The sequence below is a fragment of the Pseudomonas sp. HMSC076A11 genome (assembly GCF_001810205.1).
GTDB lineage: Bacteria > Pseudomonadota > Gammaproteobacteria > Pseudomonadales > Pseudomonadaceae > Pseudomonas > Pseudomonas aeruginosa.
Map to the genome: position 1 here is coordinate 104,558 of NZ_KV800314.1, position 55,166 is coordinate 159,723.

General features: G+C 66.8%; 47 protein-coding genes, 1 tRNA gene and 3 pseudogenes (1 of these 51 cut by a window edge). 29 read left to right on the plus strand and 22 right to left on the minus strand.

The window, feature by feature from the left end; translation table 11 throughout:
- From HMPREF2716_RS18810 to pelG, 7 genes and pseudogenes are all read left to right on the plus strand, one after another.
- Window positions 1-1,431, plus strand: a pseudogene (locus HMPREF2716_RS18810) (PbsX family transcriptional regulator); the annotation flags it as partial.
- Window positions 1,409-4,990 (plus strand): tetratricopeptide repeat protein, encoded by a 3,582-nt coding sequence (locus HMPREF2716_RS18815; protein WP_070621980.1) that lies wholly within the window; start codon window positions 1,409-1,411, stop codon window positions 4,988-4,990. The pseudogene HMPREF2716_RS18810 and the gene HMPREF2716_RS18815, both read left to right, overlap by 23 nt.
- 39 nt (window positions 4,991-5,029) lie before the next feature.
- Entirely contained in the window at window positions 5,030-5,548 is a 519-nt protein-coding gene (locus HMPREF2716_RS18820) for a pellicle/biofilm biosynthesis outer membrane protein PelC (RefSeq protein WP_003091288.1), read from the plus strand.
- Between the two features lie 5 nt (window positions 5,549-5,553).
- Window positions 5,554-6,921, plus strand: a complete 1,368-nt coding sequence (locus HMPREF2716_RS18825) for a pellicle/biofilm biosynthesis GGDEF protein PelD (RefSeq protein WP_070621981.1) — start codon at window positions 5,554-5,556, stop codon at window positions 6,919-6,921.
- Entirely contained in the window at window positions 6,899-7,888 is a 990-nt protein-coding gene (locus tag HMPREF2716_RS18830; RefSeq protein ID WP_003116464.1) for a tetratricopeptide repeat protein, read from the plus strand. The genes HMPREF2716_RS18825 and HMPREF2716_RS18830 overlap by 23 nt, the downstream gene beginning before the upstream one ends.
- A complete protein-coding gene (gene pelF, locus HMPREF2716_RS18835) occupies window positions 7,885-9,408 on the plus strand; it encodes a GT4 family glycosyltransferase PelF (RefSeq protein ID WP_003103472.1) in 1,524 nt (507 codons plus the stop codon). The genes HMPREF2716_RS18830 and pelF overlap by 4 nt, the downstream gene beginning before the upstream one ends.
- A gap of 1 nt (window position 9,409) precedes the next feature.
- Window positions 9,410-10,780 carry an exopolysaccharide Pel transporter PelG gene (gene pelG / locus HMPREF2716_RS18840; RefSeq protein WP_003091283.1) on the plus strand — a complete coding sequence of 457 codons (1,371 nt, stop codon included), beginning with the start codon at window positions 9,410-9,412 and terminating at the stop codon, window positions 10,778-10,780.
- Between the two features lie 40 nt (window positions 10,781-10,820).
- On the opposite strand, the gene HMPREF2716_RS18845 is transcribed toward pelG, so the two are convergent.
- On the minus strand, window positions 10,821-11,051 hold the full coding sequence (locus HMPREF2716_RS18845) for a hypothetical protein (RefSeq protein WP_003091282.1): 231 nt from the start codon (window positions 11,049-11,051) through the stop codon (window positions 10,821-10,823).
- Between the two features lie 125 nt (window positions 11,052-11,176).
- Between HMPREF2716_RS18845 and HMPREF2716_RS18850 the strand changes: the two genes are divergently transcribed.
- Both HMPREF2716_RS18850 and HMPREF2716_RS18855 read left to right on the plus strand, forming a co-directional pair.
- Entirely contained in the window at window positions 11,177-11,653 is a 477-nt protein-coding gene (locus HMPREF2716_RS18850; RefSeq protein ID WP_003143634.1) for a helix-turn-helix domain-containing protein, read from the plus strand.
- A gap of 37 nt (window positions 11,654-11,690) precedes the next feature.
- Complete coding sequence (locus HMPREF2716_RS18855; protein WP_003115353.1) at window positions 11,691-12,167, plus strand: helix-turn-helix domain-containing protein; 477 nt, start codon at window positions 11,691-11,693, stop codon at window positions 12,165-12,167.
- Window positions 12,168-12,283: 116 nt separating this feature from the next.
- On the opposite strand, the pseudogene HMPREF2716_RS18860 reads toward HMPREF2716_RS18855, so the two are convergent.
- The 3 genes and pseudogenes from HMPREF2716_RS18860 to HMPREF2716_RS18870 form a co-directional block, all read right to left on the minus strand.
- A pseudogene (locus HMPREF2716_RS18860) lies at window positions 12,284-14,188 on the minus strand (M14 family metallopeptidase).
- A gap of 167 nt (window positions 14,189-14,355) precedes the next feature.
- Window positions 14,356-15,357 carry an alpha/beta fold hydrolase gene (locus HMPREF2716_RS18865; RefSeq protein ID WP_031629367.1) on the minus strand — a complete coding sequence of 334 codons (1,002 nt, stop codon included), beginning with the start codon at window positions 15,355-15,357 and terminating at the stop codon, window positions 14,356-14,358.
- 71 nt (window positions 15,358-15,428) lie between these two features.
- Window positions 15,429-16,310 (minus strand): DUF6685 family protein, encoded by an 882-nt coding sequence (locus HMPREF2716_RS18870; protein WP_014602706.1) that lies wholly within the window; start codon window positions 16,308-16,310, stop codon window positions 15,429-15,431.
- Window positions 16,311-16,462: 152 nt separating this feature from the next.
- Between HMPREF2716_RS18870 and HMPREF2716_RS18875 the strand changes: the two genes are divergently transcribed.
- Together HMPREF2716_RS18875 and HMPREF2716_RS18880 are read left to right on the plus strand one after the other, a co-directional pair.
- Window positions 16,463-16,684 carry a DUF2835 domain-containing protein gene (locus HMPREF2716_RS18875; protein WP_003103227.1) on the plus strand — a complete coding sequence of 74 codons (222 nt, stop codon included), beginning with the start codon at window positions 16,463-16,465 and terminating at the stop codon, window positions 16,682-16,684.
- Window positions 16,685-16,740: 56 nt separating this feature from the next.
- Window positions 16,741-17,769 carry a quinone-dependent dihydroorotate dehydrogenase gene (locus tag HMPREF2716_RS18880; protein WP_023130776.1) on the plus strand — a complete coding sequence of 343 codons (1,029 nt, stop codon included), beginning with the start codon at window positions 16,741-16,743 and terminating at the stop codon, window positions 17,767-17,769.
- 87 nt (window positions 17,770-17,856) lie between these two features.
- Here the strand turns inward: HMPREF2716_RS18880 and rmf are convergent, their stop codons facing one another.
- On the minus strand, window positions 17,857-18,069 hold the full coding sequence (gene rmf / locus HMPREF2716_RS18885) for a ribosome modulation factor (protein WP_003103238.1): 213 nt from the start codon (window positions 18,067-18,069) through the stop codon (window positions 17,857-17,859).
- A 460-nt stretch (window positions 18,070-18,529) separates the two neighbouring features.
- Here rmf and rlmKL point away from each other — a divergent pair, with 460 nt between their 5' ends.
- The gene (rlmKL, locus tag HMPREF2716_RS18890) at window positions 18,530-20,707 is read left to right on the plus strand and encodes a bifunctional 23S rRNA (guanine(2069)-N(7))-methyltransferase RlmK/23S rRNA (guanine(2445)-N(2))-methyltransferase RlmL (protein WP_003116467.1); all 2,178 of its coding nucleotides are present in this window, start codon (window positions 18,530-18,532) and stop codon (window positions 20,705-20,707) included.
- A 68-nt stretch (window positions 20,708-20,775) separates the two neighbouring features.
- Here the strand turns inward: rlmKL and dacB are convergent, their stop codons facing one another.
- A complete protein-coding gene (gene dacB / locus HMPREF2716_RS18895) occupies window positions 20,776-22,206 on the minus strand; it encodes a D-alanyl-D-alanine carboxypeptidase/D-alanyl-D-alanine endopeptidase (protein WP_003160657.1) in 1,431 nt (476 codons plus the stop codon).
- A 310-nt stretch (window positions 22,207-22,516) separates the two neighbouring features.
- Here dacB and HMPREF2716_RS18900 point away from each other — a divergent pair, with 310 nt between their 5' ends.
- The 3 genes from HMPREF2716_RS18900 (at window position 22,517) to HMPREF2716_RS18910 (ending at window position 26,149) form a co-directional block, all read left to right on the plus strand.
- Window positions 22,517-22,861 (plus strand): YggL 50S ribosome-binding family protein, encoded by a 345-nt coding sequence (locus HMPREF2716_RS18900; protein WP_003091271.1) that lies wholly within the window; start codon window positions 22,517-22,519, stop codon window positions 22,859-22,861.
- Window positions 22,862-23,286: 425 nt separating this feature from the next.
- On the plus strand, window positions 23,287-23,910 hold the full coding sequence (locus HMPREF2716_RS18905; RefSeq protein WP_003091268.1) for a response regulator transcription factor: 624 nt from the start codon (window positions 23,287-23,289) through the stop codon (window positions 23,908-23,910).
- Window positions 23,911-23,923: 13 nt separating this feature from the next.
- Complete coding sequence (locus HMPREF2716_RS18910; RefSeq protein WP_004344753.1) at window positions 23,924-26,149, plus strand: ATP-binding protein; 2,226 nt, start codon at window positions 23,924-23,926, stop codon at window positions 26,147-26,149.
- 10 nt (window positions 26,150-26,159) lie between these two features.
- On the opposite strand, the gene HMPREF2716_RS18915 is transcribed toward HMPREF2716_RS18910, so the two are convergent.
- From HMPREF2716_RS18915 to HMPREF2716_RS18930, 4 genes are all read right to left on the minus strand, one after another.
- A complete protein-coding gene (locus tag HMPREF2716_RS18915) occupies window positions 26,160-27,491 on the minus strand; it encodes a deoxyguanosinetriphosphate triphosphohydrolase (RefSeq protein WP_003091265.1) in 1,332 nt (443 codons plus the stop codon).
- 116 nt (window positions 27,492-27,607) lie between these two features.
- Window positions 27,608-27,931, minus strand: coding sequence for a hypothetical protein (locus tag HMPREF2716_RS18920; RefSeq protein WP_003091264.1), 324 nt, complete (start codon window positions 27,929-27,931; stop codon window positions 27,608-27,610).
- 13 nt (window positions 27,932-27,944) lie between these two features.
- The gene (locus tag HMPREF2716_RS18925) at window positions 27,945-28,325 is read right to left on the minus strand and encodes a phage holin family protein (RefSeq protein WP_003091263.1); all 381 of its coding nucleotides are present in this window, start codon (window positions 28,323-28,325) and stop codon (window positions 27,945-27,947) included.
- Window positions 28,326-28,328: 3 nt separating this feature from the next.
- Complete coding sequence (locus HMPREF2716_RS18930) at window positions 28,329-28,658, minus strand: ElaB/YgaM/YqjD family protein (protein WP_003091262.1); 330 nt, start codon at window positions 28,656-28,658, stop codon at window positions 28,329-28,331.
- 469 nt (window positions 28,659-29,127) lie between these two features.
- On the opposite strand from HMPREF2716_RS18930, the gene HMPREF2716_RS18935 reads away from it, so the two are divergent.
- Window positions 29,128-30,336 carry an ammonium transporter gene (locus HMPREF2716_RS18935; RefSeq protein ID WP_003091258.1) on the plus strand — a complete coding sequence of 403 codons (1,209 nt, stop codon included), beginning with the start codon at window positions 29,128-29,130 and terminating at the stop codon, window positions 30,334-30,336.
- A gap of 184 nt (window positions 30,337-30,520) precedes the next feature.
- Here HMPREF2716_RS18935 and opdQ read toward each other — a convergent pair whose 3' ends face one another.
- From opdQ to HMPREF2716_RS18955, 4 genes and pseudogenes are all read right to left on the minus strand, one after another.
- The gene (opdQ, locus tag HMPREF2716_RS18940; RefSeq protein WP_023517808.1) at window positions 30,521-31,786 is read right to left on the minus strand and encodes a porin OpdQ; all 1,266 of its coding nucleotides are present in this window, start codon (window positions 31,784-31,786) and stop codon (window positions 30,521-30,523) included.
- A gap of 168 nt (window positions 31,787-31,954) precedes the next feature.
- Window positions 31,955-32,821 carry an MBL fold metallo-hydrolase gene (locus HMPREF2716_RS18945; protein WP_023517807.1) on the minus strand — a complete coding sequence of 289 codons (867 nt, stop codon included), beginning with the start codon at window positions 32,819-32,821 and terminating at the stop codon, window positions 31,955-31,957.
- A pseudogene (locus tag HMPREF2716_RS18950) lies at window positions 32,821-33,752 on the minus strand (pyridoxamine 5'-phosphate oxidase family protein). Before HMPREF2716_RS18950 ends, HMPREF2716_RS18945 begins: the two are co-directional and overlap by 1 nt.
- Before the next feature lie 16 nt (window positions 33,753-33,768).
- Window positions 33,769-34,365: a glutathione S-transferase family protein gene (locus HMPREF2716_RS18955; protein ID WP_023435272.1), complete on the minus strand. Its 597-nt coding sequence runs from the start codon at window positions 34,363-34,365 to the stop codon at window positions 33,769-33,771.
- 165 nt (window positions 34,366-34,530) lie between these two features.
- Here HMPREF2716_RS18955 and HMPREF2716_RS18960 point away from each other — a divergent pair, with 165 nt between their 5' ends.
- From HMPREF2716_RS18960 to HMPREF2716_RS18970, 3 genes are all read left to right on the plus strand, one after another.
- Window positions 34,531-35,088 (plus strand): TetR/AcrR family transcriptional regulator, encoded by a 558-nt coding sequence (locus HMPREF2716_RS18960; protein ID WP_003109619.1) that lies wholly within the window; start codon window positions 34,531-34,533, stop codon window positions 35,086-35,088.
- A gap of 45 nt (window positions 35,089-35,133) precedes the next feature.
- Window positions 35,134-35,373, plus strand: coding sequence for a glutaredoxin family protein (locus tag HMPREF2716_RS18965; RefSeq protein ID WP_003113967.1), 240 nt, complete (start codon window positions 35,134-35,136; stop codon window positions 35,371-35,373).
- A gap of 367 nt (window positions 35,374-35,740) precedes the next feature.
- The gene (locus tag HMPREF2716_RS18970) at window positions 35,741-37,144 is read left to right on the plus strand and encodes a cytochrome c Snr1 (protein WP_023517805.1); all 1,404 of its coding nucleotides are present in this window, start codon (window positions 35,741-35,743) and stop codon (window positions 37,142-37,144) included.
- Window positions 37,145-37,201: 57 nt separating this feature from the next.
- On the opposite strand, the gene HMPREF2716_RS18975 is transcribed toward HMPREF2716_RS18970, so the two are convergent.
- The 3 genes from HMPREF2716_RS18975 to mobA form a co-directional block, all read right to left on the minus strand.
- Window positions 37,202-37,278 (minus strand) — tRNA-Pro (locus HMPREF2716_RS18975).
- 153 nt (window positions 37,279-37,431) lie between these two features.
- Window positions 37,432-37,653, minus strand: a complete 222-nt coding sequence (locus HMPREF2716_RS18980) for a YgdI/YgdR family lipoprotein (RefSeq protein ID WP_003091247.1) — start codon at window positions 37,651-37,653, stop codon at window positions 37,432-37,434.
- A 131-nt stretch (window positions 37,654-37,784) separates the two neighbouring features.
- The gene (mobA, locus tag HMPREF2716_RS18985; protein WP_003160650.1) at window positions 37,785-38,381 is read right to left on the minus strand and encodes a molybdenum cofactor guanylyltransferase MobA; all 597 of its coding nucleotides are present in this window, start codon (window positions 38,379-38,381) and stop codon (window positions 37,785-37,787) included.
- 66 nt (window positions 38,382-38,447) lie between these two features.
- On the opposite strand from mobA, the gene moaB reads away from it, so the two are divergent.
- Together moaB and glp are read left to right on the plus strand one after the other, a co-directional pair.
- Window positions 38,448-38,987 (plus strand): molybdenum cofactor biosynthesis protein B, encoded by a 540-nt coding sequence (moaB, locus tag HMPREF2716_RS18990; protein WP_070621982.1) that lies wholly within the window; start codon window positions 38,448-38,450, stop codon window positions 38,985-38,987.
- Complete coding sequence (gene glp, locus HMPREF2716_RS18995) at window positions 38,984-40,201, plus strand: molybdopterin molybdotransferase MoeA (protein WP_003162440.1); 1,218 nt, start codon at window positions 38,984-38,986, stop codon at window positions 40,199-40,201. The genes moaB and glp overlap by 4 nt, the downstream gene beginning before the upstream one ends.
- A 25-nt stretch (window positions 40,202-40,226) precedes the next feature.
- On the opposite strand, the gene HMPREF2716_RS19000 is transcribed toward glp, so the two are convergent.
- Window positions 40,227-41,258, minus strand: a complete 1,032-nt coding sequence (locus tag HMPREF2716_RS19000; RefSeq protein WP_003116474.1) for an AraC family transcriptional regulator GliR — start codon at window positions 41,256-41,258, stop codon at window positions 40,227-40,229.
- A 176-nt stretch (window positions 41,259-41,434) separates the two neighbouring features.
- Between HMPREF2716_RS19000 and HMPREF2716_RS19005 the strand changes: the two genes are divergently transcribed.
- The 5 genes from HMPREF2716_RS19005 to HMPREF2716_RS19025 all read left to right on the plus strand — a co-directional run bounded on the left by HMPREF2716_RS19005 (window position 41,435) and on the right by HMPREF2716_RS19025 (window position 48,088).
- Window positions 41,435-43,030, plus strand: coding sequence for an FAD-binding oxidoreductase (locus HMPREF2716_RS19005; RefSeq protein WP_023517804.1), 1,596 nt, complete (start codon window positions 41,435-41,437; stop codon window positions 43,028-43,030).
- 5 nt (window positions 43,031-43,035) lie between these two features.
- Window positions 43,036-44,616, plus strand: a complete 1,581-nt coding sequence (locus HMPREF2716_RS19010; protein WP_023108500.1) for a glycerol-3-phosphate dehydrogenase/oxidase — start codon at window positions 43,036-43,038, stop codon at window positions 44,614-44,616.
- Window positions 44,617-44,636: 20 nt separating this feature from the next.
- Window positions 44,637-46,196: an FGGY-family carbohydrate kinase gene (locus HMPREF2716_RS19015; RefSeq protein WP_003109491.1), complete on the plus strand. Its 1,560-nt coding sequence runs from the start codon at window positions 44,637-44,639 to the stop codon at window positions 46,194-46,196.
- A 74-nt stretch (window positions 46,197-46,270) separates the two neighbouring features.
- A complete protein-coding gene (gene yegS / locus HMPREF2716_RS19020; RefSeq protein WP_003091230.1) occupies window positions 46,271-47,179 on the plus strand; it encodes a lipid kinase YegS in 909 nt (302 codons plus the stop codon).
- A 102-nt stretch (window positions 47,180-47,281) separates the two neighbouring features.
- Window positions 47,282-48,088: an MOSC domain-containing protein gene (locus HMPREF2716_RS19025; protein WP_003122468.1), complete on the plus strand. Its 807-nt coding sequence runs from the start codon at window positions 47,282-47,284 to the stop codon at window positions 48,086-48,088.
- Between the two features lie 43 nt (window positions 48,089-48,131).
- Here HMPREF2716_RS19025 and HMPREF2716_RS19030 read toward each other — a convergent pair whose 3' ends face one another.
- Both HMPREF2716_RS19030 and slt read right to left on the minus strand, forming a co-directional pair.
- Window positions 48,132-48,518, minus strand: a complete 387-nt coding sequence (locus tag HMPREF2716_RS19030; protein WP_023517803.1) for a lysozyme inhibitor LprI family protein — start codon at window positions 48,516-48,518, stop codon at window positions 48,132-48,134.
- A gap of 56 nt (window positions 48,519-48,574) precedes the next feature.
- Window positions 48,575-50,503 carry a lytic transglycosylase Slt gene (gene slt, locus HMPREF2716_RS19035; RefSeq protein WP_015649145.1) on the minus strand — a complete coding sequence of 643 codons (1,929 nt, stop codon included), beginning with the start codon at window positions 50,501-50,503 and terminating at the stop codon, window positions 48,575-48,577.
- 225 nt (window positions 50,504-50,728) lie between these two features.
- Between slt and HMPREF2716_RS19040 the strand changes: the two genes are divergently transcribed.
- Window positions 50,729-52,651, plus strand: coding sequence for an ATP-binding cassette domain-containing protein (locus tag HMPREF2716_RS19040; RefSeq protein ID WP_003091215.1), 1,923 nt, complete (start codon window positions 50,729-50,731; stop codon window positions 52,649-52,651).
- Between the two features lie 149 nt (window positions 52,652-52,800).
- Window positions 52,801-53,487 carry a DUF6901 family protein gene (locus HMPREF2716_RS19045; RefSeq protein WP_003091213.1) on the plus strand — a complete coding sequence of 229 codons (687 nt, stop codon included), beginning with the start codon at window positions 52,801-52,803 and terminating at the stop codon, window positions 53,485-53,487.
- 29 nt (window positions 53,488-53,516) lie between these two features.
- Here the strand turns inward: HMPREF2716_RS19045 and HMPREF2716_RS19050 are convergent, their stop codons facing one another.
- Window positions 53,517-53,954 (minus strand): universal stress protein, encoded by a 438-nt coding sequence (locus HMPREF2716_RS19050; protein ID WP_003091210.1) that lies wholly within the window; start codon window positions 53,952-53,954, stop codon window positions 53,517-53,519.
- Between the two features lie 207 nt (window positions 53,955-54,161).
- On the opposite strand from HMPREF2716_RS19050, the gene HMPREF2716_RS19055 reads away from it, so the two are divergent.
- A complete protein-coding gene (locus HMPREF2716_RS19055; protein ID WP_023517802.1) occupies window positions 54,162-54,596 on the plus strand; it encodes a hypothetical protein in 435 nt (144 codons plus the stop codon).
- 16 nt (window positions 54,597-54,612) lie between these two features.
- On the opposite strand, the gene HMPREF2716_RS19060 is transcribed toward HMPREF2716_RS19055, so the two are convergent.
- Window positions 54,613-55,166 carry the 3' portion of a hypothetical protein gene (locus HMPREF2716_RS19060; RefSeq protein ID WP_033862938.1) on the minus strand. It continues 265 nt past the right edge of the window, so only the last 554 of its 819 coding nucleotides appear in the window; its start codon lies off the right edge, out of view; the stop codon is at window positions 54,613-54,615.

Here is a 55,166-nt window from a genome sequence, read left to right on the forward strand (position 1 = left end):
GGGGGGGGCTTCGCCCTGGCGCCCTATGTGCTGGAGGAGGGTAGCGAGCACCGGCGCTGGATCCTCGATCCGTTCGCCTTCCTGCGCAAGGCCTTGCGTCTTGTGCCGCTGCCGAGTCCCGACGCGACCACCGAGAATGGCCGGCGCATCGCCACCGTGCACATCGATGGCGACGGCTTCGTCTCCCGTGCCGAGGTGCCCGGCAGTCCCTATGCCGGCCAGCAGGTGCTGGAGGACTTCATCAAGCCCTATCCGTTCCTCACCTCGGTCTCGGTGATCGAAGGCGAGGTCGGGCCGAAGGGCATGTACCCGCACCTGGCCAGGGAACTGGAGCCGATCGCCCGGCGCATCTTCGCCGACGACAAGGTGGAGGTCGCCAGCCATACCTTCAGCCATCCGTTCTTCTGGCAGCCGCAACTGGCCGAGCAGGGCGAGAACTTCGAGGCCCAGTATGGCTACAAGATGGCTATCCCGGGCTACGACAAGGTCGACTTCGTACGCGAGGTGATCGGCGCCCGCGACTACATCGAGCAGCGCCTGACCACCCCGCGGAAGCCGGTCAAGATGATCTTCTGGTCCGGCGACGCGCTGCCCGACGCCGCCACCATCAAGCTCGCCTACGACGCCGGGCTGATGAACGTCAACGGCGGCAATACCGCGCTGACCCGGGCCTTTCCCTCGCTGACCGGACTCTACCCGCTGATCCGGCCCACCCGCGGCGGCGTGCAGTACTACGCGCCGATCATCAACGAGAACGTCTACACCAATCTCTGGCAGGGGCCGTACTACGGCTTCCGCGGCGTCATCGATACCTTCGCCCTGACCGACAGCCCGCGCCGCCTGCGCGGCCTGCACCTGTACTACCACTTCTATTCGGGGACCAAGCAGGCCTCGATCCGCACCATGCACCAGATCTACGCGGCGATGCAGGCGGAGCATCCGTTGTCGCTGTGGATGAGCGACTACATCCCGCGCCTGGAAGGCCTGCATCGCGCCAGCCTGGCCAAGCGTGCCGATGGCAGTTGGCAACTGCGTGGCTTCGCCGCCTTGCGCACGGTGCGCCTGGACCCGGCGCTGGGTTGGCCGGACCTCGGCCGCTCCACGGGAGTCGCGGGCGTGCGCGACCTGCCCCAGGGGCGCTATGTGCACCTGAGTGCGGCGAATGCGCGCCTGGTCCTGCGCGACAGCCGCGATCCGCGGCCGGCGCTGGAGGAGGCCAACCTGCCGCTGAAGCACTGGCGCTACCGCGACGATGGCCGCGTCGAGTTCGCCTTCGCCGGGCACCTGCCATTACGCCTGGTGGTGCGCGCGGCGGGCGATTGCCGGCTGAGTGCGGCCGGCAAGGCCTTCCCGGGAAAGGCCGGCAACGGCCTGTGGACGTTCGAGTTGCCGATGGAGCAGGTGCGCGATGGCCAACTCGTCTGCCGCTGACAAGCATCCCCAGGCGCGCCTGCTGAATCCCTGGGCCCTGCTGCCGGTCGCTCTCGGGGTGGCGCTGGTGCTGTGGCTGACCTTCAACAGCGAAGAAGTATTCATGCCCAGCGGCGATGGCGAGCCCGACGCGGTCTCGGTGAACTACGCCGAACTGCTGTTGCAGGCGCACCCGGAGAACGACGCGCTGCGCCTGACCCTGATCGACCTGCTGGTCAAGCTCGGCGACTTCGAGCAGGCGCGTCATCACCTCGCCCGTCTGCGCGGCAAGGACCGCCTGGCAACGCCGTTCTACGAGGTGGAACTGGACATCCTTGGCGCCCTGGCCAGGCCCGAGGGCATGGATGAGGAGCAGACGCGCCGATTGCTGGAGCGCCTGCGCAAGATCGAGCACGTTTCGTTGAACGACGCCATGCTCGAACGACTTGCCCGTCATGCCCTGGCCCTGGACGCGCCGGACCTGGCGGCGCGGACCTTTGCCGAACTGGCCGGCCGCGACCCGCAGGGCCGGCAGCGCTGGCTGGACGAGGCGGCGCGCTGGTACCTGGCTTCCGGCGAGCCGCTGCCGGCGGCGGACATCCAGCGGCAACTGGCCGAAGCGCAAACCGAGCCGGCGAAGCGCCTGGCCTATCTGCGCCAGGCCTTCGCCAGCCTGCTCGCTGGCGAGCGCGGCGAACAGGCGGCGTTGTTGCTGGACGAGCGGCTGGACGCCTTGCCGGAGGATGAATCGACCCTGGCCTGGCTCGCCCAGGGCGTACGCGCCGCCGAAGGCAGCCAGCGCTACGACCTGGCCGAACGCTTCATCCGGCGCTGGCGCGAATTGCGCCCCGAGGACCATGAGGCGCTGGCCGCCGACCTGCGCCTGAACATGGCCGCCGGGCGGATCGAGCGGGCCTGGGAGGTCGGCCAGGAGCTGCTGGCCCTGCGCCCGGAGGACAGGACGCTGCTGGCCGATCTCGCGCGCCTTGGCGAATGGACCGGCAACGGCCCGCGGGCGCTGGGCCTGTGGAAGCAACTGCTGGCCGGCGCCGATGACCCGGCCCTGCGCGAGCATGCCTGGCGCCTGTCGCTGCAGATGTTCGATTTCGACAGCGCCATCGAGCTGCTGGCGCCCATCGGTGCGCAGCGACAGATGACCGACGAGGAACTCGATGCGCTGGTCTACAGCCATGAAACCCTCGGCACGCCGGAAGAGGGCGAGGCATGGCTGCGCGGCTACGTGCAGCGTTATCCGAAACAGCGCCTGGCCTGGCAGCGCTTGCAACAGATTCTCGAACACACCCAGCAGTTGCAGGAAGAGACCGGGGTCTGGGCGCGGATGGCCCGGCATTTCCCGCTGAGTGTCAAGGAACGCATGCAGTGGGCGGAAACCCACTGGAACCTGTTCGATCCGCGCCAGGCCTGGAAGGTCCTCTCCGGCGTGGATACCCGCGCGATCCGCGAGCCGGAGTTCTGGCGCCTGCGCGCGGCGCTGGCCTGGGCCCTGGAGCAGGACGACGATGCCCGCGCCGCCTACGAGCGCATGCTGGCCCTGGACATCCGCCTGAACAGCAGCGACGAGGACCAGTTGATCGCCCTGTACCGGGACAGCAATCCGAAGCAGGCCTTGCAGGTGCTTATCGGCAGTTGGCAGCGCAGCCGCGATCCGCGGCGCCTGGCCAGCGCCCTGCAACTGGCGGAGAACCTCCACGACTGGCCGGCCCTGAAGAGCCTGCTGGCCGAGGCCGAAGGCCTGCCGGAAGCGCAGGGCAGCCCCTATTACTGGGTGGCCAGGGCGCGGCTGGCGGAACAGGAAGGCCATGGCGACGTCGCCGAGCGTCTGTACCGGGAAGCCCTGGTGCGTTTCCCCGGCGAGAACCTGGTGCGCGAACGCCTGCTCTGGTTCTACATCGACCGTGGCCGTCGCGACAGCCTGGCGCCCCTGTTGGCGCAGTGGCATGGCCTGGCGCTGCGGGACAGCACGCTGTGGCTGCCGTTCGCCAGCGCCAGCCTGCTGCTCGAGCGTAACGACCAGGCGCTGGCCTGGTTCCGCCTGTACCTCAAGTCCAATCCCAACGACTGGCTGGTGCAGGCCGCCTACGCCGACGCACTGGATGCCAGCGGCTACCAGGACAAGGCCCTGCGCCTGCGCCGACTACTGCTCCGGCGGCTCGACCGCGAGGCGGTCAGGGCCACCCCGGACAGCTTCGCCGCCTACCTACGCCTGCTCGCCGTGGCCCAGGGGCCGCTGCTCGCCCAGGGCGAGGCGCGGCGGGCCTGGAATGGCGAGCCGGCGATGCTGCAGCTGTGGTTCGAGCAGTTCCTCGACCAGCTCGCCGCCACCAACCAGGAGCCGCTGAAGGATGACTGGCTGGCCTGGGCGCGCGGCCGGGGCCTGAAGATCGGGCGCAACGAAGAGATCCAGGCCGCCCTGCGCAGCCAGAATCGCGCCGCCCTGCAACGCCTGCTGGAGCGCGGCGAGCTGGAACCGGCGCAGCGGGTCGAGGCGCTGGTGCGTCTCGGCCATGGCGGCGAAGCGCTGGGCGAGGCCCTGGGCGCACTGGGCGACGGCCACTCGCGCGACAACCGCGAGCAGCTGCGGCGGCAGGCGACGGAAATCCTCGAACGCACTCCCCAGGGCCTGCAACTGGGTTGGAACAAGCGCGACTTCGGCGGCCTCGACTTCAAGGGGCCGACGCTGCGCGCGGCGCGCCACCTCGGCGACGACTGGTACGCCGATCTCGAACTGGGCAGTGGCCGCTATCACGGCGATGCGCTGGATAGCTCGCTCCTCGGTAGCGAACGCAACGCCAGGCTGACGTTGCGGCGCGAACTGGCCGATGGCTTCGCCGCGGCGACGCTCGATGGCAGCTGGCGCGACGACGAGGACCGCCACGGTCTGGGGGTGCTGCGCAATTGGCGCCTGAGCTCGCGCGACGAACTGGAAGCGGGCCTCGACTGGCACCGCGAGACCGACGAGACCGGCCTGATGCGAGCCCTCGGCATGCGCGACAGCCTACGGCTCGGCGGCCGCCACACCCTCAGCGGGCGCGACCAGTTGAGCTGGTCGCTGGCGCACAACCGCTTCTCCACCCGCCAGGGCGACGACCTCGGCAACGGCGAGGCGCTGTCCCTGGAATGGGCCCACACACTGTTCTTCGACGGCCCGGCCTGGCAACTGCGCGGCGGCATCGACTACCAGCGCAATCGCCTGGAGAACCGCGTGCCGGACGACCTGCTGGCGGCCCATGGCGGTGCGCTGGCGCTCGATGGCGCGCGCAGCCAGGACCTGCTGCAGGACCGCTATGGCCAGGTCTACCTCGGCAGCACCTGGCGCCGTGGCTTCCCTGGCGCGCTGAACCGCAGCCGTCCGCAATACACCTGGATCGTCGACACCCTGGCCGGCTGGCAGTGGACAGAGAAGGAGTTCAACTACGGCATCGATCTCGGCATCGGCATGGAGCTGCTGGGCGACGACGAACTGGCGTTCACCTTCGGCTACCAGTCGGCTCCCCAGGGCGGCGGCGGCGATGCCGGCGGCACGCTCGGGGTGACCTACAGCACGCGCTTCGGCCGCTGAACGCGGCCCGGATACGGAATTCAACAGGAGGAACACAACATGCAATCCATCCGCTGCCTGGCTCTCGCGGCCGTCGCCCTGTTCATGGCGGGCTGCTCCAGCTTCACCAGCGAAAGCGCTACGCCGCTGGCGCGCGGCGCGCAGTGGGGCCTGGTGCCGCTGCTCAATTACTCCCAGGCGCCGCAGGCCGGCGAGCGTGCCGAGCAGATCCTGCTCAGCGTGCTGGCCGAGGAGGGCGTGCGGCCGCGCCTGTACCCGGCGCAGCCGCAAGGCGACCTGCAACTGGTCGACGACCGCGAGCGCCAGCAGCGCGCGCTGGACTGGGCACGCCAGCAGAAGCTGGCCTACGTGGTCACCGGCAGCGTCGAGGAGTGGCAGTACAAGAACGGCCTCGACGGCGAGCCGGCGGTGGGCGTCAGCCTGCAGGTGCTGGAGCCGGCCTCCGGGCGGGTGCTCTGGAGCACCAGCGGGGCGCGCGCCGGCTGGTCCCGGGAAAGCCTGGCGGGCGCCGCGCAGAAAGTCCTGCGCGAGCTGGTCGGCGACCTGCGGCTCGAGTGACGGCGATGTCCGCGCACAAGGATTTCGCCCTCGCACCGCGCGCCAGCGGCAGCGTCTCCTGGGTCGAGACGCTGGTCATCAGCGCGCTCGCGCTGGGCCTGGGCTGGTGGTTCAGCCCGGACGACCCGCTGCAGGTCAACGCCACCTTTCCCTGGGTGATCCTCGCGCCCCTGTTGCTGGGCATGCGCTACGGCTTCGTCCGCGGGTTGGCCAGCGCGGCGCTGCTGGTGGCGGCGCTGTTCGCGTTTCGCGTCCAGGGCGTCGAGGCTTATGCCCAGGTACCGGCGGCCTTCATCGTCGGCGTGCTGCTCTGCGCCATGTTGGTGGGCGAGTTCCGCGACATCTGGGAACGCCGCCTGGAGCGCCTGGAGCTGGCGAACGAGTACCGCCAGTTGCGCCTCGACGAATTCACCCGCGCCCATCACATCCTGCGCATCTCCCACGATCGCCTGGAACAGCGGGTCGCCGGCAACGACCAGAGCCTGCGCAGTTCGCTGCTCGGTCTGCGACAACTGCTGCGCGAGCTGCCGGGCGATGAGGCACCGCTCGATGCGCTGGCGGAAACCGTGCTGGCGCTGCTGGCCCAGTACGGTTCGCTGCGCATCGCCGGACTCTACCGGGTGCGCCACGACCGCACCCCGGAGCCGCAATCCTTGGCGACGCTCGGCGAGATGCCGGCGCTGGACGCCGACGATCTGCTGGTGCGCACCTGCCTGGAGCGCGGCGAACTGGTCAGCGTGCGCCAGGAACTGCTGGAGCGCGGCGAGCAGCGTGCGCACAGCGCGCTGCAGGTGTGCGTGCCGCTGGTCGACACCGATGGGCGGATCCTCGCCCTGCTGGCGGTGGAGCAGATGCCATTCTTCGTCTTCAACGAACGTACCTTCAGCCTGATGGCGATCCTCGCCGGGCACATCGCCGACTTGCTGCAGAGCGACCGTCGCGCACTGCAACTGGCCGACATCGACGCCCAGCGCTTCTCCCAGTACCTCAAGCGCTCCCTGCTGGACGCCCGCGACCATGGGTTGCCGGCCTGCCTGTATGCCTTCGAGTTGACCGATGCGCGCTACGGCGAAGAGGTCCAGCGTCTGCTGGAAGGCAGCCAGCGTGGCCTCGACGTGCAGTTGCGACTGCGCAACGACGAGGGCCGGCGGGTCCTGCTGGTGTTGTTGCCGCTGACTTCCGCCGAAGGCTCCCAGGGGTATCTGCAGCGCCTGAGGATTCTCTTCGCCGAACGCTTCGGCCAGGCCCGCGAGCTGGAGTCGCTGGGCGTGCGCATCCGCCAGTACGAACTGGACGCCGGCAACGATCGGCAGGCGCTGGGACATTTCCTTTTCAACGAGTGCGGCCTGAATGATCAGCAAGTGGCTGTTTAGCGGCGCCTTCCTGTTCGAGCTGAGCAGTTGGGCGAGCGTCTTCGCCGACCTGCCGTTCGGCCAGGCGCTGGCGCTCTACCTGTTCGCCCACGGCCTGGGCAGCGCGCTGCTGTGCGTCGGCGTATGGCTGCTGCTGCCGCGGCGCTACAAGTTCCCGCTGCCGTGGAGCCCGCTGTTCCTCTTCAGCCTGGCCTTCTTCGTGCCGCTGATCGGAGCGGTCGGCGTCGCTGCGGCGGTATTCCCGGCGCTGTACCTGCCGCGCCAGCGTGGCGAGCAGGCCTGGCAGGCGATGGGTGTCCCCGAGCTGCCGTTCCGGCCGAAGGAAAAGCGCCTCGACATGATGTTCAGCGACGGCGGTCTGCAGGACGTCCTGCGCCATGCGCCGGACCCGAACCAGCGGCTCACGGCGATCTTCGCCACCCGGCGGATGCCCGGCAAGGAGGCGATCCCGATCCTCAAGCTGGCCCTGCGCGACCCCGCCGACGACGTCCGCCTGCTGGCCTACTCGATGCTCGACCAGAAGGAAAGCCGGATCAACCAGCGCATCGAGGCCGCCCTCGGCCGCCTCGCCGGCGCCACGCCGGCGCGACGCGGCGCGCTGCACGGAACCCTGGCGCGCTGGTACTGGGAACTGGCCTACCTGGGGTTGGCCCAGGGCAGCGTGCTGGAGCACATCCTCGAGCAGGCGCGCGAGCATACCGACCAGGCGCTGCGCGGCGCACCCTCGGCCGACCTGCATCTGCTGGCCGGGCGCATCGCCCTCGAACAAGGCCGCCTGGAGGATGCCGGACGCGCCCTCCAGGCCGCCGAGGAGGCGGGAATCGATAGCGCCCAGCTGGCGCCGTTCCGCGCCGAGGTGGCGTTCTTCCAGCGGCGCTACCGGGACATCCCCCGGCTTCTCGCCGGAATGCCCGACGACATGCTGCAACGGCCGCCCTTCGCGGCCCTGGCGAGATACTGGACATGACCGAACACACCGCTCCGACGGCGCCCGTCGCCGATGTCTGCCTGCTGCTGGAGGGCACCTGGCCCTATGTCCGCGGCGGCGTCTCCAGCTGGGTCAACCAGTTGATCCTCGGTCTCCCCGACCTGACCTTCTCGGTGTTCTTCATCGGCGGCCAGAAGGATGCCTACGGCAAGCGCCACTACCCGATCCCGGACAATGTGCTGCACATCGAGGAACACTTCCTGGAAACCGCCTGGAGTTCGCCGAACCCGCAGACGCGACAGGGCAGTAGCGAGACCGAAAAGGCGTTGCGCGATCTGCACCGTTTCTTCCACTACCCGGAGACGCCGGACGTGGAGGAGGGCGACGCGCTGCTCGACCTGCTCGCCGAGGGCCGCATCGGCCGCGAGGACTTTCTCCACAGCAAGGCCAGTTGGGAGGCGATCACCGCAGGCTACGAGCGCTATTGCACCGATCCGTCCTTCGTCAATTACTTCTGGACCCTGCGCTCGATGCAGGCGCCGGTGTTCATGCTCGCCGAGGCGGCCCGGCGGATGCCGCGGGCGCGCATGCTGCACTCGATCTCCACCGGCTACGCCGGCCTGCTGGGCTGCATCCTGCAACGTCGCTGGGGCTGCCGCTACCTGCTCAGCGAGCACGGCATCTACACCAAGGAGCGCAAGATCGACCTGGCCCAGGCCAACTGGATCGCGGAGAACCCCGACGAGCAGCTGAGTACCGGACTGGATGCCGAGGTCAGCTACATCCGTCGCTTGTGGATCCGCTTCTTCGAGCGTGTCGGCCTGCTCACCTATCGCGCGGCCAATCCGATCGTCGCCCTCTACGAAGGCAACCGCCAGCGCCAGGTACTCGATGGCGCCGAGCCACGGCGCACCCGGGTGATCCCCAACGGCATCGACCTCGATGCCTGGGCCGGCGCCCTCGAACGGCGGCCGCCGGGGATTCCGCCGGTGGTCGGGCTGGTCGGCCGGGTAGTGCCGATCAAGGACGTGAAGACCTTCATCCGCGCCATGCGCGGGGTGGTCAGCGCGATGCCGGAGGCGGAGGGCTGGATCGTCGGTCCGGAGGAGGAAGATCCGGACTATGCCAGCGAATGCCGCAGCCTGGTGGCCAGCCTCGGCCTGCAGGACAAGGTGAAGTTCCTCGGTTTCCGTCGGATCGGCGAGGTCCTGCCGCAACTCGGCCTGATGGTCCTCACCTCGATCAGCGAAGCGCAGCCGCTGGTGATCCTCGAAGCCTGGGCTGCCGGCGCCCCGGTGGTGAGCAGCGACGTCGGCTCCTGCCGCGAACTGATCGAAGGCGCCGACGCCGAAGATCGCGCCCTGGGTCGCGCCGGGGAGGTGGTGGCGATCGCCGACCCGCAGGCCACTTCGCGGGCGATCCTCGCCCTGCTGCGCAATCCGCAGCGCTGGCAGGCGGCCCAGGCGGTCGGCCTGCAACGGGTCGAACGCTACTACACCGAGGCGCTGATGCTCGGACGTTACCGCGGGCTGTACCGCGAAGCCACGGAGATTGCATGACATGGCCGGCATCGGCTTCGAACTGCGGAAGATCCTTTCCCGCGATTCCTATACGGCGACCCTGCGCGCCTACCTCTACGCCGGGCTGATCAGCTCCGGTCCCTGGGTGCTGTCGATCGTCAGCGTGATGCTGATCGGCGTGCTGAGCCTCGGCGTGGTGGTGCCGGACGTGCTGGTCCGGCAGTTCCTGATCACGGTGACCTACCTGATGGCGCTGTCGCTGATCTTCACCGGGGGACTGCAACTGTTCTTCACCCGCTTCATTTCCGATCGCCTGTTCGAGCGCAAGCACGAGGCGATCCTGCCCAACCTGGTGGGCGTGCTGTTGCTGGTGACGTTGGCGGCGGGCCTGCTCTCGGCGATATTGCTGGCGACCCTGTTCGATGAGCCGTTCGCCTACCGCCTGCTGGTGATGGCCAACTTCGTGGTGCTCTGCAACCTGTGGCTGGTGATCATCTTCCTGTCGGGAATGAAGGCCTACAAACGCATCCTGCTGGTGATGTTCATCGGCTACGCGCTGATGGTCGCCTGTGCCTACCTGCTGCGTTTCATGCAGATGGACGGCCTGCTGCTGGCATTGCTGATCGGCCACGCCAGCCTGCTGTTCGTCTTCCTCTACGACATCCTCCGCGAGTACCCGGCCAGGCGCATGGTGGCCTTCGACTTCCTCGACCGCCGGCAGGTCTTCGTCAGTCTGCTGCTGACCGGCCTCTGCTACAACCTGGGGATCTGGATCGACAAGTTCATCTTCTGGTTCAACCCCTCCACCTCGGACCTGGTGATCGGCCCGCTGCGCGCCTCGATCCTCTACGACCTGCCGATCTTCCTCGCCTACCTGTCGATCATTCCCGGCATGGCGGTGTTCCTGGTGCGCATCGAGACCGACTTCGCCGAGTGGTACGAGCGGGTCTACGAGGCGATCCGCGGCGGAGAGACCCTGCAGCACATCGGCCTGCTCAAGGAGCAGATGATCCTCGCCATCCGCCAGGGCCTGCTGGAAATCTGCAAGGTGCAGGGGCTGGCGGTGGTCCTGCTGTTCCTGCTGGCGCCGCAACTGCTCGGCTGGCTGGGAATTTCCCGCTATTACCTGCCGCTGTTCTACATCGACCTGATCGGGGTGAGCATCCAGGTAGTGTTCATGGCCTTGCTCAACGTCTTCTTCTACCTGGACAAGCGCCGCATCGTCCTCGAACTCTGCGTGCTGTTCGTGATCGTCAACGGCGCCCTGACCTTCGTCAGCCTGCTGCTCGGGCCGAGCTTCTTCGGCTACGGCTTCACCCTGTCGCTGCTGGTCTGCGTGCTGGTCGGGCTGTACCGCCTGACCACCGCGCTGGACGACCTGGAGTACGAGACCTTCATGCTCAATCGCTGAGGGGTTTCGCCGGCGGCAGGGTCTTTCAGAAAGGGCCGATTCACCCGGTTGAATCGGCCCCTTTTTTTGCTTCCTCGATGCGTTTTTGCAGCTTCTGCATATCCACCAGGCGTTGCGTACCGAAGGTTCGCATCGGCAGGTCGCCGCTCTCTATCCAGGCGTAGAGCAGGTCCGGCCGGTCGCTGAGGCCGGTCAGGAAGGCGAAACGCATCAGGGTTATATAGCGGGGGCACTCGGCGAAACCCTCTTGGGGGAGTTCTTCCACTTTCATCAGGCGTCCTGCACCATGGTCCGATGTTGGAGGGGAACCCTCGGTCTAGAGGGCTTGGATTCATATTGATCTACTAACAGTTAGTGAATCAATATGCATAGGGAACCATCAGACGCGGACTACACATGGTAAAGAATCGACGTTTGTTCACTGCTGGCAAGCGCTTGCGCGCCCTGCGCGAGCTGATGGGCTTGAGCCGTCCGCAGTTCGCCGAGTTGGTGGGGATGACGGCCAAGCGCCTGGAGAACATCGAGAACGAGCTGCAGCGCATGCACGACGAGGACTTCGAGAAGGTCTGCGGAACCTTCCCGGAGTTCAGCGACTGGATCGCCTATGAAGGCAGCATCGAGCCGCAGTCGATCGCCTGGAAGGTCGCCGACTCGGCGCAGGCGGCCGCGGTCTACCTGGTGGAGCGCAACCCGGTGCTGCTTGAGCAGCACGGCATCGACATGCAGGCCTGGCGCGAACGCCACCGCGAGATACGCGAGGCGCTGCTGGCGGCGGAACAGGCGCCGGAGGCGGAGCCGGCGCCCCTGGAAGAGCCGCCGGAACCCAGGCGCCAGCGGAAGAGGAAAACGCCCGCGAGCGGCAAGGGCGACTGAGGCGCATCGCGCCAGAAACGAAGGGAAGTATCTGTACATGGTCTATGTAGTGAGGAAGCGCTGCCTGTTTCGCGCCGGCGAGCGCCTGTTCGGGTTGCGCGGGCTGACGGGGTTGAACCGACCGCAGTTTTCCGAGGTGGTCGGCATGGATCCCAAACGCCTTGAGAACATCGAGAGTGGCCGGCAGCGCATGCACGACGAGGATTTCGAGAAGGTCTGCGGGACCTTCCCGGAGTTTAGCGACTGGATCGCCTATGAAGGCAGCATCGAACCGCAGTCGATCGCCTGGAAGATCGCCGAGGCCGCCCAGGAAGCGGCGGTCTATCTGGTGGAGCGTAACCCCGAGCTGCTCGAACTCCACGGTCTCGACGTGCCGGCCTGGCGCGAGAAGCATCGGGAAATCCTCAAGAAGGTGCGCAAGCGGGAGTTGTCGCCGCCACCCGAAAAACCACCGAAACCCAGGCGCAAGCGCAAGCCGAGAAGCAACCTGCCCACACCCACCGACGGTACCTGAGACCGGCTCCCTCTCCCCAGCCCTCTCCCGCAAGCGGGAGAGGCAACGGGGCTCCCGAAGCCCAGCGGTAGGGCGGATAACGCGCAGCGTTATCCGCCGTCAGCCCCAGGTGGGCCTCAGAACACCACTCCTACCGGATAGACGAAGGCGTTCACGTCGTAGAACGGCGTGCGCTGGTAGAACCATTGCAGGCGCGCCTGCGGATCGGCGGCGAAGGCCTTGTCCTCGCGCAGGCGTTTGTCGAAGGCGGCCTTCAGCGCCGGGTCTTCCGCCAGCATCTTGCGCGCCATCGGCTCCATCACGTATTACTCCGGCTCCTCGGCGGCCACCAGGGTGGAATTGAAGAAGCCCCAGGACCAGAAGGAATCCGGACTCTGCGGTTGCAGCAGGTCGATGGCCAGGACGCCCAGCGGCTGGGCGGTGTCGATCGACAGCGAGCCGGCCGGGAAGGTCTGCAAGCGCTGGAACGGCTTCGGCGTGCCGCTGACCAGCAGGCGACCTTCGTAGCCCGGAATCCGGTTGCCTTGCACGCGATCCGGTTCGAAGCCATCGGCGAGCTTGATGTCGTCCATGCGGTACAGGGTCACGGCGATTTCGGTCGGACGCTCCAGGGTGCTATAGCGGATGCCGTGGGCCTTGATCCGGGCGATCACCTCGTGCCACTGCGCCGGGACGATGAAACGCTGGGGACGCGGCACCACCAGGTCGGGTACGCCGTTGTCGGTCACCGGTAGCTTCAGCGTCTTCGGCCGGTTGCTCCAGACGATGGTGCGGGCCCCGGTGACCGGCGATTGCTCGTAGCGGTAGTCGCCGACCACGAACGGCGTCTCGGCGGCCTCGCCCGGCTTCCAGGTGAGGATCACCTCCTTCTGCCGCAGCAGGCGCTCGCGGTCGCTGGCGATGGCCTGGCGCAGGCTGGCGGCCTGCTCGCCGATCACCTCGAACATCGCCTTGAGCATCACGTAGTTGCCCAGCACCTGGGTCTTGTACGGATGCAGGGCGTGTTGCTCGATGAGGATCGACGGCACGTTGCGGATGTCGCCGTACTGGTTGGAGAAGCGCGCCAGGTCGGTGCGGTAGGGGTAGTAGCCCTGGGTCGGATCCTGGTTGTCGTTCAGGCTGATGCATTCATGGACCATGTGCCCGAGGCTTTCCAGCGCCTGGTACACCGGCTTGCGCATGACCTGGTCCATCCAGGCGCTGCTCGCCGGTGACCAGCCGTTGCCGTTGTGGCAGTAGGAGCTGTCGTAGGGATACATGGCGCCGTCGGTGGAGTGGGTGTCGGCGAAGAAGCTCAGCTCGTAGTGGTTGAACACCCAGGCGACGTTGCGGATCTCCGCGCTGTCGAGCTTGGTGAAGTCGCGGTTGAGATTGAGATTGCGGCCGTTCACCCGCCAGCCGGTCTCCTGCGGGCCGTTCTGGTTGATCCGCCCGTAGGCGCTGCGGCGCAGGTCGCCGTCGACGTTGACCACCGGGATGAACAGCAGGTTGATCTTCTCCAGCAGCCCGGCGAGCGGGCGGTCGGCAGCGCTCATGTCGCGCAGCAGCATGAACATGGCGTCCTTGCCGTTGGCCTCGCCGGGATGGATCTCGGCTTCCACCAGCAAGGTCGGCTTGGCGGAGCGCTTCAGGCCGGCGGCGGACTTGTCGGCCTCGGTGGAGGCGGTCACCAGCAGCATCGGGTGACCCTCGGCGCTGCGCTCGGGCAACTCGCGCAGGGCGATGCGGCCGGAGGAGGCGGCTACCAGTTTCTCCAGGTAGGCGCGGGTCTCGCGGTAGTCGCTGGTGCGCTGGAAGTCGCTGCTCTCGGCCTGGGTGATCAAGGGGTCGCCGGGCTTGGCGAGGTAGCGCAGGCTGCCCAGCCTCTGCTCGAACATCGGTGGCAGGATGCGCTGGCGGGCCGCGGCCGGGTAGGCGCTGTCATCGATGTAGGCGGGCGCGTGGGGCAGCTCCGCGTGAGCGGGCAGGGCGCTCGCCAGCAGGACGCCGGCGAGTAGCGAACGGGGTAGGCAAGGGAACACGATGAACCTCCATGTGGACGGGAACGGCCGCGGCGTGGGCGGGCCTGCGCGACGCGAGCCACGCGTCGTCGCGCAGCCAGTGCAGTGAAACGCCGGCGGCAGGCATCGGTGTTGACGCCGGGCAAGGCGCGGCGAAGCCGATGGCGAGAGCGCCGCCGGTGGATGGTTCAGGGCTGGGTTTGCAGACCCTCCAGCAGTGCCTGGTGGAAGCGTTCCGGAGCCTGTATCTGCGGGGTATGGCCAAGGTCGGGGAATTCCACCAGGGTCGCCTGGGGAATCCGTCGGGCGGCGTCCTTGCCCAGTTGCGCGTAGTTGCCCAGCCTGGCTTTCAGTTCCGCCGGCGCGGCGTCCTTGCCGATGGCGGTGTTGTCTTTCTCGCCGATCAGCAGCAGGGTCGGCATCTGCAACCGGTCCAGTTCGTAGAGCACCGGCTGGGTGAAGATCATGTCGTAGGTCAGCGCCGAGTTCCAGGCCACCGACTTGCGCCCCTTGCCGCGATACATGCCGGCCTGCATCTGTACCCAGCGATCGAACTCGGGGCGCCATTCGCCGGCGTAGTAGGTGGCTTGCTGGTATTGGCGAATGCCTTCGGCGCTGGTCTGCAAGTCGCGCCTGTACCAGTCGTCGACGCTGCGCCAGGGCACGCCCAGGGCCTTCCAGTCCTCCAGACCGATGGGGTTGACCAGCACCAGTCGTTCGACCTGCCGCGGATAGAGCAGGGCGTAGCGGGTAGCGAGCATGCCGCCCATGGAGTGGCCGATCACGCTGGCCCGGGCGACGCCGAGCCGTTCCAGCAGGGCGTGGGTGTTGGCTGCCAGTTGCTGGAAGCTGTACTGGTAATGGGCCGGCTTGCTCGACTTGCAGAAACCGACCTGGTCGACGGCGATCACCCGGTAGCCGGCGTCGGCGAGCACGTCGATGGTGCGCTCCCAGGTCCCGGCGCAGAAATTCTTGCCGTGCATGAGCAGGATGGTGCGGCCGTTGGCTTTCTTCGGCGCGACGTCGAGGTAGGCCATGCTCAGCGGCTGGCCCTGGGAGGTGAAGTCCAGATAATGCACCGGATAGGCGTAGTCGAAGCCTTCCAGGCGTTCGCCGTAGACCGGCGCCTGGCTGGCCAGCGCCGGCCCGCAGGCGAGGGCGAGACAGAGGCTGAGGCGGGGTAGGGACATGCGATCGCTCCTGTGTGGGTCTGCTGGAGGATGCACGTCAGGGCGCGAGCTGGCCAGTCCTGGCCGGTTGCCTACAGTTGCTTCAGATACTTCACCACGTCTGCCGCGCCAGCCGCCCGCAGACCTTCGCCGAGGGCATCGGCGCGTTCGTCGTTGCGGGGCAGCAACAGGCACTCCGGGGTTTCCGGGGTGAACAGGGCGAGTCGCGCATAGGGCAGGCCGGTATCCAGCAGCAGGCTCATGAAGGTCGGCTCGGACCAGGCCTCGGTCGGAATCCGCAGCATGTGGTAGCGCTGTTCCAGTTCGTCCAGCGCGCCGGGCTCCAGTTCGTAGCGTTCCAGGTGTGCCGGCAGCTTCAGTTCCAGTTCGCGGCGGCGGGCGTAGACGATCGCCGCGGCGAAGGCGCAGGCCTGGCGTTCGCCCGCCCAGAACAGGCGCTCGCCGTGCCAGGCGGCCTGGCGCAGGCGGATGCTGTCGCCGTTGGTGAAACGCGGCAGGGCCAGGCTCAGGGCCTTGACGAAATCCTTGTAGCTGATGATCCGTACGCCCCGGCAGACCTCGGCCGTGGCCAGGTCTTCCAGGCGTGGGCAAGGTGCCTGGACGAGGATCTCCCGGCTGCATACGCCTTCGATGGTCTTCAGGTCGACCGAGTCCAGGGTGGAGTGGCTGACCCGCACCAGGCGCTTGAGGACCGCGTGGGCTTCCGCCTTGTCTTCCTGGACCGGGCCGGACAGCGCGCCGCGCGGCAGGTCGACCAGGGTGTGCAGGGGCGGTCCGGCCTGCCACCAGACGCTCGGCTCCGGCCGTCGCAATGGCTGGAACGGCAGCTCGAGGGCGGCCGCCCGTTCGCGCAGCTCCCGCCCATCGCTTCGCGCGGCACCCAGGCGCAGGCGGTTGGCGAGTGCGGAAAGGCGACCGGTGAAGGTGCTGTTGCTACGCGAGTTGGAACTCATGATCGACGGAGGGCTCCTCGGGCTCGGCGACCGACGCGGAAAGGGGTGGGAGGGGACGGCGACGGTCCGTCCATTGAAGCACAGGTTCGGGCGTGACATTCAACCGCGTGGTTTGTGGCAAGCTGTCGTGGTTCATTCAAGCGGGGGGCTCCATGCCCAGTCTCATCATGGATATCGCCCTGTCCGGCGAACGCCTGCAGGCCATCTACGGCGGCAGGGCCAATCGGGTCCTGCTGCGCAGCCGCGACGGTCGCCGGGTGAACCTGCCGGCCCATCACCTGCGTCCGTTCATCGGCCACGATGGCGTGCATGGCACGTTCCGCCTCGATTTCAGCGAGGATGGCCGCCTGCTGGCGCTGCAACGCCTCGCCTGAGCGGGCGCTCGACGGCTATAATCGGCACCCTTCATTCTGCCGACCGATACCCGACCATGTACACCCTGGCCCGCCAGCTGCTGTTCAAACTGTCCCCGGAAACCTCCCACGAACTGTCCATCGACCTGATCGGGGCCGGCGGCCGCCTGGGCCTGAACCGCCTGCTGACGCCCAAGCCGGCCAGTCTGCCGGTCTCTGTGCTGGGCCTGGAGTTTCCCAACCCGGTGGGGCTGGCCGCGGGCCTGGACAAGAACGGCGACGCCATCGACGGGTTCGGCCAGCTCGGTTTCGGCTTCATCGAGATCGGCACCGTCACTCCGCGACCGCAGCCGGGCAATCCCAGGCCGCGCCTGTTCCGCCTGCCGCAAGCCAACGCGATCATCAATCGCATGGGTTTCAACAACCACGGCGTCGACCACCTGCTGGCGCGGGTGCGTGCGGCGAAGTATCGCGGCGTGCTGGGGATCAACATCGGCAAGAACTTCGATACCCCGGTGGAGCGCGCGGTCGACGACTACCTGATCTGCCTGGACAAGGTCTACGCCGACGCCAGCTACGTCACCGTCAACGTCAGCTCGCCGAACACGCCCGGCCTGCGCAGCCTGCAGTTCGGCGATTCGCTCAAGCAACTGCTGGAGGCACTGCGCCAGCGCCAGGAAGCGCTGACGCTGCGGCATGGCCGGCGGGTACCGCTGGCGATCAAGATCGCCCCGGACATGACCGACGAAGAGACCGCGCTGGTCGCCGCGGCGCTGGTCGAGGCGGGGATGGACGCGGTGATCGCGACCAATACCACTCTCGGCCGCGAAGGCGTGGAAGGCCTGCCGCATGGCGACGAGGCGGGTGGCCTGTCCGGCGCGCCGGTGCGGGAGAAGAGCACGCACACGGTGAAGGTGCTGGCCGGCGAGCTGGGCGGACGGCTGCCGATCATCGCCGCCGGCGGTATCACCGAGGGCGCGCACGCGGCGGAGAAGATCGCCGCCGGGGCGAGCCTGGTGCAGATCTATTCGGGTTTCATCTACAAGGGACCGGCGTTGATCCGCGAAGCGGTGGATGCCATCGCCGCTTTGCCGCGGCGGAATTGAAAAGGGCTCCTTGCGGAGCCCTTGGGCTTGCGCCCGCCGCCCGGATGGGGCGTGCCTTGGGGAAATCGGTGCTATCCGTGTTGTCGCTTACACGTGCTGGAGTTGATTGAGACGTTGTAAGCCGGCCGTGCCAGTGAGGCCGTCCCAGTTGTCGCCACGGCCCTCGCGCCAGCCGTTGAGCCAGGACTGCCGCGTCGTAGGATGGGTGAACGGACAAAGATCACGAGATTTACCGGTTATGCCGTTCTGATAACCACGCAAGAAGGCTCTTTCCAACGGATCACGCTTAAGTCTTCTCATAGGGTGTTGCCCTCACTTGTTGACTGTTATGTCCCGTTGGCCCCCAGGGGAGGCCTGGCGAAGCTTTCGCCGAAAGGGGTCGTTGCCGGCGTGACGACCCTCGCCCGACACCGTTGCGGTGGCGGATTAACTGGAGTTCTAACCAAAGCGTTCAGGCGTGTGAATGACCGATTTGTCATAAAGACTTAACGCTTTCGTCGATAGGGCCATATGTTGCAGGCTCATGACGCCTGGTTTCCGGCGCTAACGCCGTAGGGTCGCGGGGTTGCGCCTTATAACGTTTTGCACCCCCACCAATTGAGATTTCCTCGCATTCCGACGAAGGGTCGCCCAGACTGCGACTCGGGGTCGCAGCGAGCAACGCCGGGAGCGTTCCGGCAATCGAACCACGGCACCTGGTGCCAAAGAAGTGCCCATGAGGGTGCTTCCACTGACAAGGGCTACGGCCCGGGAAGGCGATATGGCTGATGTTTACGAATTGTTTCTGACCTGCCCGAAAGGCCTGGAAAGCCTGCTCCTCGAAGAGGCGCAGGGGCTCGGCCTGGACGAGGCGCGCGCCCAGGTGTCGGCGGTGCGCGGACAGGGCAGCCTGGAGGTGGCCTATCGCCTCTGCCTGTGGTCGCGCCTGGCCAACCGGGTCTTGCTGGTGCTGGCGCGATTCCCGGTGGAGAACGCCGAGTCCATGTACATGGCGGTCCACGCGGTGAACTGGGAAGACCACTTGGACGCCGGCGGCACGCTGGCGGTGGAGTTCAGCGGCAAGGGCTCGGGCATCGACAACACCCATTTCGGGGCGCTGAAGGTCAAGGATGCGATCGTCGACAACCTGCGCGAGCGCTCCGGCCGACGCCCGTCGGTGGACAAGGTCAATCCGGACGTGCGCGTCCACCTGCACCTTGACCGCGGCCAGGCGACCCTCTCCCTGGACCTCTCCGGGCATAGCCTGCACCAGCGCGGCTATCGTCTGCAGCAGGGCGCCGCGCCGCTGAAGGAGAACCTGGCGGCGGCGGTGTTGATCCGTGCCGGCTGGCCGAAGATCGCCGCCGAGGGCGGTGCCCTGGCCGACCCGATGTGCGGCGTCGGCACCTTCCTGGTCGAGGCGGCGCTGATGGCTGCCGATATCGCGCCGAACCTCAGGCGCGAGCGCTGGGGCTTCAGCAATTGGCTGGGGCACGTGCCGGCGCTGTGGCGCAAGCTCCACGAGGAAGCCCAGCAGCGCGCGGCGGCCGGCCTGGCCAGGCCGCCGTTGTGGATTCGCGGCTACGAGGCCGATCCGCGCCTGATCCAGCCGGCGCGCAACAATATCGAGCGTGCCGGAGTGGCCGACTGGGTGAAGATCTACCAGGGCGAACTGGCGACTTTCGAGCCGCGCCCGGACAAGGGCCAGACCGGCCTGGTGATCTGCAACCCGCCCTATGGCGAGCGCCTCGGCGACGAAGCCAGCCTGCTGTATCTCTACCAGAACCTCGGCGAGCGCCTGCGCCAGAGCTGCATCGGCTGGAGCGCCGGGGTGTTCACCGGGGCGCCGGAACTGGGCAAGCGCATGGGTATCCGCAGCCATAAGCAATACGCGTTCTGGAACGGCGCGCTGGCCTGCAAGCTGCTGATGATCCAGGTCGAGCCGCGCCAGTTCGTCACCGGCGAGCGTGGCGAACGCAACGACGAAGGCCTGGCGCGGGCGCCGAGCGAGCCGGCACGGCTGAGCGAGGGCGGGCAGATGTTCGCCAATCGCCTGCAGAAGAACCTCCGGCAACTGGGCAAATGGGCGCGCCGCGACAAGATCGAGTGCTATCGCCTGTATGACGCCGACATGCCGGAGTATGCCCTGGCGGTGGATATCTACGGCGATTGGGTTCACGTCCAGGAGTACGCCGCGCCCAAGTCGATCGATCCGGCAAAAGCCCAGGCGCGCCTGTTCGACGCCCTGGCGGCGATTCCGCAGACCCTGGGCGTTGCCCAGGAGCGGGTGGTGGTCAAGCGCCGCGAGCGCCAGGCTGGCAAGAAGCAGTACGAACGGCAGAGCAGCGAGGGCAAGTTCCTCGAGGTGGGCGAGGGCGATGTGCGCCTGCTGGTGAACCTGACCGATTACCTGGATACCGGGCTGTTCCTCGATCACCGGCCGATGCGCCTGCGCATCCAGAAGGAGGCGGCCGGCAAGCGCTTCCTCAACCTGTTCTGCTATACCGCCACGGCCACCGTGCATGCGGCCAGGGGCGGCGCGCGCAGCACCACCAGCGTCGACCTGTCGAAGACCTACCTGGACTGGGCGCGGCGCAACCTGTCGCTCAACGGCTTTTCCGACAAGCAGCGCCTGGTGCACGGCGACGTGATGGAGTGGTTGCGGGAAGACGATGGCCAGTACGAACTGATCTTCATCGACCCGCCGACCTTCTCCAACTCCAAGCGCATGGAAGGCGTATTCGACGTGCAGCGCGACCACGTCGAACTGCTCGACCTGGCCATGGCGCGGCTGGCGCCGGGCGGAGTGCTGTACTTCTCCAACAACTTCCGCAAGTTCGAACTGGACGAGAGCGTGCAGGCCCGCTATGCGGTCGAAGAGATCACTGGCGAAACCCTCGATCCGGATTTCGCGCGTAATCCGAAGATCCATCGGGCCTGGAGAATCACCGTTCGCTGAGGCGAGCGGCATTCATGCAAAAGGCCGCCGGCGGGCAACCGCTGGCGGCCTTTTTTTCGTACTGCGCCTTATTTCCGCGCGTGCAGGCTCAGCAGTACCTGGTCGAGGATCGCCGAAGCGCCCCACGGCCGCGGGCTGTTGAGGATCGCCACCACCACCCAGTTGTGGCCGCTGGCGTCGCGGCTGAAGCCGGCGAGGGCGCGCACGGTGTTGAGGGTGCCGGTCTTCACGTGCGCCTCGCCGACCAGTGCGGTGCGCCGCAGGCGTTTGCGCATGGTGCCGTCGAGGCCGGCCAGCGGCAGCGAGGAGATGTACTCCGGTGCATAGGGGCTGTGCCAGGCGGCTTGCAGCATCGCCGCCATCTCACGGGCGCTGACCCGTTCCTGGCGCGACAGTCCCGAGCCGTTCTCCATTACCAGGCGCGGCGCGGTGATGCCCTTGCGCGCCAGCCACTGCCGCACCACCCGCTGCGCGGCCTGGGCGTCGTCGCCGTCGGCGCTGTTGCGGAACTGCGCGCCGATGGAGAGGAACAACTGCCGGGCCATGGTGTTGTTACTGTATTTGTTGATGTCGCGGATGATCTCGACCAGGTCTGGCGAGAAGGCCTTGGCGATCAGCGTGGCGTTGCGCGGTACGCTGCCCTGGCGGTCCTTGCCGAGGATGCTGCCGCCCAGTTCCTGCCAGATGCCGCGCACCGCGCCGGCGGTGTAGCCGGGGTGGTCGAGCAGCGACATGTAGGTCTGCGCGCTACAGCCCTGGGGAATCTGTCCGGTGGCCAGCAGGGTGGTGCCGTCGAACTGGGTCACCGGGCTGAAGCGCAGCTTCGGCCAGGCCGGGCAGGTGGCCGGCGCGGTCATCTTCACCTGGTTGTCGATGCGTACGTTGGCCAGCGGCGGGTCCATCTGCACGTTGACCTTGTTGCCGTCGGTGCGCACCACCATGCGCACGCTCTTCAGGTTGACCAGCAGCGAGTCCGGACCGACCAGGAACGGCTTGGTGTCGTCGCCGCCGTCGTCGTTGAATACCGGCAACTGCGGGATGTTGAAGTAGCTGCGGTCGAGTACCAGGTCACCTGTGACCTTGGTCACGCCATTGGCGCGCAGGTCGCGCATCAGCAGCCAGAGCTTCTCCATGTTCAGTTTCGGATCGCCGCCGCCCTTGAGGTAGAGGTTGCCGTTGAGCACTCCGTTCTTGAGCTGGCCGTCGGTGTAGAACTCGGTCTTCCACTGGTAGGTCGGGCCGAGCATTTCCAGGGCGGCATAGGTGGTGAACAGCTTCATGGTCGAGGCCGGGTTCACCGATACGTCGGCGTTGTAGTAGGTGGGGTTGCCCGGGCCGTCGAGCGGAATCAGCACCAGCGACAGATCGTTGCCGGTCAGCTTGTTGGTCTGCAGGGCTTTCTGCACGTTGGCCGGCAGGGTGGCGTTGACCTGGGCGAGGGTGGGAAGGGCGAAAGGCAGGAGCGTGGCGAAGGCAAGAGTACGCAGCGACTTGAACATTAATGAAGAACCCTTGAAGACGGAGGGTAGAAAATGAAATGAAGATGAAAAACGAAGCGAACCTGAAAAAAGAGACGGACATCACGCGAAGAGGCCGTCTTGCTCATTATGCCGCAAGGCGGATAACGATGCGCTGGAGTTTCGCGGAGTTCGCCGTCATATCGCCGAATGGTCGGAACTGGTAGAGTGCGCCGGCAATCCGGCCGCGCCGCGCGGAGCTTGCCGGGGTTCGCCCGCGGCTCCAGCGGCGTCGGCTACTGTCTGTAATGCGAGGCTCCGCCAATGGAGCGTCAATCCAGGAGATGCCGCCATGGCTACTAATCGTTCCCGCCGCCTGCGCAAGAAATTGTGCGTCGATGAATTCCAGGAGCTGGGTTTCGAATTGAACTTCCACTACAAGGAAGGCGTGGATGCCGATGCGGTGAACGCTTTCATGTTGCGCTTCATCGATCAGGCGATCGAAGCCAACGAACTGACCTATGGCGGCTGCGACGAATTCGGTTTCGTCTGCCTGGCGCGCCGTGGCTCGGTCAATGAAGAGCAGCGGGCCCTGATCGAGGCCTGGTTGAAGCAGCAACCGGAACTGGCCAGCGTCGAGGTCGGCGCGTTGGTCGACGCCTGGTACCCGGAACAGCCTGTCCTGCCGAAGCTCTAAGCGATAGCGCCGCCATCCCGCCCGAGGATGGCGGTCGCGTCTTCCCTCCCTTTCGATCCTGCTCCGGCGCTATCTGGCCCGGCGCCCGTCGTGCTTCCCTTTGCCCTGCCAAGGCATGTCGGCGGCTTGTGGCCGTACATGCGGATAGCAATACTCCGAAACCCCTGACGAACTATTCAACTCGCTCTGGCAGATAACGAGCCGGGAAGGCGCGTATATATGCGGGTGTTTTTCATGCAGATAACCAGGCCAATTGCTTGGCAATATACGAGGTTTTGAATTCGCCGTAAGAAATAAATTAAGTTTCCGTGAGAATATTCCTTAAAGTATATGAGTTGCCATCGAGTATCTCGACAATATGGCTCCCGTCTATATCTTGCTCAGGAGAATTTTTTCTGAATTTTTATTGGCAAGGAAATCAGACAATGAGCCGTATCCTGATAGTCGACGATCATCCCGTGATTCGCATGGCCATGAAGATGTTGCTGGAAGCCGAAGGGCACCAGATCGTCGGCGATACCGATAATGGCGTGGATGCCATCAGCCTCGGGCGGGAGCTGAAGCCGGACCTGGTCATCCTCGATATCGGCATTCCCAGGCTGGACGGCCTCGAGGTCATCAGCCGCCTGATGGTGCTGGCGTTGCCCCTGAAGATCCTCGTCCTGACCGGCCAGAGCGCCTCGCTCTTCGCCCTGCGCAGCATGCAGGCGGGCGCAGCCGGGTTCGTCTGCAAGCAGGGCGGACTGGCCGAACTGGTGACGGCGGTGAATGCGGTCGCCTCGGGATACAGTTACTTTCCCAGCTCGGCCATGCGTCCTGTGCAACAGGGCGCCTATTCCGACGATGTGGAATTGCTCGGACGCCTGTCCGATCGCGAAGTATCGGTATTGCAATACCTCAGCCAGGGTTATTCGAACAAGCAGATATCCGAGCAGATGTTTATCAGCAACAAGACCGTCAGCACTTACAAGGCGCGCTTGTTGTTGAAGTTGAACGCCGGCTCGCTGGTGGATCTCATCGAGTTCGCCAAACGCAATACGCTTATCTAAGGGCCGGAACCGAATGAAGTTCCAGAAACGCAGTGCGTGCATGCTCGGCCTGCTTCTCATATTCGCCTGCATGGCGGGATATGCCGTTCCGGCGAGGGCGACGGCTGGCGAATATTCTTCCATGCTCCGGATTCCCGCTCCGGAACGTCCGGGGGACGCCGATGTGGTCGACGAAGCGCCGCTACGCCAGGCTGCCGACGGGCTGAGCTCGCCATCCCCTTCCAGCCTGGTGCTCGGCCTGCTGGTGGCCTGCCTGGTCTGCGTCGGATGCCTGGGCTGGAATACCGTCCTGCAGCTCAGGCTCAGGCGTTGGCAACGTACCGAAGCCGACCTGAGCGGCCGCCTGGCATTGAAGCAGGCGCTGGTCGACGGGATTCCCTACCCGGTGAGCATCCGCACGCTCGACGGTCGCCTGCTGGCCTGCAACCGCAATTACCTGGAAAGCCTGCGGATGACCCGAGAGCAGGCCCGCGGCACCCTGTTGACCGATTCCGACTGGGTCGAGGGCAGCAAGGCACGGCTCATGCACCAGCAGTGCCTGGCGGTGGCTCGGGGAGGAACGGCGAGCTTCACCGACATGGCGGTGCGCATCGGCGGGCAATTGCTGGAGATCCACCATTGGGTCACGCCCTACAGGGATCGCCAGGGCCGGATGCTCGGCCTGATGAACGGCTGGATCGACATCACCGAACGGGAGCGCCTGGCCCGCCAGTTGCGCGAGGCGATGCGCCAGGCGGACGAGGCGAATCGGGCGAAGAGCGTCTTCCTGGCGACCATGAGCCACGAGATCCGTACGCCGATGAATGCGGTCATCGGCATCCTCGAACTGGTCCTGCAGCGCCTGGCGCCGGAGCAGCGCGAACGCGCCTCGCTGGAGGTCGCCTACGAGGCAGCGGGGTCGCTGCAACTGCTCATCGGCGACATCCTCGACGTCGCCAAGATCGAGTCCGGTCACCTGACCCTCACGCCCGAGCGGGTTCGCCTGCGCCATGTCGTGGAGTCGGTGCGCCGCATGTTCGAAGGCCTGGCCCGGCAGAAAGGCCTGAGGCTCGTTGTGGAGCTGGACGATGCCCCGGGACGGGACGTGCTGATCGATCCCCTGCGCTTCAAGCAGGTGCTCTCCAACCTGGTGAGCAATGCGATCAAGTTCACCGAGCGGGGACAGGTGACGATCCGTCTCCAGGAAAGGAGCCTGGACGAGGGGAGGGCGATCGTCCGGGTGGACGTGGAGGATTCCGGTATCGGTATCGCTCCGGCGGACCAGGCGCGCCTGTTCCAGCCTTTCATCCAGGTGGCCAAGGGACGCACGGTGCAGGGCGGGACCGGCCTTGGGCTGGCGATCTGTCGGAAGTTGGTGGACCTCATGGGCGGCGATGTCGAGATGCACAGCGAGCCGGGCAAAGGCACCCGGGTGTCGCTCGACCTGCTCTTGCGCCAGTGCGGGCCGAAAATGCCTGAATCCGGCCAGGACCCGCTGGCAGCATCCATGGAGCCGTCTCGCCGCCTGCATATCCTCATCGCCGACGACTATCCGCCCAACCGGGTACTGCTGCGCCAGCAACTGGAGTTTCTCGGCCACCGGGTGGCGGAAGCGGAGGATGGCCAGGTGGCGCTGGAGCTCTGGGCCGACGAGCGCTTCGAGGTGCTGATCAGCGACTGCAACATGCCGCGCCTGAACGGCTATCAGCTGGCACGCAGGATACGCATCCAGGAACGGTGCGAGCGACGCGCGCCGATCCTGATCCTCGGCTATACCGCCGACGCCGAGCCGGACGAGGTACAGCGCTGCCGCGACGCGGGCATGGATGATTGCCTGTTCAAGCCGCTCGGCCTGGAGACCCTGCGCAACTACCTCGCGACCTCTTTCGGACGCGACGCCGCGCAGCCCCGGGGGCTCTATGATGCAGCCGCTCTCAGCAGCCTCGGCGGCGGCCGCCCGGAACGGCTGCGCGAACTGCTGGAGACCCTGCTAGGCAGCAACCGTCAGGACCTCCAGCGCCTTGCCATCCTCCTGCGCGAGGGCGACAGGACCCGGCTCGCCGAGCATGCCCACCGCATCAAGGGCGCCGCACGGATGATCGGGGCGCGTACCCTGCTGGAGGCCTGCGAGGCCCTGGAGGACGCCTGCCGGCGAAGTGGTGACGGGGAGTGCCTGCAGGCGCCTGGCGAAAGACTCCGGCTGGCCCTGGAGGCGTTGCAGGAGGAACTCCAGGAGCAGTTGGCGGGCGCTGCGGTATGAGCCCTTCCTTTCAGGAGGGGCTCGAGCGTCCGGTCATTTCCCGGGCCATTTCCGTGGCGTAGCTGTCGGTCATGCCGGCGATGAAATCGATCACCTGGAGGAAGGCGCGGTACAGCGGCCACTGCGGGTCGGGCGCGTTGCGTCCGAGCAGGTCGAGGATGCGCCGGTTCTTGAACGACGGCGTATGCCCGCCATATTGCTCCAGCGCGGCGCCACAGAAGGCGTTGAGGAGGATCTCCAGGGTGGTGTAGGCGCCGATCTCGTGGAGGGTCTTGCGCTTGTCCTGGAAGATCTTTTCCCGCGCGATGGCCTTGGCCCGCTGCACGCAGAGCTTGGCCGGGCCATGCATGTGTTCCACCAGGTCGCCGGCAAGCTGCCCGGCGAGCAGGGCCTGTTGCTGGTCGACGAAGGCACGGGCGGCGGCATTGGTCAGGTGCTCGATGGCCTTGCCGCGGAGGATCGCCAGTTTACGCCGGCGGGAGTCCCTGGGGCCGAGTTGGCGATAGGTGTCGGGCAGGTCGTCGCCGACCAGGCCGAGTAACAGCGCCTCGACCTCGCTGTATTCGAGCAGCTCCATTTCCAGGCCGTCTTCGAGGTCGATCAGGCCGTAGCAGATGTCGTCCGCCGCTTCCATCAGGTAGACCAGCGGATGGCGAGCCCAGCGCTCGTCGTCGAGTTGCGGCATGCCGAGCTTATGGGTGATCTGCTCGAGCAGCGGCAGTTCGCTCTGGTAGCAGCCGAACTTGTGCTTCTTGTAGCCCAGCGCTTCGGCGTGGCGCGAGGTCCAGGGGTACTTCAGGTAGGTACCCAGGGTTGCGTAGGTCAACCGCGTGCCGCCGTCGAACTGGTGGTATTCCAGTTGGGTGAGGACCCGGAAGCCCTGGGCGTTGCCTTCGAAGTGGAGAAAGTCGGAACGCTCGGCGTCGCTCATCTCGTCCAGCCAGCCACGTCCGGCGGCTTGCTGGAACCAGTTGCGGATCGCGTCTTCGCCGGAGTGCCCGAATGGTGGGTTGCCGATGTCGTGGGCCAGGCAGGCCGACTGGACGATGACGCCGAGGTCGCTGGGGTCGCACCACTCGGGTAGTTCCTCGCGGAGGATCTCGCCGACCCGCATGCCCAGCGAGCGGCCGACGCAGGCGACTTCCAGGGAGTGGGTCAGGCGGGTGTGGATGTGATCGTTGCTGGAGACCGGATGGACCTGGGTCTTGCGTCCGAGGCGGCGAAACGCGCCGGAGAAGATGATCCGGTCATGGTCCTTGTGGAAGGCGCTGCGGCCCAGTTCATCGTTGCTGTGTACCGGCTTTCCGAGCCGTTCGCGGGTGAGCAGGGTCTGCCAGTCCATCGGGAATTCCAGGGATGCGCTGAGGCGATGCGGACACGCTAACGGTTTGCCTCGGCAAGCTCAATCGTCGCGTTGGGGAAACGGAGGGCGCCGACCGTTGCCGGTCGGCGCATCCTTCAACGGCCTTTCTGCTTGCGCAGGCCGAGCAACAGCGGGGCCAGGGCGACGCCCAGGCGCAGCAGACGCTGCCAGCGTCCGCCCTTGCCAAGCAGTACGCTCAGCAGTGCGGCTCCGCCGGCGCCCCAGAGCGCCGCATTGCCACCGCCGAACAATTGCTGGCTGAGGTTGTGGCCCAGCCCCTGGGCCTGGCGGAAGGGTTGCACCAGCAGTTGGCTTTCGCGGCGCAATTGCTGGCGCTGCATTTCCAGGCGCAGGCGGATCACCGCCTTGCGCAATTCGCGACGCGACAGTCCGGCCGCGTTCACCGGTAATTGGCTCATGCGCGTTTCCTTGTCATGGCAGCAGTCGCTCGCGGTCGTTGGCCAGTTCTTCCAGGGTGGCGCTGAACGGCGAGCTTTCGTCGTTGATCGACTGGTACAGGCGCCAGCCGCAGAACAGCGAGCCGATCACGTAGAACAGGCACAACCCGAGCGCCGCTGCGAGCCGGTTGGTGTCCCAGAACACGATCAGCACCAGCAGCGACAGGCCGACCAGCAGGAGCAGGGCGAATACCAGGGCCAGCCCGGCGAACAGCAGCAGGCGCAGGGTGTTGGCCTTCTGTTCCTGCAGCTCGATGCCGAACAGCTCGACGTGACCGTGCAACAGGCCGAGGAAGGCGGCGCCGAAGCGCCGCAGGGAGGGGCGGCCGTCCGCCGGGTCCTTTCCTTCGCTCATGGCTCAGCGCCGGCTGACCAACAGGCCAAGCAGGAAGCCGACGCCGGCGGCGATGCCGATGCTCTGCCAGGGGTGTTCGCCGACGTACACCTCGGTGGCGTCCACCGCGGCCTGGCTGCGTTCGCGGACGTTGTCCTTCAGCGAGTCCTTGGTGTCGCGCAAGGTATCGCGAGCGCGCTTGAGGCTGTCGTGGATCTTGCCGCGGATTTCTTCCGCCTGGTCGCCCGCCACGTCGGCGGTGCTTTGCAGGAGTTTCTCGGTATCGGCGACCAGTGCCTGGAATTCAGCCAACAGTTCATCCTTTGCAGCGTTTGCAGTGGTCTTGCGGGGCATGACGAGCTCCTCTGGTCATGGGGTGTGTTTTTTTCGAGCCGAGCGCGGGGCGGAAGGTTCAACCGATGGGTAATTTCCGCGCGTTGCCGGTCGCTCCCGGCGCTCCTTTCATTAAAGACTGCCACAGCGTGCCTGTCGGCGCGGCTGCGGCGAGATGACGCCCATCCGGCTGCCTCGCAACGGGGCGCGAACTGGTATGGCGCTTGCAATTCCCTGGTGCGCACGTCGGCCGGAATGCCCCTTGCGAGGGCGCCAGGCGCTCCCGGAGGGTACTTCGGGATGAACGTCCAACCCAATGAAAATCAAGGAAAGTCCGGGAGCTTTCCATGCTGCCTCAGGCACCTTGCGAAACGTCCGCCGAAGAAAAGCGGCGGTTCGCACGACGACTACTGCTTCGTCATGGTGCGTTGAAGGACGGGCGTGGGCGTTTCTGGTGCTTTCTCTCTACGCGCGAAGGCTGCCTCAATCCATGGATAACCTGAATAGTGCGGTGCAAGTCCTGATCCACGGCTCCAATACCCTGTTCATCCTGCTCGGAGCGGTGATGGTGCTGGCGATGCACGCCGGCTTCGCCTTCCTCGAGGTGGGCACCGTGCGCCTGAAGAACCAGGTCAACGCCTTGTCGAAGATCCTGTCCGACTTCGCCATCTCGGCGCTGGCCTATTTCTTCGTCGGCTACTGGATCGCCTACGGCGTGACCTTCTTCCACCCGGCAGCGGCGCTGACCGTGGACAGTGGCTATGCGCTGGTGAAGTTCTTCTTCCTGCTGACCTTCGCCGCGGCAATCCCGGCGATCATTTCCGGCGGCATCGCCGAGCGTGCCCGGTTCGGCCCGCAGTTGTGCGCCACGGCGCTGATCGTGGCCTTCGTGTACCCGTTCTTCGAAGGCTTGGTGTGGAACGGCAATTTCGGCTTGCAGGAATGGCTGAAGTTGGAGTTCGGCGCACCTTTCCACGATTTCGCCGGCTCCGTGGTGGTGCATGCGCTGGGCGGCTGGCTGGCATTGGCGGCGGTGCTATTGCTGGGCAGCCGCAACGGTCGCTATCGCGACGGCAAGCTGGTGGCGATGGCGCCGTCGAGCATCCCGTTCCTGGCGTTGGGGTCGTGGATCCTGATCATCGGCTGGTTCGGCTTCAACGTGATGAGCGCCCAGACCCTCGCCGGGGTCAGCGGGCTGGTGGCGGTCAACTCCTTGCTGGCGATGGTTGGCGGCACCATGGCGTCGCTGCTGATCGGCCGCAACGACCCGGGCTTCCTGCACAACGGTCCGCTGGCCGGGTTGGTGGCGGTGTGCGCCGGTTCCGACCTGATGCATCCGATCGGCGCCCTGGCCACCGGCCTGGTGGCGGGGGCCCTGTTCGTCTGGGCGTTCACCGCGACCCAGGTGCGCTGGAAGATCGACGACGTCCTCGGTGTCTGGCCGTTGCACGGTCTTTGCGGGGTCTGGGGCGGGATTGCCTGCGGCATCTTTGGCCAGCAGGCATTGGGTGGGCTCGGCGGGGTGAGCCTGGCCAGCCAGGCGCTCGGCAGCCTGCTGGGGGTGACGGTGGCTTTCGCCGGCGGCCTGTTGGTCTATGGGCTGATGAAGGCGCTGCTGGGCATCCGCTTGAGCCAGGAGGAGGAGTACTACGGCGCGGACCTGTCGATCCACAAGATTGGCGCGATCAGCCACGAATGAGGGGGCGGACTTCCTTGGTCCGGCGGGGTATCGGCGGATAACGCCCCAGGCGCTATCCGTCCTGCACGTTGCGAGCGAGGCATCCCGCCATGAAAGAGGCCACCCAAGGGTGGCCTCTTCGTTCCGCCGCGGGGCTCTGGGGAGGGGCGGATGGCCGTAGCGCGGCTATCCGCCGGTCCTGCCGTTACCAGAGCGGCAGCGTGTAGCTGACGATCAGGCGATTTTCGTCGTAGTCGTTGGTGTAGTTGGTGCGCATGGTCGCGTTGCGCCACTTCACCCCGAGGTTCTTCAACGGGCCGCTCTGGAACACGTAGGCGATGTCCATGTCGCGTTCCCATTCCTTGCCTTCGCCCGAGGTGGTCAGCAGGTCGATGTTGTCGCCCTTGACGTAGCGGGTCATGAAGGTCAGGCCGGGAATGCCGACGCCGGCGAAGTTGTAGTCGTAGCGCGCCTGCCAGGATTTCTCGTCCTTGTTGGCGAAGTCGCCGATCTGGATGAAGTTCACCAGGTAGGGGTCGGCGCCGTTGATGTAGGCGAAGCCGGTGTCGCCGCTCATCTTCTGGTAGCCGACGCCGAAGGCGTGGTAGCCGAGGCTGTAGGTGAACATGGCGTTGAGCGCCTTGTTGTCGACGTTGCTGGAGCCGTCGTCGGTGGAGCGCGCCCAGCGGATGTCGGATTTCAGCGACTGCTTGTCGGCGATCGGCAGGGTGTGCACCAGGCCGAGGTAATGCTGCTTGTAGAAGTTGTCGAGCTTGCCGTAGTGGTAGCTGGTGCTGAGGTTGTCGGTCCACTTGTAGCTGCCGCCGGCGAAGTCGAACTTGTCCGAGGTCAGCCCGGAACGGACCACGATGTTGCGCTTGCCGCCGCCGGTGATGGTCATGTCCTCGTTGTCCGAGGAGTCGCGCTGGTTGACCTTCTTCAGGCGCCCGGCGTCGAGGGTCAGGCCGTCGATCTCCATGGAGTTCAGCGCGCCGCCCTGGAAGGTCTGTGGCAGCAGGCGGCTGTCGTTGGGCATGATCACCGGCAGCTTGGGGGTCAGGGTGCCGATCTTCAGGGTGCTCTTCGACGCCCGCAGCTTGGCGGTGATCCCTGCCTCGCCGTAGTCGTCCTGGGCGCGGCCGGTCTCGCGGTCGCGCTTGAGCAGGCCGGTGCCGCTGCGGTCGGGGCTGGAGTCGAGCTTCACCCCGAGCAGGCCGATGGCGTCGACGCCGAAACCGATGGTGCCCTCGGTGTAGCCGGACTCGTAGCGCAGGAGGAAGCCCTGGGCCCATTCCTCGGCCTTGGACTGGCTGGCGCCTTCCTGGCGGAAATCACGGTTGAAGTAGAAGTTGCGGAATTCGATGCTGGCCTTGCTGTCCTTGATGAACTCGGCATGGGCCAGGGTTGGGACGGTAATGCTGGAACCCAGCGTGGCAAAAGCCACGGCACGGGCGATCGGGGTCATGCTCATTGTTATTGTCTCCTCGAGCGCTTGGGGCAGGCCGATGGCGGCGGCGTGACGCCACGTCGGCCTGTGACAGCCCGGTTACTTAAGCACTACAGGAAGACGGCCACTGTTAGACATTAGTCGAGGGTGGCCGAGAATTGGCACGAACCCTGTCTAGGACGGGCGTTCCCGCTATTCCAGCCAGTGCGGGAAGTAGCCCAGGGCGGCCTGGACCCGCGCATCGTGCGCCGGAATCACGCTCAGGCGCGGGTCGCTGCGGAGCAGCAGGCGGATCTTCGCCAGTTGCGCGAGGGTGCGCGCGGGATCGCGATCGACCAGGGCGCGGCCGGCGAAGAATTTCTGCCGCGGGCCTTCGACGCCTTCGAGTCGCCAACTGGTGTCGCCGCTGAAGAACAGCCGGCGCCCGCTGTCGAGGGTGACGAACAGACCGACCGAGCCGGGCGTATGGCCGGGCAGGGGGACCAGCACCAGGCGGCCGTCGCCAAACAGGTCGAGGCTTTCGTCGAAGCCCATGAACGGCTGCGGATCGAAGCTGTAAGGTCGCCAGCGCACGCCATGGCGGAATTGGCTGGGGAAGGCGGCCGGCGGGGTGGCGATGCGGCTGAAGGCGATCTCCTCGTAGGGTGCCCAGACCGGTACTTTGGGGAAGTCGACCAGGCCCGAGGCGTGATCCCAGTGCGCGTGGGACAGCAGGATGCGATCGACGCGGATACCGGCGGCGTCCAGTTGGTCGCGCGCCGGGACGACTTTCTGGTAAGCGAACAGCGGCGCCGCCCACCAGGGCATGTCGGCGCGGAACTGGGCGTCGATGTCGCGCCCCAGGCCAGTGTCGAAGAGCAGGGTGGCGGCATGGTGCTCGATCAGCACCGCGGTATGGCTGAGCGGCACCTGGCGCACCCAGGAGCCGCCGTCGACGGTGAGCGCATCGAGGGTTTCCACTCCCGAGGTGCGCAACAGGGCGACTCGCATTTCCGCCGCCTGCACCGGTAGGACGAGGAGGGCGATCAACAACGAGGCAAGGCGATACAGGAAAGGCATCAAGATTCACCGGCAGGAAGAAAAGGGGATGGCTGGGGTTCGCCGAATGCCAGCGGCAGGCGGCCACGCCGCCAGCGCCAGCCTGCGGGGCGCAACGCCAGCAGGCGCTCGGCGCCGGCGGGCCAGGGGATGGATGGCTGCGAACCCGGCCAGAACAGCTCAGCCTCGGCGTGCAGGTGCAGCAGGTCGCCGTTGTCGAAATCGATGAACAGGAGGCCGCAGCGAGGCTCCTGGAGCAGGTTGCCGAGGGTATTGAACAGGCGGTTGCCGGCGTAGTCGGGCACCCACAGGCGGCCATCCGCGCCGAGCCGGAGAAAGCCCGGCGGCCCGCCCCGATGGGAGACGTCGACGCCGCCCCTGAGTGGGTCGGCATGCTGGCTGGCGATGAACAGCGTATCGCTGCGCGAGACCAGCGACAGCCAGCGTGGATCGAGTCCTTCGCCCTGCAACGCGGGACTTGCGATCCTGGAGACGGGCTGATGGCTGCGCGCCTGGATGTACTTGGGACAGTTGCCGAAGGATTGCTCGACGCCGACCGTGAAACCCTTTCCGTCCCGCGCCAGGACCCGTCCATTCATGCGGTTGCGGCGGCGGGTCGGCCATTCCAGGCCGAGGATGCCGAGGCGGGTGCCAGCCTCGAGATTGGCCGCCAGCGGATCGTCCGCTTGCGGCAGGCTGTCGATGCGCAGGCGGGTCGGTTCCGGCGAACGGGCGAAGCCGGGGGGCCCCAGAGCACCGAGGCGCTGGGGTAGCCGTCGGCGTCGAGGCTGCCCACCAGCAACAGCGGTAGCAGGGCGAAGAACTCCCGATGCTGGTCCGGCATGAAGGTGCGGATCGCGCGGCTGCCGAAGCTGGCGACCTGTTCGCGAACGCCGGCGCGTTCCTGGATCGCCAGTTCGCCGGCGTGGAAGGGGCTCTGTTCCTGGCTCATGCTGCCTCCTGCCGAGCTACAGGCCGGGCATCGGGATGTAGCCGGGCAGCGCGCGGATGCGGGCGATCCAGGCGTTCAGCGCCGGGTAGTGGTCCAGCGCCAGGCCGCCCTCGGGGGCGAGGGCCAGGTAGGGGTAGAGGGCCACGTCGGCGATGCTCGGCTGTTCGCCCTGGGCCAGCCAGCGATGCTCGGCCAGGTGCCGGTCGACCAGGCGCAGCACTTCCAGGCCTCGCTGGTGGGTCTGCTCGCGATCCAGCGGCAGGTCGAAGCGAGTGATCAGCCGGGCGCTGGCCGGACCGTTCTGCACCTCGTTGGCCGAATAGCTGAGCCAGTAGGCGATTCGGCCCTGGCTGACGGGGTCGAGCGGATACCACACGGGATCGGCATGGCGTCGCGCCAGATAGACGAGGATGGCATGGGAGTCGCCCAGTTGCAGGTCGCCGTCCTCCAGTACCGGGATCTGCCCGCGAGGATTCATGCGGAGGAAGGCCTGGGTCTTGTGCTCGCGGTTGAGGAGGTCGACCGTCCGCAGCGTCGCCTCGCGGCCGATGAGGGAGAGGAACAGGCGGACCTTGTAGGCGTTGCCGGAGAGATCCAGGTCATGGAGTTTCATCTGAGGGTTCCAGGCGGGTATTGGTGTCTGGATATTAGACAGACAGGTCTGTATATTTCAAGACACGCGTTCGCCTTTTTCCGTCGGTATTCGTCCGGGGAGCGACGCAGAGCGGTTCAAGGGGGCGGCAGGGTCGCGCATAATGGGCCGCTCAGGAGGCTTTCCATGACATCCCGCAAACGCGAGCAACTGCTCAGCACCGCCGTCGACCTGTTCTATCGCGAGGGTTACCACGCCACCGGCATCGACCGCATCCTGGCCGAATCCGGCGTGGCGAAGATGACGCTGTACAAACACTTTCGCTCGAAGGACGAACTGATCATGGCCGCCCTGGAGGTGCGTCGGCAGCGTACCGCCGAACGCATGCTCGAAGCCGAGGCGCGGTTGCAGCCGCGCGCGGCGATCCTGGCGGTGTTCGATGGTCTGCAGGAGTTTCTCCAGGACGAGGCGTTCCGTGGCTGTGCCTTCATCCATGCCGCCGCCGAGTTCCATGAGCGCTCGCATCCGATCCACCGCCAGGCGGCCGAGCAAAAGGCCTTCGTCGAAGCCTACTTCCAGCGCCAGCTGGAGCGCCTGGGCGTGCGTTCGGCGGCACTGCTTGCGCGGCAGTTGCAATACCTGATGGAGGGCGCCCTGGTGATGGCGCACATCCACGGGCCGGCGGACCAGGCCCGCGAGGCCCGGCAGGCGGCCGAAAGTCTGTTGCAGGTCGCTGGCATCTGAGCGCGGGTGCTACCATCGCCGCGAAACACTGCACAGGTCCTTTCGATGCCCCCGGAATGCCAACTCTTCGGAACCCTCGGTTGCCACCTCTGCGAAGTCGCGGAGGCGGTGCTGATGCCCTTCGTCGAACATGGCCTGCTGGTCGAACTGGTGGACATCGCCGACGACGAAGCCTGGGTCGAGCACTATGGCCTGCGGATCCCGGTGCTGCGCCGCTGCGACAATGGCGCCGAGCTGAACTGGCCGTTCGAGGCCGAGCAGGTCGCAGCCTTCCTCAGCTGCTGATGCCTATTCATTCGCGCTAAGCGCGGCACCGCTGGTAACCCCGCGCTCTATGCGCAAACCGGACTGCGTTCCGCTTCCTTCCCCCATGCCGCGCGGTGCCTGGCTTCGGCGATGCTGGCGAAGCGATGCATAGGCGTTTCTCAATGGTTTTCATAGCCTGAGTCTATTGGCTCGGCAGGCTGCGTTCGGCTAGGCCTAAGGGCGATGGATAAACCCTGAGTTCCCTTCAGGACTGACTGGAAACAGCCGGGAACCCGCGTGGCGCAGGACGCGTCGCAGGTCGTTCGGTCCGCTGTCGCGGACCGCCGGGGTGTGGGGGTCGGGACGACGAGGCTCGGCGTTTCCTCATAACGAAAGAGGACGCCTGATGAAAACGCCCGCCTGGACGCGCCATGCCCTCTGGGTCATGCCGCTCGCCCTGGGGCTGCAATCCGCCGTGGTCGCGGGGGATGAGCAGCCAAGCAAGACTTCCAGCTATTCGCCGGTGGTGATCAATGAGGACTTCGCCACCATCATGAAGCGCATGACGGCGAACAAGCCGTCGATCGAACAGGCCCACAAGACGCTTCTCGAGCAGCGTTACGATCTCAGCGACAGGCCGGCCAAGGGCGCCAGCATGACGCGCGGCAAGCCGCTGCAGGAGGGGATCCGGGTGAAGCTGCCGGCCGGCACCAGCTGGGAGGAACTGGCCAGGCTGAGCCCCGAGGAAATCCGCAAGCAGGGGCTGTTCCCCGGTGGCTTCCTGCCGCTGCCGCACCCTAACCATGCCGAAGGCGGGATGGTCTTTCCCAAGTTCCTCATCGACGAGATCAAGCGCCAGGAAAGCCGCGATCTGACTCGTTTCGACCTCGACTACGACCTGCCGGACCACTTCCTGCCGGAATTCCCGGCACCGATGTTCCTTACCACCCGGCCTGACCTGGGCGATGTGTCCAAGGGCAAGCTGGTGACCATCGACAACTATTTCGAGTTGTTCAACGGGATTCTCAATCCCAAGCAGCTGGAAGGGCTGCGCCTGCTGCTAACGGCCTTTCCGCAGCAGCAGTTCAACCTCACCGACGATCGCCGTAGCGAGCATCCGAGCCGCGGCGTAGCCTGCTTCGACTGCCATGCGAACGGCCACACCAATGCCGCTACCCACCTGGCCGGCGATGTGCGCCCGCAGCCGTTCCGCCACCGCATCGACACGCCGACGCTGCGCGGGGTGAACATCCAGCGGTTGTTCGGCTCGCAGAGGGCGCTGAAGACCGTCGAGGACTTCACCGAGTTCGAGCAGCGCGCCGCCTACTTCGACGGTGATCCGGTAATCGCCACCAAGAAGGGGGTGAACGTGCTCGAGCGTGGCAGTCAGGTGCATTTCATGGGTGAGTTCCAGGCGCTGCTGGACTTCCCCCCGGCACCGAAGCTGGATGTGGAGGGGCGGCTCGATCCGCGCAAGGCCAGCGAGCAGGAATTGCGTGGCGAAAAGCTGTTCTACGGCAAGGCGGCCTGCGCCGGGTGCCATGCGCCGCCTTACTTCACCGACAACCTGATGCACAACCTGAAGGTGGAGCGCTTCTACGATCCGAAACTGGTCAATGGCGTGATGGCGTCCGCCGACGGGCCGATCAAGACCTTCCCGTTGCGCGGGATCAAGGATTCGCCGCCGTACCTGCACGACGACCGCCTGCTGACCCTGGAGGACACCGTGGAGTTCTTCAACCTGGTGCTGGAGCGCAAGCTGTCCGCGGAAGAGAAGGGCGACCTGGTGGCCTACCTGCGTACCCTGTGAGAAAGGCCGAATCGCAGGCAATAAAAAACCCGCCGTTGAGGCGGGTTTTTCGGGATATGGTCGGAGCGACTGGATTCGAACCAGCGACCTTCTCGTCCCGAACGAGACGCGCTACCAAGCTGCGCTACGCTCCGTTTTGTTGGGGCGCATTCTACAGAAAAAGTTTTGGTACACAAGGGGTTAGATGAATTTTTTTTCGAGCCCCGGTTTCCCCGGGCGAAAAAGCAAAGACCCCGTCGCTCGTTCGAGTCGACGGGGTCTTCAGGAAAACCTGTTACGCGACGGTATCAGAGTTCCTTGACGGTGCGGACCTGGTCCTTGTTCACGCGGGCGCGCTTGCCGTCGAGCTGTTCGAACTCGTAGAAGCCGGAATCCTCGTCATAGGAAGGGGTGTCTACGGCCTGGATTTCACGTCCGTCGTTGAGGGTGATCACGGTAGGGCTGGAACAACCCGCGAGGGCGCCGAGGCCTACGGCGAGGAGGAGGGCGGGTAGCATCCGCTTGATCATTGCGCAGTTCTCCTGTGCGGTCAGACTTTGAAGTTACGAGTTTCTGACAGACGAGTTCTAGGAAGAGTTCCCCCCTAAAAACGAGTGTTCCCCTCACCTTCGAGAAAATTCGACTCGACGTCCCTTCCGTTTTACTTCAGTTCGCGGTGATTAGCCAACAGCTCGGGGGTGTTCAGGTTGGCCAGCCGCGGATCGCCCGCGGCCAGCTCGATGGCCTCCGCGCCAAGCGGCAACAGGACGTGGCGTGGGCTACGGTCGCCCTGGCGCCAGGCGTGTTCTATCTCTTCGGCCAGGTGCGTCGGGATCAGGCTGAACAGCGGTTCCCACTGGCCGCCGCAGCGCAGCATCCAGGGGCGCGCCGGTGTGCGGCCGGCGGCCTGCAGCAGGGTTTCCAGCAAGGCGCGGTCGATGCGCGGCGCGTCGCAGGGCAGCACCAGCAGCCAGGGATGCCGGGCCACCGCCAGGCCGGCGCGGATGCCGGCGAGCGGGCCGGGGAAGTCTCGGCTGTCGTCGCTCACCAGGCGGTCGGCATAGGCCGCATAGCGTTCCTGGTTGCGGTTGCAGGAGACGATCAGGTCATCGGTGAGCGGGCGCACCAGGCGATGCAGGTGGGCGATCAGGGGCAGGTCCTGCCACTCGATCAGGCCCTTGTCGCGACCGCCCATGCGCTGGCCGCGGCCTCCCGCCAGGAGAAGGATGGAGCAGGGGGGCAGGGCGCTATCGGGCATCTGGGGTCTCCGTGTCGGGCCTGTGATATAACACCGCGATCACGTCCACAAGCAAGGGCCAACCCCATGAGCCACAAGGCCGAAACGGCATTCGTGCCGTTGAACATCGCCATCCTGACCGTCAGCGATACCCGTACCCTGGAAACCGATACTTCAGGCCAGTTGTTCGTCGACCGCCTGACCGAGGCCGGGCACAACCTGGCCGCTCGCGTGCTGCTGAAGGATGACCTATACCGGATCCGCGCACAGGTCGCGACCTGGATCGCCGAGGATAGCGTGCAGGTCGTGCTGATCACCGGCGGCACCGGTTTCACCGGCCGCGACAGCACCCCGGAAGCGGTGGCCTGCCTGCTGGACAAGCAGGTGGACGGCTTCGGCGAGCTGTTCCGGCAGATTTCGCTGGCCGACATCGGTACCTCCACCATCCAGTCGCGGGCCCTGGCCGGGCTTTCCAACGGCACCCTGGTCTGCTGCCTGCCGGGCTCCACCAACGCCTGCCGCACTGCCTGGGAAGGCATCCTCGTCGAGCAACTGGACGCCCGTCATCGCCCGTGCAACTTCGTCCCGCACCTGAAACAGGCGGCGCCCTGCGAGAGCCGCGGGTGAGCGGCTGCTGCGAACAGCCGGGGCTGATGCCGGTCGAGACGGCGCTGGAACGGCTCCTCGAACTGGCCGCGCAAACGCCTATCGATACGTGTGAGCAGGTGCCCCTGGAGCAGGCTGGCGGCCGCGTGCTGGCGGTCGACCTGCTGGCCGGCCTGGACCTGCCGCCGTGGCCGAACAGCGCCATGGACGGCTACGCCTTGCGCCTCGCCGACTGGAACGGCGAGCCACTGCCGGTCAGCCAGAAGATCTTTGCCGGACAGGCGCCGGAGCCGCTGCAAGCGGGTACCTGTGCGCGGATCTTCACCGGTGCGCCGCTGCCGGAAGGCGCCGATCTGGTAGAGATGCAGGAAAACGCCGAAGCGCTCGACGATGGCCGCGTGCGCTTCACCCAGCCGTTGCGCGCGGGCCAGCATGTGCGCCCGCGTGGCCAGGAAATCCGCCAGGGCGACCTGGTCTTGCCGGCCGGCACGCGCCTGCGCTCCATCGAACTGGGGCTGGCGGCTTCGCTCGGCTGCGCGGCCCTGGAGGTGCGACGCAAGCCGCGGGTGGCGCTGCTGTCCACCGGCGACGAGCTGGTCGAGGCGGGCCAGCCGCTGCAGGCCGGGCAGATCTACAACAGCAACCGTCCGTTGCTCAAGGATTGGCTGCAACGCCTGGGCTGCGACGTGCTCGACGCCGGTATCCTTCCCGACGACCTGGCACGTACCCGCGAGCGCTTGGCCGGGTTGGCCGGGGTGGACCTGATCCTTTCCACTGGCGGCGTATCGGTGGGCGAGGCCGACTTCCTCGGCATGGCGCTGCGCGAAGCCGGCGAGCTGACCCTCTGGAAGCTGGCGATCAAACCCGGCAAGCCGCTGACCGTCGGCCAGTTCCAGGGCATCCCGGTGATCGGCCTGCCGGGCAATCCGGCTTCGACCCTGGTCACCTTCGCCCTGCTGGCGCGTCCCTACCTGCTGCGCCGGCTCGGCGTGGCGCAGGTCGCGCCGCTGCGGGTGGAGGTACCGGCCGGCTTCGCCTGGACCAAGGCGGGGCAGCGTCGCGAGTACCTGCGTGGTCGCCTGGAGCAGGGCCGCGCGGTGCTCTATCCGAACCAGAGTTCCGGGGTACTGCGCAGCGCTTCCTGGGCCGAGGGGCTGGTGGAGGTCCGCGAGGGACGTACCCTCGTGGAAGGCGAGGGCGTGGCGTTCATTCCGCTGAGCGAACTGCTCGACTGAGACGGTGGCCGGATGGCCGCCGTTCTCATTGCGCCGCCGGCTCCTTCCGCCGTTGCCGGTACTCGCCGGGCGTCTGCCCGGTCCAGCCCTTGAAACTGCGATGGAACGAGCGGGACTCGGTGAAGCCCAGGTACTGGGCGATGTCCTGGATCGGCAGCTCGCTATGCAGCAGGTAGTGCTCGGCCAGTTCGCGGCGCAGTTCGTCGAGGGTCTGCTGGTAGCTGCTGCCGGCCTGCTGCAGGTGGCGTTGCAGGGTGCGTACGGTCATGCCGAACTTCTCCGCCACCCGTTCCTTGCGCGGCAGGCCGTCCTTGAGTAGCTGGCGCAGGGCGTTCTTCACCCGCAGCGGCAGCGGTTCGTCATCGTCCAGCTCGGCCATCAGCGCCAGGGCATGTTCCTCCAGGGTGCGCAGCAGCGTCGCGTCGGCCTGGCGCAGCGGCAGCGCCAGGTAGTCCAGCGGTACCAGCAGCGCCGAACAGGGTTGGGCGAAGCGCACCGGACAGCCGAAGAAGGTCTCGTAGTCTTCCACGCGGGTTCCGTCCGGCAGGTCGTGTTCCAGCCAGACCTCGTCCGGCGAACCTTCCAGGTCGGCGATCCAGCGCGCGTAGAGGACCCAGGAAGCCAGGACGTGCTCGACCATGTGGCGCCGTACCAGGGGTGTCTGGTGGCGGCAGTTCCAGATCAGCCGGACCTGCCCGCCGGCCGCCTCGATGCGGCTGGTGCCCATGTCGCCGACCAGCTTCTCGTAGGGCGTGATGCGGCTCATGGCCTCGCCCAGGGTGGCGCAGTTCATCGCGATGTAGCCGAGCACGCTCCAGGAGCCGGGCTGGACGAAACGCGCCGAATGCAGGCCGAACAGGGGATCGCCGGAATGCTCGCAGAAATAGCCGAGCAGGCGCTCGTGGGCTTCGCCCGGCAGGCGCTGGCGATTGTCGTTGAGCTGGTCGGCCTGGAGGCCGGCGGCGGCCAGGGCAGGGGCGATGTCCAGGCCGAGCCGTTCGGCATGGCGCAGGTATTTCAGCAGGGCCGGAACCGAGGTGGAGCCAAGGGTCTGCATGGTCGTTGTTCTTGTCGTGGCGGGTGGAACAGGCCGTCCGGCGTGCGTGCCGGCTGTCTTGATCGGTCACAGGGAGTGTCTCGATCCGACAGTGACAGGCGAGGGCGGCTGGCTAGTATAGGCAGCCAGAAAGGTTCCGATAAACAGGTTGCCGCGACAAGCGAGGGGAGAGGTTCATGCGCCGTTGGAATGGCTGGGGCGAAGAAAGCACCGTGGTCGAATTGCCGGACAGCGCCCGTGGGTTCCTGGCGGAACTGGTCGGGCAGGGCGCACGCTTGCCGGACGCCAGCCTGGAGGCGGCGCTGGCGAAGGTCCCGGCGTCGCGCCTGGAGGCCGATCCGCGCTACAGCATCGACCCCCGTGAGCGTCTGCTGCATGCCCGCGGGCAGAGCCTGCCGGACTGGCTGGCGATGCGCGAGGGCGACTTCGGCGTCTACCCGGACGCCGTGGCCTATCCGGAAACCGCCGAGCAGATCCGCGAGTTGCTGGCCCTGGCCGACTCCCGCGACCTGCAACTGATTCCCTATGGCGGCGGTACTTCCGTGGCCGGCCATATCAATCCGCAAGCCTCGCGGCGGCCGGTACTGACGGTCTCGCTGGAGCGCATGAGCCGCCTGCTCGATCTGGACCGCGAGAGCCTGGTCGCGACCTTCGGCCCCGGCGCCGCCGGCCCGCAGGTGGAGAGCCAGTTGCGTGCGCTGGGCTACACGCTCGGGCATTTCCCGCAGTCCTGGGAGTTGTCGACCCTCGGCGGCTGGGTCGCCAGTCGCTCCAGCGGCCAGCAGTCGCTGCGCTACGGGCGGATCGAACAACTTTTCGCCGGCGGGACCCTGGAGACCTTCGCCGGGCCGCTTGAAATCGCTACCTTCCCGGCATCCGCGGCGGGACCGGACCTGCGCGAACTGGTGCTGGGCTCTGAGGGACGCTTCGGGATCATTTCCTCGGTGAAGGTGCGGGTCTCGCCGCTGGCCGAGGACGAGCGCTTCTACAGCGTCTTCCTGCCGAACTGGCAGCAGGCCCTGCAAGCCACCCGCGAGCTGGCCCAGGCGCGCGTGCCGCTGTCGATGCTGCGCCTGTCCAACGCCGTGGAAACCATGACCCAACTGGCCCTGGCCGGCCATCCCGGACAGATCGCCTGGCTGGAGAAATACCTGGCACTGCGCGGCGCGGGCGAGGGCAAGTGCATGCTGACCTTCGGCGTGACTGGCAACCGTCGGCAGAACGGATTGTCGCTGAGCCAGGCGAAGGCCTTGCTGAAACGCTTCGGCGGGGTCTTCACCGGCACCCTGCTGGGGCGCAAGTGGGCGCAGAACCGCTTCCGCTTCCCCTACCTGCGCGAGGCCCTGTGGCAGGCGGGCTACGCCGTGGACACCCTGGAGACCGCCACCGACTGGAGCAACGTCGACGGCCTGCTGCAGAAGATCGAGGCCAGCCTGCGCGACGGCCTGGCCGCCGAGGGCGAGAAGGTCCATGTGTTCACCCACCTCTCGCATGTCTATGGCGAGGGGTCGAGCATCTATACCACCTACGTGTTCCGTCCGGCCGCGAGCTATGCGGCGACGCTGGAGCGCTGGAAGCGTCTCAAGCATGCGGCCAGCCAGGCGATCGTCGACAATCGCGGCACCATCAGCCACCAGCATGGCGTCGGCAAGGACCACGCACCCTACCTGCCCCGCGAGAAGGGCGAACTGGGCGTCGCCGCGCTGCGTGCCATGGCCGGACACTTCGACCCGGCCGGGCGGCTCAACCGCGGCACCCTGCTGCAGGACTGAGCGGAATGACTTCAGCCTGGAACGAGGAGTGGCGTCGCCGCCGCCTGCCGGCGCTGGCGGGGCAGGAGTGGGACCTGATCGTGGTCGGCGGCGGCATCAGCGGTGCCGGCATCCTCCGCGAAGCCGCGCGGCGCGGCTGGCGCTGCCTGCTGCTGGAGCAGCGGGACTTCGCCTGGGGCACCTCGAGCCGCTCGTCGAAGATGGTCCATGGCGGCCTGCGCTACATCGCCAAGGGCCAGTGGCGGCTGACCCGCGACTCGGTGCGCGAGCGCCAGCGCCTGCTCGGCGAGGCGCCTGGGCTGGTGGAGCCGTTGAGCTTCGTGATGGCCCACTACCGCGGCGGCTTTCCCGGCCCGCGGGTATTCGGCGGCCTGCTGAGCGTCTACGACGCCCTTGCCGGGCGGCGCAACCACCGTTTCTACGACGCCGCCGCGTTGCGCTACCTGGCGCCGGGCCTGAAGGAACAACGGCTGCTCGGCGGCACGCGATTCTTCGATGCGGTGACCGACGATGCGCGCCTGGTGCTGCGGGTGCTGGCCGAGGCGCGTCACGACGGCGGCGAGGCATTCAACGGCATGCGTGTGCGCGAATTGCTGCGCGAGGGCGGCCAGGTGGTCGGCCTGCGCGCCGAGGACCGCGAGAGCGGCGAGCTTCTCGACTTTCGCTGCCGCGCCCTGGCGGTGGCCACCGGGGCCTGGGCCGATGAGTTGCGTCAGCCCGGCGGAAGCGAGCACATCCGCCCGCTGCGCGGCAGCCATCTATTGCTGCCGGCCTGGCGCCTGCCGGTGGCCCATGCCTTCAGCTTCATGCACGCCACGGACCGGCGACCGGTGTTCGTGTTCCCCTGGGAGGGTGCGACGGTGGTCGGCACCACCGATCTCGACCATCGCGACGGCCTTGGGGAGGACGCGCGGATCAGCCGCGCCGAACTCGACTACCTGCTGGCGGCCTGCGCCCAGCAGTTTCCCGCCGCCGCCATCGAGGCGCGCGACGTGCTGTCGACCTGGGCCGGCGTGCGACCGGTGGTCAGCAGCGGCGACGACAGCGGCAAGCCTTCCGACGAGAAACGCGAGCATGTGCTCTGGCGCGAGCCGGGCTGCGTGACCCTGGCCGGCGGCAAGCTGACCACCTTCCGGCCGCTGGCGGTGGAGGTGCTACAAGCCTGCGCGCCGCTGCTCGGGCGCACGGTCACGGACGATGGCGCGGCGGTATTCGGCGCCTGCGAAGGTCCGCTCATCGACGGGCTCGGCAGTGGCCAGCGACGCCGCCTGGCCGGTCGCTACGGACGCGACCTGGTCCGCCTCAAGCGGCTGGTGGACACCCTCGGAACGGACTGCGTGGGTGCCAGCGAAACGCTCTGGGCCGAACTGGCGTTCGCCGCCGAGGCGGAAATGGTGCTGCATCTCGATGACCTGCTGTTGCGCCGCACCCGCCTCGGCCTGCTGTTGCCCGGAGGCGGCGCGGCATACCTGCCGCGTATCCGCGCACTCTGCCAAGCGCGCCTGGGCTGGGACGACCCGCGCTGGGAACGTGAGCAACAGGCCTATCTGGACCTCTGGCGCCGGCACTACAGCCTGCCCGTCTGACCAGCCGAGACGAGAACGAGATGAACGACAAGAACTATCTGCTGGCGATCGACAATGGCACCCAGAGCGTGCGCGCCCTGCTGTTCGACCTGCAGGGCAACCTGCTGGGCAAGGGCAAGGTGGAGCTGGAGGCCTACTACTCGAAGCATCCGGGCTGGGCCGAACAGGACCCCGAGTACTACTGGGCGATGCTCGGCGAGGCCTGTCGGCGGCTCTGGGACCAGGTGGACATCGATCGCGGGCTCATCCGCGGGGTGTCGCTGACCACCCAGCGCGGCACGGTGATCCATGTCGATGCCGAGGGCAGGCCGTTGCGGCCGGCGATCCTCTGGCTCGACCAGCGCCGGGCGGAGGTCCGCGAGCGCATCAGGGGGCCTTGGGGCTGGCTGTTCAAGCTGGTCGGCGCCGAGGGCGCGGTGGAGCATTTCCGCGCCCAGGCCGAGGTCAACTGGGTGGCCCAGGAGCAGCCGGAGATCGCCGCGAAGACCGACAAGGTGTTGCTGCTTTCCGGCTTTCTCAGCCACCGCCTGACCGGCCGTTTCGTCGACTCGGTGGGGTGCTGCGTGGCCTACCTGCCGTTCGACTACAAGCGCCTGCGCTGGGCCGCGCCGCGCGACTGGAAATGGCAGGCGCTGGCGGTACGCCGCGAGCAGTTGCCGGAGCTGTTCAAGCCGGGCGAGCGGCTCGGCGAGATCAGCGCCGAGGCCAGCCGGCACACCGGCATTCCGCAAGGCCTGCCGTTGATCGCCGCGGGGGCCGACAAGGCCTGCGAGGTGCTCGGCGCAGGTGCGTTGGAGCCCACCATCGCCTGCCTCTCCTACGGCACCACGGCGACCATCAACACCACTCGCGCCCGCTACCTGGAAACCGTGCCGCTGATTCCACCCTATCCGGCGGCGATTCCCGATCATTTCAATACCGAGGTGATGATCTATCGCGGCTACTGGATGGTCAGCTGGTTCAAGCGCGAGTTCGGCTTGCGCGAGATGCAGCAGGCGCGCGAGCAGGGGGTCGAGCCGGAGCAACTGTTCGACGAACTGGTCAACGGCGTGCCGCCCGGCTCGATGGGCCTGACCCTGCAACCCTACTGGTCGCCGGGAATTCGCGAACCGGGACTGGAGGCCAAGGGGGCGATGATCGGTTTCGGCGACGTGCATACCCGGGCACACATCTACCGGGCCATCCTCGAGGGCCTGGCCTATGCCCTGCGCCAGGGCAAGGAGCGCATCGAGAAGCGTTCGGGCACGCCGATCGTGCGCCTGCGCGTGGCCGGCGGCGGCTCGCAGAGCGACGCGGCGATGCAGCTCACCGCCGACATCTTCGGCCTGCCGGCCGAGCGCCCGCATGTCTACGAGGCGTCCGGCCTGGGTGCGGCGATCGACTGCGCGGTGGGGCTCGGCCTCTATCCGGACGTCGCCAGCGCGGTGGCCGGGATGACCCGCGTCGGCCGGGTTTTCCTGCCCCAGGCGGAAGCCCGGCAGATCTACCAGCGGCTCTATGGCGAGGTCTACCTGCGCATGTATCGCCAGTTGCGCCCGCTCTACCGCAGCATTCGCGAGATTACCGGCTACCCTGCCTGAACCGGGCGCCGCACTTCCGTCCCGGATACGCGGTCAATAGGCAAAGACAAGGCCACGACGAGGGGTTCGGTTCGATGGACAAGGACAAGGTTCTGCTGGTCCTGCACGGCAAGCAGGCGGGCAACGAAGAGGTTCGTGCCGCGGTCGCGGCGCAGCGCGAGGCCGGGCGGGAGCTGGCGGTGCGGGTAACCTGGGAGGACGGCGACGCCCGGCGTATCGTCGAGGAGGCGCTGGCGGCCGGCTATGCGACGCTGGTCGCCGGCGGTGGCGACGGCACGCTGCGCGAGGTGGCCGAAGCGCTGGCGCGTGGGCGAGGCGAGGCGAGCCTGGCGATCCTGCCGCTGGGCACCGCCAACGATTTCGCCCGCGCCGCCGGGATTCCCCTGGAGCCGGCCGCGGCGCTGGCGCTGCTCGACCAGACGGCGCGGCCGATCGACCTGGGCGAGGTGAACGGCAAGCTGTTCCTCAACATGGCCACTGGCGGCTTCGGTTCGAAGGTCACGGCGAATACCTCGGAGGACCTGAAGAAGGTTCTCGGCGGTGCCGCCTACCTGTTGACCGGGTTGACCCGTTTTTCCGAAGTGCATGCCGCCCAGGGCCGTTTCAGCGCCCCGGACTTCCAGTGGGAAGGCGAGTTCCTCGCCCTGGGCATCGGTAACGGGCGCCAGGCCGGCGGCGGGCACGTACTGTGTCCGCAAGCGCGAGTGGACGACGGCCTGCTGGACGTGAGCATCCTGCCGACGCCGCAGGACATGGTCGGTACCCTGGGCACCCTGCTCGGCGGTGGCAACGGAGTGGAAAGCCTGTTCGTCCGCGCGCGGGTGCCATGGCTGGAAGTGGAGGCGGCGGAAGGTCTCGACGTCAATCTCGACGGCGAGCCGCTGGAGGGACGCAAGCTGCGTTTCTCGGTTTCCCCGGGCGCGCTGCGCGTGCACTTGCCGGCCGGTTCGCCGTTGTTGCGCGAGCCGCCGCGCGAGGACTGAGGGCGGGGCCGACTGATCCGCTGCCTGGAGTGGCGTCTGTGTCTTGTCGGCCTTTCCCGCGACACCGTATAACAGCATCTTTCCACCAAGGATGCTGGTTCCATGTTCCGTCTCTCCGCGCTGTACCGCTATCCGATCAAGTCTTCCGCCGCCGAGTCCCTGGAGCGCGTCGCGCTCGATGCGCTGGGCGTGGTCGGCGACCGACGCTGGATGGCGGTGGACACCGAAACCGGACGTTTCTTCACCCAGCGCCTGCTGCCGCAGCTGGGGCGTATCCAGGCGCGCTGGGCGGCGCCGGAGGTCCTGCGGCTGAATGCGCCGGGGATGTCCGAGCTGAGCCTCGAAGTACCGGCAGCCGACGCCAACCTGCGTGGCGTCACGGTCTGGCGCGATACCTTGCAGGCGCCGGATGCCGGCGACGCCGCAGCGGACTGGCTGACGCGCTTCCTCGGCCGCCCGACGCGCCTGGTGCACATTCCCGAGGCGCGCGCACGGCAGGTCGATACCGGCTACGCCGAGCCGGGGCAGAAGGTGCATTTCGCCGACGGCTTCCCGCTGCTGCTGATCGGCCAGGCTTCGCTCGACGACCTCAGCCAGCGGGTCGGCCGGCCGCTGGAGATGCTGCGCTTCCGTCCCAACCTGGTGGTGGAAGGCAGTGCCGCGTTCGCCGAGGACGGCTGGAAACGCATCCGCATCGGCTCGGTCGAGTTCGTCGTGGCCAAGCCCTGTTCCCGCTGCATCCTCACCACCCTGGATCCGGCGACCGGCGAGCGCAACGAGGACCGCGAGCCGCTGACGACCCTGAAGACCTACCGGGAAAAGGATGGCGCGGTGCTGTTCGGGCAGAACCTGATTGCGCTGGGACAGGGCGGCCTGGAGGTGGGGATGCCGGTGGAAATCCTCGACTGAGGAACGGTCGCCTGCCGTTGCGGCGGGCGGCCATTGCCGGCGATCAGAGCTTGGCGTCGACGCAACCGGTGCTCAGGCACTCGCGCTCGCGTTCGCGGAGGAAGTCGAGGCGCTGGCGGGTCTTCTCGGTGGCGCAGTCGAGGTTGACGAAATAACCGTTGTCCTTGCTTTCGCTGCAGGCCGCGTCGCGCTCCTTGATCCAGGCGATCTGGCTCTTCTTCAGCAGGGCTTTCTGGCCCTCGTTCAGGTGCTTGCGCAGGGTGCCGAACTGCTGGTTCAGCTCGCGGTCGGCCTGGGAAAACTCGCCGCTGCGGCAATACACGCTGTCGAAGGCGTTGCGCGGCGTACCGCAGGCGTCGGCGGCCAGGGCGCCGTCGGCGAGCAGCAGGCTGGAGGCGGCGAGCAGGGCGGTGGCGAGGGGCTTGTTCATCTTGAGGTCCTTTTCAAGGTACTGGAAAGGCCCGGGCGTCCGGGCCGGGTTGGGGGTCAGAGATCGTCGAAGTAGCGTTCGTGCCAGTCGACGATGGGCTGCGGCGCATTGAGCTTCTGCCCGTAGATCACCGCATAGGACAGCACGTTCTGCACGTACTGGCGAGTCTCGTCGAACGGAATGGTCTCGATCCACACGTCGAAGGCCAGGTGGCGGGTATCTTTCAGCCACTGGCGGACGCGGCCCGGACCGGCGTTGTAGGCGGCCGAGGCGAGTACCCGGTTGCCGTTGAACTGGCCATGCACCTGGCTCAGGTAGGCGGCGCCGAGGCGGATGTTGACGTCGGGCACGATCAGTTGCTGGGTCGAGGCCAGCGGGATGCCGAACTTGCGCGAGGTCTCCTTGGCGGTGCCGGGCATCAGCTGCATCAGGCCGGTGGCGCCGACTCCGGAACGGGCATCGGACATGAACGCGCTTTCCTGCCGGGTGATGGCGAAGATCCAACTGGAGTGCAGGCCGCGGTTCTTCGCTTCGCGCACCAGGGTGGCGCGGTGCGCCATCGGGAAGCGGATGTCCAGGTCGTCCCAGTACTGCGCCTGGCTGATCGAGCGGATCGCCGGGAAATACCACTGCATGTCGTAGGCCAGCCTGGCCTGGGCGATCAGCTCGTCGCGATCGAACAGGCGCGCGGCGTGGTACCACTCGCGGCGGGCGTTGATCACTTCGCCACGGTTGAAGAACTCCATGGCCCGGCGCGTGCTGGCGGCGTTGCGTACGCGTTGCAGGACGCGCGGGTCGATGTGCGCAGGGCGGTTGCCGAGCTTGTACGGCACGCTCAGGCGGTCGGCGGCGAGGAAGCCGTAGAAGTCGCGCTCGCCGGCGAGCTTCTGGTACAGCGCGATCGGCTCCTTGCTGTTCGGCTGCGCCAGTTGCAGGCTGCGTGCCTGCCAATAGCGCCAGCGGCTGGTGGCGGCGAGATCCTGGGGCAGCTTGCGGGTCAGCGCATAGGCTTCGTCCCAGCGGCCCAGGCGCAGCAGCAGGCGGGTGCGCCATTCGGTGACGGTGTTGTCGCGTAGGCCGGGATCGTACTGGGTCATCAGCGGCAGTGCGCGCGGATCGAAGCGCTTGGCCAGGCTGAGACCGATCTCGCGGGCGATGGCGACCTTCTCGTCGCTGGAGAAGGGTAGCGCCGAGCTGTAGTAGTCGAGCAGGCTCAGGGCCTTTTCCGGGTCCTGCCGCGCCAGGCGGCGCAGGCCGAGACCGACCACGTCGGCGGTGGCATGGTCGCGCTGGCTGAAGCGGCCGGTCTGGCTCAGCTGGGCGGGGTTCTGCGCCACGCTGACCATCAGCGCGCCCTGGTTGCCGAGGGTCGGCAGGCGCTGCGCGAGGTGCGAGGCGAGGCTGTAGTTGCGCGCTTCGGCGGCCAGCTTGAGGCGTTTCCAGACCTTTTCCTCGGTGAGCTGGCCTTCGCCCTGCCAGAGGCCGAACAGGGTGTCGCAGGCAGCCGGCTGCGACTTGCCGACCAGCCACAGGCGTTCGCTGGTGGCGTAGCCTTCGGCCTTCTGGCCGTGGCCCAGCTGGTACTGGCCATACAGGCAGTCGAGTTCGGTGAAGTTCAGCTTCGGATCGTAGTAGTTGACGAAGGTCTTCCAGTCGCCGCGGTCGGCCAGCAGGCGCAGCCAGCGCAGTTTCAGCCAGCCGATCTGCGGCAGGTCGCCGTGTTCGGTGAGGAAGCGCTCGACCTCCTCGTTGCTGGCGGTCTTCAGCCGGTGGGTCAGTTCGTCGTAGGCCAGGTAGGGTTCCAACGGGTAATCGCGCAGGGCGCTGCGCGAGGCCATGTAGGGCGCGCTGTTGCCCTTGGCCAGGGCGGCCTTGGCCTGGTCGTAGAGACGGCGTTGTTCGGTCAGGGAAGCGGCGTGGACCGCGTCGACGGAGGAAATACTGAGCAAAAGGCAGGAAACGAGAGTGAACAGGCGACCGCGCATGACTTATCCGGGCAGGTGATGTCGGGTAACGTCGGCAGGTCCGCAACGGCTGCCTACGGGCGTTTCGACCGCTCGCGGGACTGGCGCGCGACCGCTGTCGCGGGGCGCGCCCGAAGCCGGGCGGATGGCTCGCCTAAGCTTAGCCGTTGCGGCATGGCGGTGAAAGCGCCGTGCCATCCGATGCCTATCCGGCGTAAAATGCGCGCCCTGTTTCCGGAGGCGCCCATGACCCTGCTCAAGTTCACCGATGTATCCCTTGCCTTTGGCACCACTCCCTTGCTGGACAAGGTGTCGTGGCAGATCGGCCGTGGCGAGCGGGTCTGCGTGATCGGGCGCAACGGTACCGGCAAGTCCAGCCTGTTCAAGGTGGTCAAGGGCGAACAGCAGGCCGACGACGGCGAAGTCTGGCGCGCACCGGCGCTGAAGATCGGCGAATTGCCCCAGGAACTGCCGCGTGCCGACGAACGGACAGTGTTCGACGTGGTGGCCGAGGGCCTGGCGGAAGTCGGCAAGCTGCTCGCCGAGTACCACCACCTGAGCCTGAACATCCATACCGACGACGACCTGGCGCGCCTCTCGCGGGTCCAGCAGGAACTCGAGGCGCGCGATGGCTGGCGCCTGCAGCAACTGGTGGACAGCACCCTCAGCCGCCTGCAGTTGCCGGCCGACAAGACCCTCGCCGAACTCTCCGGCGGCTGGCGTCGGCGCGTGCTGCTGGCCCAGGCGCTGGTCGCCGAGCCGGACCTGCTGCTGCTCGACGAACCGACCAACCACCTGGACATCGGCGCCATCGCCTGGCTCGAGGAAGCGCTGCTGGGCTTCAACGGCGCGGTGCTGTTCATTACCCACGACCGCGCCTTCCTGCAATCCCTGGCGACCCGCATCCTCGAGCTGGATCGTGGCCACCTGATCGACTGGAACGGCGACTACGCCAGTTTCCTGGTGCACAAGGAACAGCAACTGGCCGCCGAAGAAGCTGCCAACGCATTGTTCGACAAGCGCCTGGCCCAGGAAGAAGTGTGGATCCGCCAGGGCATCAAGGCCCGCCGCACGCGCAACGAAGGGCGGGTTCGGGCACTGAAGGAAATGCGTCGCGAACGCGCCGAGCGCCGCGAGCGCCAGGGCAAGGCCAGCTTCCAGCTGGAAAGCGCGGACAAGTCCGGCAAGCAGGTGATCGTGGTGGAGCACGTCAGCTTCGCCCATCCCGGCGGCCAGCCGCTGGTACGCGACTTCTCCATGGTCCTGCAGCGCGGCGACCGTATCGGCCTGCTCGGCGCCAACGGTACCGGCAAGACCACCTTGCTCAAGCTGCTGCTTGGCGACCTGCAGCCGACCTCGGGCAAGATCGAGGTGGGCACCAAGCTGGAAGTGGCCTACTTCGACCAGTTGCGCCATCAGCTCGAACCCGAGCAGACGGTGATCGACAATATCTCCGAAGGCCGCGAGTTCATCACCATCGACGGCCAGAACCGGCATGTGCTCAGCTATCTCGGCGACTTCCTGTTCAGTCCGCAGCGCGCCCGCACCCCGGTGAAGGCGTTGTCCGGCGGCGAGCGCGCGCGCCTGTTGCTGGCCAAGCTGTTCAGCAAGCCGGCCAACCTGCTGGTGCTCGACGAACCGACCAACGACCTCGACGTGGAAACCCTGGAACTGCTGGAGGAAGTCCTGCTCGGCTTCCAGGGCACCGTGCTGATGGTCAGCCACGATCGGGCCTTCCTCGACAACGTGGTGACCAGCACCCTGGTCTTCGAGGGCGAGGGCAAGGTTCGCGAATTCGTCGGTGGCTACCAGGACTGGCTGCGCCAAGGGGGCACGCCGCGCCTGCTCGGCGTGAGCGAGTCGAAGAGCGGCAAGGCCGAGTTGAATACCGCGCTGGCGCCCGCCGCCGAACCCGCGCCGGCTGCGGCGGCGCCGAGCGAGGCGCCGGCGAAGAAAAAGCTCAGCTACAAGTTGCAGCGCGAGCTGGAGGCCTTGCCCGGGCAGATCGACGCGGTCGAGGCGGAGCTGGCGGGTGTCCAGGAAACCATCGCGCAGCAGGATTTCTATCTGCGCCCGCAGGACGAGCAGCGCGAAACCCTGGCGCGGCTGGACGCGTTGCAGCAGGAACTCGATGCCTTGCTCGAGCGCTGGGCCGAACTGGAAGACTGATCCATCTCGAAAAAGTGAGCTGCATCAATGTGATAGCGGCTCATCTCGATGATCCTTGCGGGCCTTGCCGGCGGTGGGTGCAGTCCCCCGTCGGTCCCTCTGGCTGGCGTCATTGACGGGCCGGCCGTCTCCCGAGAAAGGATCAGTCCATGGCAATCGAGTACCGCATCACGCTGGACGACCAGCATCAGCTCAACTATCGCATCGAGCTGGAGCGGCACTACGACCCGCAGGCGGCTGCCGCAGCGCCGCGCTGGACGCGCCTGGAACACAATCGCTGCAGCAACTGCCCGCTCGATCGCGAACGCTACAGCCATTGTCCGGCGGCGGTCGACCTGCATGGGGTGATCGAGGATTTCCGCAACCTGCCGGCGTTCCGCAAGGCCGGCATCTGCGTGCGCACGCCGGAGCGCGAGTACATCAAGCAGGCGGGCCTGGAGGAAGGGCTGCGCGCGCTGATCGGCTTGATCATGGCCAGCAGCGCCTGTCCGCTGCTGGCGCCGCTGAGGCCGATGGCCATGCAGCACCTGCCGTTCGCCAGCAACCAGGAGTTCGTGCTGCGGGTGGTGCCGCTGTACCTGATGCGCCAGTACTTCAACTTCCGCGAGGGGCGGCATGCCGATTGGGAACTGAAAGGGCTGGTGCGGCTGTTCCAGCAGTTGCAACTGGTCAACCAGGCGTTCTGGCAGCGAATCCACGACACCTGTGTCAGCGATTCCAACCTGAAGGCGTTCCTGACCTTCTTCTCGCTGTCGTCGAGCATCAGCTATTCGCTGGAAACCCAGTTGCAGAAGATCCGCCCGCTGGTGATGAGCGCCGAGGAAACGCTCGGCTGAGGCGCAGGCCCCGGCCGAGCGGGGAGAGATCAGGCTTTCTTCAGGTGCACCGCGAGCACGTCGCAGGGCGCGCCGTGCAGCACGTCGTTGGCAGTGGAACCGAGCAGCAGCGCCAGGCCGTGGCGACCGTGGCTGCCGACCACGATCAGGTCGCAGGCCTGTTCCGCGGCGAGGCGGTGGATTTCCTGGCGCGGTTGCCCGTAGACCAGGTGGCGCTGCTCGCTGCCGAGGTCCGGATAGCGTACGGCGAAGGCATCCAGGCGTTCACGGGCCTGGTCGAACTGCTGCTGCTGCAACATCGACAGGTCCATCGGCACGTCCCCACCGAAGGCCATGGCCATGGGCTCGACCACATGCACCACCGAGAGCCGGGCCTGGTTGCTGGTGGCCAGGGCCGCCGCACGCTTCATCACCGGGTCGCATTCGTCGGTCAGGTCGACGGCGACCAGAATGTGTTGATAGGGCATGAACGTCTCCTCCCAGAAGGGGATAGTGTTTTCATTATGGACTTTCGCGCCGCGCGTGGAACCTGTTCCGTTGCGCTGGGCAAAAAGCTGCTCCGCCGTGGTCGCATTCGCCTGTAAACTGCGCCTCCCTTGGCGACTGCGACCGATCCTGCCTGCGCGCGCGGATCGAGGCAAATGCCTTAACCGTTTTTCGAGTGTCCGTTCCTTATGACCACTTGGCTGGTGATCCTGCTGCTGGCTGTCATGCTCAGTCCCCTGGCCTGGCTGATGCCGTCCAACAGGCAGCGCGGCAGGATGGCCCTGCGCCTCGAGGCGCGCCGTCTCGGCCTGGCCATGCAGCTCGCGCGCCAGGATTGGCCGCATTGGCTGGAGAGCGCTCCGCCGACGTCCTGCGCGCAGTTCCACTGCCCGCGCCGACGCGGCCGGGAGGCCTGGTGCTATTGGCAGAATACCCCGAGCCAGTGGCTGAACCAGTGGCGCGAGCCGTGCGCGGACGATGAGTTGCTGGACGCCCTGCGCAGCCTCCCCGGGGATGTCTACAAGGTGGAGGCGACCGCCCAGTTCCTTGCCCTGTATTGGGGCGAGCGCGGCGATAGCGCCGACCTCGGGCGCATCGCCGAGTTTCTCCGCCAGCGCGCCTGAGGCGGCGCGCCGAGGTTCATTGGTTGCGCGCGGCATACAGCGCGGCGACCTTCTCCAGGCCATCGATGATCCGGTCTGCATTCTTGTTGACCAGGAACGGCACGCTGTTCTGGTTGTAGTTGCGCAGGGACTTCTCGATGTAGTGCCACTTGATCGCCACGCTGCGCAGCGCCCTGGCGATCTCCTCGTCGTTCTGCGGCGCCTGCTGCAGCTTCAACAGGTTGACCGAAAAGCGGCTGGCCAGGTCGTCCAGTGGACGCTCCTCGCCGCCGCCGAAGAAGCTGGCGCCCACCGACGCGTTGCGCGAGGCATAGTCCAGAGCAATGTCCTGCATCAGCAGGCTCTGTTCGCGGCTCTGCTCGGTGAGCGTCGGCACCGTGGCGGCGTTTTCCCGTTGCAGGCTGCGATACAACTGGCCGCCGAGGTCCATCAGTTGCTGGTTGCGTCGTGCCAGGTCGGCGACCGGTTGCAGGTCGCTGTAGCCCTGGTTGCGCACCGCGCCGGTCAGCTTGTCGAGGTCTTGCGCATAGTCCCGCCATTGCTCGCGAAGCTGGCCCAGCAGGCGCCGGG

Excerpts from the sequence above, each read along its gene's own strand:
- HMPREF2716_RS18815 (WP_070621980.1), top strand. The coding sequence starts at position 1,409 with ATGGCCAACTCGTCTGCCGCTGACAAGCATCCCCAGGCGCGCCTGCTG.
- HMPREF2716_RS18820 (WP_003091288.1), top strand. The coding sequence starts at position 5,030 with ATGCAATCCATCCGCTGCCTGGCTCTCGCGGCCGTCGCCCTGTTCATG.
- HMPREF2716_RS18825 (WP_070621981.1), top strand. The coding sequence starts at position 5,554 with ATGTCCGCGCACAAGGATTTCGCCCTCGCACCGCGCGCCAGCGGCAGC.
- HMPREF2716_RS18830 (WP_003116464.1), top strand. The coding sequence starts at position 6,899 with ATGATCAGCAAGTGGCTGTTTAGCGGCGCCTTCCTGTTCGAGCTGAGC.
- pelF (WP_003103472.1), top strand. The coding sequence starts at position 7,885 with ATGACCGAACACACCGCTCCGACGGCGCCCGTCGCCGATGTCTGCCTG.
- pelG (WP_003091283.1), top strand. The coding sequence starts at position 9,410 with ATGGCCGGCATCGGCTTCGAACTGCGGAAGATCCTTTCCCGCGATTCC.
- HMPREF2716_RS18845 (WP_003091282.1), bottom strand. The coding sequence starts at position 11,051 with ATGAAAGTGGAAGAACTCCCCCAAGAGGGTTTCGCCGAGTGCCCCCGC.
- HMPREF2716_RS18850 (WP_003143634.1), top strand. The coding sequence starts at position 11,177 with ATGGTAAAGAATCGACGTTTGTTCACTGCTGGCAAGCGCTTGCGCGCC.
- HMPREF2716_RS18855 (WP_003115353.1), top strand. The coding sequence starts at position 11,691 with ATGGTCTATGTAGTGAGGAAGCGCTGCCTGTTTCGCGCCGGCGAGCGC.
- HMPREF2716_RS18865 (WP_031629367.1), bottom strand. The coding sequence starts at position 15,357 with ATGTCCCTACCCCGCCTCAGCCTCTGTCTCGCCCTCGCCTGCGGGCCG.
- HMPREF2716_RS18870 (WP_014602706.1), bottom strand. The coding sequence starts at position 16,310 with ATGAGTTCCAACTCGCGTAGCAACAGCACCTTCACCGGTCGCCTTTCC.
- HMPREF2716_RS18875 (WP_003103227.1), top strand. The coding sequence starts at position 16,463 with ATGCCCAGTCTCATCATGGATATCGCCCTGTCCGGCGAACGCCTGCAG.
- HMPREF2716_RS18880 (WP_023130776.1), top strand. The coding sequence starts at position 16,741 with ATGTACACCCTGGCCCGCCAGCTGCTGTTCAAACTGTCCCCGGAAACC.
- rmf (WP_003103238.1), bottom strand. The coding sequence starts at position 18,069 with ATGAGAAGACTTAAGCGTGATCCGTTGGAAAGAGCCTTCTTGCGTGGT.
- rlmKL (WP_003116467.1), top strand. The coding sequence starts at position 18,530 with ATGGCTGATGTTTACGAATTGTTTCTGACCTGCCCGAAAGGCCTGGAA.
- dacB (WP_003160657.1), bottom strand. The coding sequence starts at position 22,206 with ATGTTCAAGTCGCTGCGTACTCTTGCCTTCGCCACGCTCCTGCCTTTC.
- HMPREF2716_RS18900 (WP_003091271.1), top strand. The coding sequence starts at position 22,517 with ATGGCTACTAATCGTTCCCGCCGCCTGCGCAAGAAATTGTGCGTCGAT.
- HMPREF2716_RS18905 (WP_003091268.1), top strand. The coding sequence starts at position 23,287 with ATGAGCCGTATCCTGATAGTCGACGATCATCCCGTGATTCGCATGGCC.
- HMPREF2716_RS18910 (WP_004344753.1), top strand. The coding sequence starts at position 23,924 with ATGAAGTTCCAGAAACGCAGTGCGTGCATGCTCGGCCTGCTTCTCATA.
- HMPREF2716_RS18915 (WP_003091265.1), bottom strand. The coding sequence starts at position 27,491 with ATGGACTGGCAGACCCTGCTCACCCGCGAACGGCTCGGAAAGCCGGTA.
- HMPREF2716_RS18920 (WP_003091264.1), bottom strand. The coding sequence starts at position 27,931 with ATGAGCCAATTACCGGTGAACGCGGCCGGACTGTCGCGTCGCGAATTG.
- HMPREF2716_RS18925 (WP_003091263.1), bottom strand. The coding sequence starts at position 28,325 with ATGAGCGAAGGAAAGGACCCGGCGGACGGCCGCCCCTCCCTGCGGCGC.
- HMPREF2716_RS18930 (WP_003091262.1), bottom strand. The coding sequence starts at position 28,658 with ATGCCCCGCAAGACCACTGCAAACGCTGCAAAGGATGAACTGTTGGCT.
- HMPREF2716_RS18935 (WP_003091258.1), top strand. The coding sequence starts at position 29,128 with ATGGATAACCTGAATAGTGCGGTGCAAGTCCTGATCCACGGCTCCAAT.
- opdQ (WP_023517808.1), bottom strand. The coding sequence starts at position 31,786 with ATGAGCATGACCCCGATCGCCCGTGCCGTGGCTTTTGCCACGCTGGGT.
- HMPREF2716_RS18945 (WP_023517807.1), bottom strand. The coding sequence starts at position 32,821 with ATGCCTTTCCTGTATCGCCTTGCCTCGTTGTTGATCGCCCTCCTCGTC.
- HMPREF2716_RS18955 (WP_023435272.1), bottom strand. The coding sequence starts at position 34,365 with ATGAAACTCCATGACCTGGATCTCTCCGGCAACGCCTACAAGGTCCGC.
- HMPREF2716_RS18960 (WP_003109619.1), top strand. The coding sequence starts at position 34,531 with ATGACATCCCGCAAACGCGAGCAACTGCTCAGCACCGCCGTCGACCTG.
- HMPREF2716_RS18965 (WP_003113967.1), top strand. The coding sequence starts at position 35,134 with ATGCCCCCGGAATGCCAACTCTTCGGAACCCTCGGTTGCCACCTCTGC.
- HMPREF2716_RS18970 (WP_023517805.1), top strand. The coding sequence starts at position 35,741 with ATGAAAACGCCCGCCTGGACGCGCCATGCCCTCTGGGTCATGCCGCTC.
- HMPREF2716_RS18980 (WP_003091247.1), bottom strand. The coding sequence starts at position 37,653 with ATGATCAAGCGGATGCTACCCGCCCTCCTCCTCGCCGTAGGCCTCGGC.
- mobA (WP_003160650.1), bottom strand. The coding sequence starts at position 38,381 with ATGCCCGATAGCGCCCTGCCCCCCTGCTCCATCCTTCTCCTGGCGGGA.
- moaB (WP_070621982.1), top strand. The coding sequence starts at position 38,448 with ATGAGCCACAAGGCCGAAACGGCATTCGTGCCGTTGAACATCGCCATC.
- HMPREF2716_RS19000 (WP_003116474.1), bottom strand. The coding sequence starts at position 41,258 with ATGCAGACCCTTGGCTCCACCTCGGTTCCGGCCCTGCTGAAATACCTG.
- HMPREF2716_RS19005 (WP_023517804.1), top strand. The coding sequence starts at position 41,435 with ATGCGCCGTTGGAATGGCTGGGGCGAAGAAAGCACCGTGGTCGAATTG.
- HMPREF2716_RS19010 (WP_023108500.1), top strand. The coding sequence starts at position 43,036 with ATGACTTCAGCCTGGAACGAGGAGTGGCGTCGCCGCCGCCTGCCGGCG.
- HMPREF2716_RS19015 (WP_003109491.1), top strand. The coding sequence starts at position 44,637 with ATGAACGACAAGAACTATCTGCTGGCGATCGACAATGGCACCCAGAGC.
- yegS (WP_003091230.1), top strand. The coding sequence starts at position 46,271 with ATGGACAAGGACAAGGTTCTGCTGGTCCTGCACGGCAAGCAGGCGGGC.
- HMPREF2716_RS19025 (WP_003122468.1), top strand. The coding sequence starts at position 47,282 with ATGTTCCGTCTCTCCGCGCTGTACCGCTATCCGATCAAGTCTTCCGCC.
- HMPREF2716_RS19030 (WP_023517803.1), bottom strand. The coding sequence starts at position 48,518 with ATGAACAAGCCCCTCGCCACCGCCCTGCTCGCCGCCTCCAGCCTGCTG.
- slt (WP_015649145.1), bottom strand. The coding sequence starts at position 50,503 with ATGCGCGGTCGCCTGTTCACTCTCGTTTCCTGCCTTTTGCTCAGTATT.
- HMPREF2716_RS19040 (WP_003091215.1), top strand. The coding sequence starts at position 50,729 with ATGACCCTGCTCAAGTTCACCGATGTATCCCTTGCCTTTGGCACCACT.
- HMPREF2716_RS19045 (WP_003091213.1), top strand. The coding sequence starts at position 52,801 with ATGGCAATCGAGTACCGCATCACGCTGGACGACCAGCATCAGCTCAAC.
- HMPREF2716_RS19050 (WP_003091210.1), bottom strand. The coding sequence starts at position 53,954 with ATGCCCTATCAACACATTCTGGTCGCCGTCGACCTGACCGACGAATGC.
- HMPREF2716_RS19055 (WP_023517802.1), top strand. The coding sequence starts at position 54,162 with ATGACCACTTGGCTGGTGATCCTGCTGCTGGCTGTCATGCTCAGTCCC.